Source organism: Bacteroidota bacterium (genome assembly GCA_037133915.1).
In the GTDB taxonomy this organism is placed as follows: domain Bacteria; phylum Bacteroidota; class Bacteroidia; order Bacteroidales; family CAIWKO01; genus JBAXND01.
Window position 1 is genome coordinate 1 of the sequence record JBAXND010000030.1, and the last position, 49,505, is coordinate 49,505.

Below are 49,505 nucleotides of genomic sequence, written 5' to 3' on the forward strand. Positions count from 1 at the left end.
GGGCGTTGGAAGTTTGAGAGCACCTGACTCTAGTACGAGAGGACCGAGTCGGACATGCCTCTAGTGTACCTGTTGTGACGCCAGTTGCACCGCAGGGTAGCTACGCATGGATGAGATAAGCGCTGAAAGCATCTAAGTGCGAAACTCAGCTCAAGATGAGACTTCCTTTAAGGGCCGTTAGAGATTATGACGTTGATAGGCCGTAGGTGTAAAGACAGTAATGTCAAAGCCGAGCGGTACTAATTGCCCGTAAGCTTTCTGTATATTAAGTTTCTTTGCCGTTTGAACTATTGTATTTTCTTTCTTTTATATGTCATTTCTATAAGGTATTTAAGACTTTATGGTGACTTTAGCGGTGGTGTTCACCTCTTCCCTTTCCGAACAGAGTAGTTAAGCCCACCAGCGCAGATGGTACTATGTTAAATCATGGGAGAGTATGTCGTCGCCAAATTTTTCTTCAAGCCCCGCAGTCCGCGGGGCTTTTTTTTTGCCCCTGCGTTTTATTTCCCTGCATTTTCTTCCCTCATCACCCTCCGATTTTAATATCATTGTTACAACATTTCCATTTTTATTACGTTTGTTGTTCGTCATATACGCTTATTTTATATTTTTATAAAAAATTCAGATATGAAACGATTTCTACTTTCCGCTATTGCTTCATTTATTCTTATTGCTCCGGCCGTTAATTCAATCCACGCTCAAAATGCCGATACACTGAAACGTACCGTCGGGTTTTTCTTTTCCCCGGCCGCTACCGGCGTTCATGACCTCCGTGAATATCCTGCCCTGAATGCTAAAATGGATTTCGGTCTCACGGGCGGTTTTCGTACTACCTATAGTATTGGGCACGGTTTTTTTCTTGAAGGTGGTTTTACTCTTTCGAGCTGTGAGTGGAAGTATAAAGAGCCTAATTATTATTGGCTGTATGATTATTATGGCGGTTATACCTACATGGCTCCCCAAAGAGATGTTACCGAAAAATTCATCAGCATCTCTACACCATTTCTTGCCGGGTACCGCACAACAAAAGGAGCCGTCAGGTTCGTTGGTCAGCTTGGATTTTCTTTTAACCTGCAACTACTAAGTATAAAAAAGTATGAAGACGATGGCAACCTTGGATATTACGCCGAAGGCAACCATGTAGACATAGCGTTCAGACCAAATCTGGGGGTAATGGCCCGTGCCGGCATCAGCCTTCCGTTTGCCAAAGGACGCTGCAGCATAGATTTGTTACCTACTGCACGTTATTCAACCATTACCTTTCACAGCGGAAAAATGGATATGCTGCAAACCGTCACCTCCGATTTCAGACCTTGGTCACTAGGCCTTGATGTTGGCTTTTCTCTAAAAATTAATGATAAGAAAAAAGTGACCTATGAACATCAGGATTATGGTCAATCTTATACGTTTGCCCCGGGAGGCGATTCAACTGTAAAAGAGAAACCCAGATCAGATTATTTCCGCAATTTCGTTTATATTGAGATGGCGGGTAATGGCGGCATTTATTCCACCAACTATGAACGCACCGTTTATCATGGCCGGAAAATAGGTTTAAATGCTCGTGCCGGTTTTGGTATTCTGCCCGAGCATTATGCTTTTCCCATAGGCGTTAATTTAACCATTGGCGATACGCCCCGAAAATTTGAAATCGGACTGGGTACTACCTTCGAGAACTTTACACAGAACGGAAAATTCGGAGAGTCGGGCGATTTTAATATGAACGTAGTCCCAAGCATGGGCATCCGTATTGAGTCGCAACACCATTTCTTCTTCAGGGCATCGGTGATGGCTCATTATATTATGACCTCAAGTGAACTCTGGCCCGGGATTGGTTTTGCTTTCGGAGGTGCGTTCTAAGTTTTGCAGATATGAAGTTAACAGAAGATCCTTCAGAGATTTTTTCCCGAATAAGGGAATTAATGAAAAAATATGCTCCTCCTTTTAACATAAGGATGAATACCAGCCGGAGTTTTGACCTCTGGATTGAAAAAGAGATTGAAGTTGCAGGAAAAATAAGACCCGAATTTTATTTTGGCGGTGTGGTTATACATGCAGGACACGTTGGCTTTTACCTGATGTCTATTTATATTGAACCGGCCGAAAAAGAAAAAATACCACAGGAACTTCTTAAAATGCTGTCGGGCAAATCATGTTTCAGGATTAAAAAACTGGATACGCATTTAGAAGTTCAGATAGAAACAGCGCTCAGTGCTGCTTATAATTTTTACAAAAGAAATAACTGGTGCTGATGCCCGGACAATATAGTTCCATAATTGAGTCGCCTGTAGGCAGGCTTCAGGTAATCGCAGATAAAGAAAATATTCTGGAGGTTAGATTCGAAGAGTCTATTCTTACCGAAATCATCCACTGATTGCATTTTAGAATGATTCGCTCCTTTAATCCAATTGTAAATAAAAATTCCCGAGTGCTTATTCTCGGAACTATGCCGGGCAAGGAATCGCTGCGTGCCGGAGAATATTATGCCCATCCACGAAATGCATTCTGGCAAATCATGTTTGACCTGGCTGGTGAAAATTTTTCGGACAGCTATGTTAGCAGGAAAAGATTGTTGTTGAATAATAATATTGCGTTGTGGGATGTGCTGGAATCGTGCGAACGTGCCAGCAGCCTCGATAGCGACATCCGTGATGAAGTACCGAATGATATCAGTTCATTGCTTAATAAACATCCTCTTATCCGGACAATCTTCTTTAACGGACAGCATGCTTCAAAACTCTTTAAGAAATATAATCCGGAAATTGTCCTTGCACAATACACCCTGCCATCTACAAGCCCTGCTCATGCAGTGCCTCTTTCGCGCAAAGCAGAACAGTGGAGGATTATTTCTGGAGTTTGAAGTGCCTGAAGTTGAAATTTTCAAATCCCCAACCCCCATTATCCTACAACCAGGAGCAGAATAGATAAAATATCAATAATGATCAGCGTGAGCGATATCTCTTTAAACTTTCCGCATACTACTTTCAAAATGGTCCAGCTCAGGAATCCCCAGATAATGCCCTGTGTGATGGAATAACTCAAAGGAATCAATATCATTGCCAGAAAACACGGGATGGCATCGTCGTATTTTTTCCAGTTGATGTTCAGCACAGGCTTCATCATAAAAACGCCGACAAGCACAAGTACCGGCGCCGTAGCAATCGACGGAATCATTGACAGCAGCGGTGAAAAGAACATAAATGGAATGAACAGCAGTCCGGCTACGACCGCCGTAAGCCCGGTACGACCTCCTGCCAGCACACCTGAAGCCGACTCAATATAAGCAGTTCCGGATGTTGTGCCCAGTATTCCGGATAAGCCCGTTGCAACCGAATCAACAACCAGGGATTGTTTGATGTTGCGGGGTTCACCGTTTTTGTCAACAATCTCGGCCGCTTCGGCAACACCCACGAAAGTCGAAAGGCTGTCGAACATATCGGTAAACAATACCGCGAAAATGACAGGCCAGACGGCAAGTTTTAAAGAATTTACAAAGTCAAGTTTGAATAACAGACTGAAATCGGGTGCAGCGAAAAATCCTTTCCATGTAACAAGTGTTGCAATGCCATGATTGGCGGCTGATACATTGCCCCAGAGCCGCCCTATGGGAATGCTTAATACGGTCGTAATAATGATTCCGAGTATGAGTGCGCCCTTCACTTTTTTTACCGAAAGAATGGCTGTTATAATAAGACCGGCAAGAAATGTGATGATACCTGCATTCATGCTGCTGATTCCAATAATCGGAGGCTTATTGATAATAAAGCCCGCGTTTGTAAATCCTATAAATGCAATGAAAATCCCGATACCACATGCTACGGCATAACGCAGCTGTTTTGGGATGGCTTTTACAATGAGTGTCCGGATGTTGAATATAGAAAGTATGAAGAACAACACGCCCGCCCAAAAAAGTGCACCCAGCGCAACTTCAACCTTTACACCCATTCCCAGTACCACAGCATACGTAAAGAAGGCATTCAGACCCATGCCGGGAGCTACCAATATTGGGTTGTTTGCATAAAGTCCCATCATGATTGTGCAGAACGCGCTTAATATAACGGTTGCCGTAAGCACTGCAGGAAAAGGCATTCCCGTGGCACTCACTATTGCCGGATTGACAACAATAATATACATGGCCGCCACAAAGGTGGTAATGCCTGCCAGCAGTTCGGTGCGGATGCTTGTATTGTTTTGTTTGAGTTTAAAGAATTGTGCGATTCCCATTACTTTCATGATTTAATATGTGTAAAGCTATTTTGTAAACCTTCAATGCGAATAATTTTATGAAACAAACTGCGTTTCTCTATTAATTGGTTCATGATAAGAGGCAGGACAAAAATATTAATATTATCAAAAAGACGTTTTTTTTTGTAGTTTTATACTGAAATAATTGCTGCATAATGAAGATATTGAAGGACAGCCTGCTATTATTATTACTGATTTCGGCTATAGTGCTGTATTCTTGTAAGAAGAAAGCAAACGAACTGGTGGTGCGCGGTAAAATTTTTGATCCGAACACGAATGCATATGTTGAAGGGGCAAAAGTAAAATTGCTGGCAAGCAAGGTCGAATCGGGTATTTATAATTCAAACTATACTGAAGTGTCGTCCGTGCTGACGGATTCCGATGGCAATTTTTCTTTTGATTTTACGGAGGCGAAAGTTGCCGGATATCGTATTACTGTGACTAAAGACAGATATTTTGGATATAGTGAGGACATTAATTCAGATCAGATAGTTTCAGGGACAGCTTTTTCTCCAACGTATTCTATTTATCCGGAGGGTTATGTGAAGCTTGAAATCGAGAATTTTGTTTCATATGACAGCCTCGATAATGTCACATATTCATTTACAAGCGGATATACCGAATGTGACGGATGCTGCGACAATACGCTGTTTCATGGTGCAGGTGCTGCCTTTCACGATACCCTGATTTGTTTGACACGGGGCAATCAGAATGTAAGTGTTGCGTGGAATGTTACCAAACATAATATTACGACACTTCACAGCGACACATTTTACTGCAATGCCTTTGATACTGTTTACTACAAAATAAATTATTAGAACCGCCCCCGATTTTGTGAATGTGTAAAATGTCCTACCTTTGCTTACCGCTATAAGGAAAGAAGAAATCTGGAAATGAATATACCGGAAATAAAAACAGTCACTGTAATTGGTGCAGGGAATGTGGCAACGCACCTTGCAAAGGCTTTGCTGGGCTCCGGAAAAGTAATCAACTGCGTTTACAGCCGTACTCAGGATTCTGCGGTGTATCTTGCTTCACGGGTATCTGCGAAAGCAATTACACAATTATCTCAATTGCCTGCAGATTCCGACCTGTATATCATTGCTCTGCCTGATGCTGTTGTTCCGTCAGTAATCAGCAGTATTCACCTTGACGGAAATCTGATTGTTCACACTTCAGGAACATTGGCAGCTGATATTCTGGCGAATGTTTCCGAAAATTACGGTGTCTTTTATCCGTTTCAAACCTTTTCAATCGGTCGTGCGCTTGATTTCAGACATGTGCCGGTTTGCATTGAGTCACCGAAGAAAGAAAATGAAGTCCGCTTAACCGAACTCGCACAAGAGATTACTTCTTCGGTCAGCCTTGTTACTTCTGAGAAGCGTGCGTTATTGCATGTTGCGGGCGTATTCGCGTGTAATTTTACCAATCTGAATTATGTGATTGCCGAAGAAATACTTCGTGAAAATAACATTTCGTTCGACCTCATCAAACCACTTATTCGCGAAACAGCATCAAAGGTAATGGGGATAAGCCCACTGAAAGTTCAGACAGGACCGGCAGTGCGTGAAGACAGAGCCATCATGGATAAGCATGTTGAATTGCTTGCTTCAAAACCTGAATATGCATCACTGTATAACACACTCAGCAAATTGATTATTAAAAAAAAGAATGATAATGGGCAATTATAAAGAGCGTTTAAAAAATATAACCACATTTATACTCGATTACGATGGTGTGCTGAGTGATGGGAATATACTGGTGCTTGAATCGGGCGAACAGGTTCGTACAGGATGGGTGAAAGACGGATATGCACTGCACCACGCCCTGAAAAGAGGCTACCGGGTTGCCATTATTTCCGGCGGAACATCGCCTGCCATTGCAAAAAGATGCCAATCGATTGGGATTACCGATATTTTTACCGGAGTGACAAATAAAATTCTGGTGTTTGATGAATACCTGAAACGTGAGAAAATCACTGCGGATGAAGTGTTGTATATTGGCGATGATATCCCTGATTATAAAGTAATGCAGCAGGTGGGCGTGGCGGTTTGTCCGGCTGATGCCGCTGAGGAAATAAAAAGTATTGCAACCTATATTTCCGCATTTGGCGGCGGTTTTGGTTGTGTCCGCGATGTTGTGGAGCAAGTACTCAAAGTGCGCAACGACTGGATGACCGATGATGCTTTTGACTGGTAGAGAACAATAATAATTAATAATGCTGATTCATACCATCCTTGTTACTTCATAGACTTTATGACTTTAAACTTCCGATTTATTGTACTAACTACTAACGACTAAATACTAAATACTAATTGAATTCATATCTTAAAATAGTCCGTCCGCTGAACCTGCTCATTATTGCAGTAAGTATGTTTATGGTTCGGCATTATTTAATCGCGCCCTTCCTGAAAGCGGCACACAGCCCTTTGCAAATGGGTAATATCGCTTTTATACTGCTTGTAATTTCAATCGTATTATTGGCTGCGGGAGGTTATATTATAAATGATTATTACGATGCGGAAATTGACAAAATAAACCGACCCGATGATGTGATTGTTGGGCGCAGTATTCCGATGCGTACTGCCTCTAATATGCATCTTGCACTGAGTGCCGTGGCTGTGCTTATAGGCTTTTATTGCGGATGGAGCGTTGGCTCTTTCAAACTTGGCTTTGTTCAGTTTATTATTGCAATGGTTCTTTATTATTACGCATTAAAATACAAGCGAATGCTGATAACCGGTAATCTGGTTGTTGCTCTGATTACGTCTTCCGCAATTGTGTTAGTTTGGCTGTTCGAGTTTTTTGCTATCAAGAATAATGGAATTGTGTTTGGAAACATGATAGGGAATTTTGGAAATATCAACATCTTTGTTTTTGGGATGACGCTTTTTGCTTTTCTTATATGTTTTATCAGAGAAGTGGTAAAAGATATGGAAGATATTGCGGGTGATGAGGCATGTGGATGCCACAGCATTCCTGTTGTGTACGGAATCTCTAAGTCGAAAAAAATACTAGTGGTGATGGTTGGGGTGCTGATGTTGTTTACTGTATTTGTGCAGGTCCTTTTATTTCGCTGGCACTATAATATTGCTTCATCTTATTTTTTTCTGATACACGCGCTGAATATTTACCTCCTTCTTAAACTGCGAAATGCACAATCTCAAACCGATTTCCACTTTATGAGTACGGTAATGAAGATTATTATGTTGGCCGGCTTACTCTCGATGCAAATGCTTTATATAAACTTTTAACCGCGCATGCTACAGGAAAAACTCAGAGATTATCGTATTATTCTTGCATCACAATCGCCCCGAAGGCAAATGCTGCTCGCCGGTCTTGATTTAAAATTTGAAATTATTCCCCGTGAAGTTGAAGAGGTATTTCCGGCCGAATTAAAGCGCGAAGAAATTGTGCTTCATTTGTGCCGGCTCAAAGCCGATGCTTTTCACGAATCGGAAATGGATGATAAAACGCTTATTCTAACGGCTGATACCATTGTGTGGCTCAATGATCATGTGCTGGGCAAGCCGTCGTCGCGCGAAGACGCCATTGATATGCTAAAGCAGATATCGGGCAACAAGCACATTGTATATACCGGTGTTTGTATTAAAACAAAGCACAAAAGTGCCGTGTTTTTTGCACAGTCGGAGGTTACATTCCGTGAGTTGAATGAAAAAGAAATTACATGGTATGTCGATAATTATTCGCCCATGGATAAGGCTGGCGCGTATGGCATTCAGGAATGGATTGGTTACGTCGGCATTCAGCGCATTGAGGGCAGTTATTACAACGTTATGGGTCTGCCTACACAAAAATTATACGTGGAGTTGACGAAGTTTCTGGAGGAAAAATAGTCCAAATCACTTTATCAGCGTAATATTCCCCTTTTTGATGAACTTCTCTTTGTTGTGGCAGGTGGCGTCGAGGTAATAAACAAAAACGCCCGGATCGCAGGCAATGCCTTTGTAAGTACCGTCCCAGCCGACATCCTGTTTTGTGGTCTCAAAAACTTTTTCGCCCCAGCGGTCGTAAATGGTGAAGAACATTGATTTCAGCATACGTGAGCGCACATAAACCCGGTCATTCTGGTTATCGCCGTTTGGCGTGAAAGCATTGGGAACGTAGATATACGGCTCTTCGCACATTACGTCAAGCACAATAATCCGCAGTGTGTCGAGGTACACGCAGCCGTTTCCGTCGGCAATTTCTAAATAATAAGTTGTAGTGGTTACCGGGCTTGCCACAGGGTTGGGCGACGACGGATTGTCAAGACTTGCTCCGGGAGTCCAGGTGTAGTGAGTTCCGGCAATATCGGTAGCATGCAGGCCGGTACTTTCACCTTCGTAAATAGTATCTTGGTCAGAATAAACCGAAACGTTTGTGAATACGGAATTGATATTGATGATTGCGGTATCATGTGCAACGCACATTCTGGAATCATTCACCGTTACGATGTAAGTACCCGCACAAAGGTTATTCGCAGGATTCGAGATTTGCCCGTTGCTCCAGGCGTAGGTGTAGGGCGATGTTCCACCGCTCATGTTCACGGTGATACTTCCATTACACACTTCGCTGCATGGAATATCCTGAGGAATTAATATTCCGGTAAGTATTGGCGGGTCTATGAGTGTAACTGAAACTACCGAAATACAATTATTGTAATCGGTAATGGTTACAGTATACGTACCGCCGGCGACATTAAAAATTGTGTCGGTGAGTTGCCCGGTGTTCCAATGATAGGTGTAGGGACCGGTACCCGAACTGACTACCACCGATGCAATACCGTTGCTGTCGCCATGGCACAGCGGATCCTGTGTAAAACCACTTCCGGCAACCACCTGAAAACCTACAGTGACGCTGTCAATAGCAGTACACCATGCATTGCTTACCTGAATATAAAATGTTGTGGGTGTGGTAATATTTACCATAGCCGTGCTGTCACCCGGACCGGAATTCAGCCAATCGGAAAATTGTGGATTTGACGACCAGTGGAAGGTTGATGCGCCATCACCGGAATTGGCAATGAGCAGCATCGGACCGTCGCAGGTGGTGGTGTCGTTGCCCGCATAAGCATCAAGATCAAAGACTGTGAGCCGCTGCTTAAGTGTATCAGTACAAATACCATTAGATAAAAGAAGTGTGTAAACGGTCGTTTGAACGGGATAGGCAAAAGGATTGGAAACATTCGCATCACTAAGGTTTCCGGATGGAATCCATGTGTAGGTTACAGTAGGGTCGGGTATGGGTAACAGTCCGATCTGAATGTAATCGCCCTTGCAAATATTTATTGTTGGCAGCGTATCGCTTGAGTTGGAAATCACTACAACCTGTTTTGTGATGGTGTCGGAGAAGTTGCAGGTGCCGGTATCGGAAACGGCCAGCGTGACAAGATATACACCCGCGCCCGGATACAGATGATTGGGCTCAAATTGTGTTGAAGTGGTACCGTCGCCAAAATCCCACCAACACGTATATCCCGCGCCTCCCGAGTGCGATGTATTGTCGAAAGCCACGGATGACGGCAGGCACACAACAGGTGGTATATTAAAATTTGCGACAATGACCGGCAGCATGAAATCAAATTTTATTACACCGTTGTTGCAGTTGAAGCTGTTATTGGTATTGCTTACAGCACCGGGTGTTGTGGGAAAGTCATCAATACCGCCGCATCCGGCACATACACTCTGATATATTTTCCCGTTACGGTCAAAACGGCTGGTGCCGCCATCCACATGCTCATGACTGGTACCGCCGAAAAATGAAGCGTAAGTGAGTGCGGAGGCATCATCGTTGATTACCATAAAATAGTAATCATTGTTGTCTGTAGTTGACTGAAAAGCGTTCCATGTTACCGGAAGCCCTGAAGTGCCGCCAAATCCGTTAATGGAGCCACCCCATCCCGAAAGGTATATTTTATCGCAGAGGTCAACCAGGAATGCTGTGGGTGAAATGTCGGGTCCGCCGTTTCCCGTTCCAAATGCAGTTGACCACACAAGAGTGTCTAATGTGGGATTTATTTTGCTGATGAACTGTCCGCCGTTCGGAACAAAATAAGCTGCATTAAAAATCATTGTATTGCCTGTAGCTGCCGTCTGACCTAGCACATATACATTGTCTTCCTTATCGGTTTCAACAAAATAGGTCTGGTCATAAGCATTAGAGCCGTAATACGTTCCTTGCATAAGCAGATTGCCGTTCTTGCTGATGTGTACGATATAGCCGTCGCATATACCTCCAATAAAGCCTGTATCAAGGACTCCCGGCGTTGTGGGGAAATCCGCAGAAGTGGTTCCTCCTGCAACATAAATATCCTGATTCCTATCGACAACAATGCTGTAAGCCGCGTCATTTCCCGTGCCACCCAAGTACGAGCACCAGATAAGGTTCGAAAGCGTGTTATCCATTTTTATAATACAACCATCCTGCATACCGCCGCCGAATGTCGGTTGAAATACTGTTGCCGCCGTTGGTAAATTGGGTGAGTTGCTCGTGCTGACCACGTAAATATTGTTGTTGTCGTCAATCATAATTTCACCTCGCACATCATCAGCGTAATTGTGTTTAAGTGGCGCTTGTGTGTTGAGTCCGTCGTTGCCGCTTCCGCCAAAATAGGTCGATGCCATCAGGGTAGTGCCGTCGTTGCTGAGTTTTGAAATAACAATATCCGAGCCGGTGTAATGCAATACATAGGTGAGCGTGTAAGCCTGCCCACCGTTAAATGATGTGTCGAAAGCGTTTGATGTCACCGGATAATCGGGCGAGGACGTTGTCCCTAAAATAAATAGGTCGTCGTTACCGTCAACAATCAGGCTTGCGGGAACGTCGGCACCGTTGCCGCCAATATACGTTGAGAAAATCATGAAATGACCCGTAGTATCGTATTTTGAGATGACTATATCACATGAGCCACCGGCATAGGTCGTTTGAAATGCGCCCGTTGTAACGGGATATCCAACTGCAAAAATATTGCCGCCGGCATACAGAAAGCCGTCGCTGTCGTAGGTAGCGGTATATCCCCAGTTATCGGCCGTAGAGCCCGAATAAGAAGAAAATATTAATATCGGGTCAATTACCAGAGGCAGCGATTTGTCATATCCTTCAGGTAAGGCAAAACTTAGACGGTTTTTATTCAGATTGAACTTACAATTTATTTGAACTTCCTTACCGTCGATTAACTGATATGCGTAAGGTTTAAGCTCAATAATTTTATTTACGGAAGTTCGGATAACGAGATTGCCGTCGGTTATTGCAAGTCCGTCAGTGCCGTCGTATTCAAGCTGAATGTTATTCACAGATGCGCCCGGGCTGACGTGGAATTCATATTTCAGAAATGAACTTTTTTCGCCCACTTCCATATCAATGCCATTAAAAAGATTGTAATAGGTTACATCCTCGAATTTGGGAACCCGAGATGCCCATTGATTTTTATTGTTTCCAATAAAATAGTTATTGTAATCAGGGAAGTTGTGTTGCCCTACAACTCTGACATTCGGATTGCTTTTTACAAATTTTACCTTGTATGCGTGAGCATTAATTGTCGTTGTCGGAATGGGAATATTGCTTTTTTCGTCGGGGCTTAGGTATTTGTAATGCGTAATTTTTTTAATGGCGTCTACATCTTCGAGCACAAACGTCATGCAGCTTTTTTCAAGAAAGAGCGCGCCTTTATCAATGTCAGTACGGAATAATATATTTTCTGACCACTGTCCTTTGTTGAGCACAAAGCATGGATTACCTGAATGCACGGTGTCGCGCCCCGAAGCAATACAATTCAGGCTTATTATCATTGTAAAAAACACAAAAACAATGATTCGGACTTGCTGTAAAATGACTGATCGTGTAAATGTTTGCTGATTGGAAAGCATGAACTTTTTTCTTATTTACAAAGATAAGGATTCTAAGAGGCAGTTCAAAATTTCTTTGCCTCCAGCTCCTTTATGGCGTCTTTGGCTATCCAAATTGCAGTTTTGTTGCCTGTGTCAATAAGTTGATGGCTTATTTCAATTGCCTTTGCACAAAGGGCAGAATTTCGTTTTCCTATTTGACGAAGCGCCCAGTTCACGGCTTTTTTCACCATTTTGCGATCATCGCCTGATTGTTCAATAATGCAGTCGAAAAACGGAGTATAATATTTATCCGGACGGTTTTTACTGCCGGAAGCCAGACTCGCCATCAATGCAAAGCCTGCTCTTTTAACAAATTCTTCGTCGCGCCGGCTCAACTCAATGGCTTTTTCTGCCGCGAATGGTAAATAGCGGAACAAATTCATACAGCACTGGTCGCAAAGGTCCCAGCTATTAAAATCGGCCACCCATTTTTCAACCTGAACATCCGTTACAAGCATGGGGTCATCAATCATACCGGCAAGAACACGGGCTTCATGAAAACCGCTTGCCCACAATTCAAGCGCTAGAGCATGTTTCTTTTTATATTCTTTTGCTATAACCCGAAGCAAGGGTATTTTTACTCCGAATGCGCTTTGAACGTTGATACCGTAATGTGCCATACCAAGGCGGTTTTCTACACTGCCATGGTCTTTTAAGTACTTTATTATGTTTTCAATGTCACTCATGATAATATATTGGTTACCTGAAGGATTAAATGCTTTCAGATTTATTATTTTTTATTGAACATCATCAAACCATCTTGTGTTGCCGCCCAATGCCGGTTGCTGTGGTCTGTTATAACTTTATTCACGAAAAAGCTTGGGTTGCATGAATTCATGGGTGTAAATGATTTCCATGAAGTGCCGTCAAAAAGCACCAGTCCGTTGTTTGTTGCTATCCACAGCAAACCGTCGTTATCCACATGAATTTTATAATCGCAGTATTTGGGAATGCCTGAATTGTCAGGGGTGTAGATAGTCCAGACATCACCCTGCACACTGATAAGTCCGCCCCAGTAGTCAACCCAGAGAATTCCGGTGCGTTCATCGGTAAAAACATGATTTACCTGATTATTCGGAAGTCTGGAATTGGAGGTATTATAAACTTTCCAGTTTTTTCCGTCATAAGAAGCAAAACCGCAGGAACTGGCTATCCACTTGGTCCCGGAAGCATCAACCGCCACCCAATAAACTACATCGTCGGTAATCCCGATTTGTTTTTTATTAAACACAGTCCAGTCGGTTCCATTGAATGAAACAAGACCTTTGTCGGTTGAAAACCAGATGATTTCTTTTCCTCCGGCAGCAGGCTTTTCAATAGCAATACTTGTTATGTGAGGGTCGGGCAGTGGCGCGTTTGTCAGATTATAATTGAGCCAGTTGTGCCCATCGTAGAAATAAATTCCCGAATAGCGGGTTCCAAGCCACATATTGTTTTCCGAATCAAATGCAATGGCGGTTATAAATTTGTCATACATTCCGGAATTTGTAGAATCGTAACTTGTGAATTTCTGTCCGTCGAAGCTCACGAGCTTCCCTCCGTAAAAGCAGTCGCCTGTAGCAAACCACAATTTGTTTGTTGCATCAACGGCAATGGTTTTTATTAGATTATCTGGAATATCGGTTGATGCAGAGTCATAAACTGTGCATCCTATTTGCTGCGCCTGCACCATCCCCCAAAATGCGATAAATATCCCGCAGAGTATGCTTTTCCGTAATATCATGTTTTTTTAGGTTTGTATTTTGAAAGCTGCAGTATTTTCTTTGAATCAGGTTCAAGAAGCATGTTTTTTATGCTGACATCGCGGTTCTCGTTCATGTACGCACGAACAATCTGCCAGCCAATCCACATTCCGGGCCGTGGTGCCGATTCTTTACCAAAGCCACTCGTAAAAGGCCCGTCCATCATCAGTTTCATGTTTTCCTGTCCGTCTTGCGAATACAGCATCTTTTTATCAATAAAAAATGCCCAGATTCTGGATTCGTTGTCGGTACACCATTTAAGCTGATGTGTTAAGTATTTTATTTTTACAGAATCGGCGAGTTGAGGAAGGGTGGCATCAATGAAATATAAAATCTTACCGGCTTTTACCATATGGTCCAGCAGCGTGGCATCATGCGGATTTGTATAAACATAATAGGATGCAATCTGCTCCATACAATCGCGGGCGATGTATGATTTTTCCATATAAACCCTTTTGAATAAGGGCAATCCGCACGATTGGTAAAATCCATAATCTTTGCCGAGGTACATATCCAGTGCAATGATGAGTGCGGAATCGGCATATTTTACGGGTAGTTCAAAATCCATCCCCGATACGTATGTGTATACTTTGGGTACTTTTTTCCCCGGGAAATAAAATTTGAAATACTTCAATGCTTGTGTTAACTGCGCTTCCAGATCCTTTAAATCAGGAAATTTTTTAACGACTTCTTCATAGTTATTTCTGATGTACCTGTCGTTTATATATGCCCGCAGCTGCTTGATGTTACTGCTGTCGTTGAGGTCTCCGTCGAGAAAAATTCGGTATTCGGGCTGCAGCGCCTTCAATTGTGCGGCAAGCTGGCCGTTCGGAATGTTGAAAAGCGCTTTTTCATACCGCTTAATTTTTACGGTCATGGTGTCTTTAGCGACCGCTTTATCGGGCACATTCAGATCACGCTCATGGTTGCAGGTGCACGATGCGAGTAATATACTGCAGGTCACCGTAAATAGTAAAATGATTCTCTTTGACTTCATATCTCCTTTTCTGTAGTTTACAAATTTAAGGATTAACTCAAAAATAATCCATTTAATAATCTTAATTTTATACCCTGACTAATTTCAAGAATTGTTCGTACTAAATATTTTATTTATGAAAAGGATATTCTGTGTGGTTGTATGTTCGCTCATGGCGTTTTCTGCAACAATTACATTTGCGCAAACTGCTCGTAAATTTCATTTCGGACTTCATGCTTCACCTAACCTTAGCTGGCTAAAGCCTGATGTTCAGCAACCCAAATACAGCTCCGACGGGACTATTATAGGTATGAGCTATGGCGCTGCATTTGAAAATTTCTTTTCTCCAAATCTCGGAATCGGTACCGGAGTGAATGTAATGTCAACCGGCGGGAAGCTTTCTTTTACGGATGCAATCAACATTAACGTCAACAATGTGATTACCTCGGATACCGGCATTATGACACGCAAATACAAACTTCAGTATGTAGAAGTGCCGCTGTTCCTGATAGGCAGTACGGGCGAAGTACTTGGCAATTTTTCTTTTTACGGAAAATTCGGACTGAGCTCTGCTTTCAGAATCAAAGCAAAAGCCGACGATGAATATACACCCTCTACCGGAAGCGTAATCACAGCCAAATCGGTGAATATTGATAAAGAGGTGAGCTTTTTCCGCGAAGCTATGATTATTGGACTTGGCTGCGCGTATAAATTCGGACAGGTTGCTGCGCTCTATGCAGGTGTTACATACAACAACGGGTTTACAGATGTGCTTAAAGGCGCAAATAACGCTTATCCCACTGTGAAAGAAAAAGCGAGGTCTAACTTTGTTGAGCTGAACATTGGCGTGATGTTTTAATATTATAGATAATGAAGATCGCGCTTGTACAGCTTAATTATCACATCGGCAATTTTGAACAGAATACTGCCCGCATCATTGAGCATATCCGTGAAGCAAAAAAGTCAGGCGCTGAACTTGCCGTGTTTGCCGAACTCTGTATTACCGGGTATCCGCCCCGCGATTTTCTGGAATTTGATGATTTTATTGAGCGATGTAATATTTCTGTAAAAGAAATCGCTCATGAATGCGTTGGAATTGCCGCTGTTGTCGGCTCTCCATCAGTTAATACAGCTCTCAAGGGGAAGCATCTTTTTAATTCAGCCTTCTTTCTGAACGATGGAAAAATTCAGGCGATTAGCCACAAAGCCTTGCTTCCTAATTATGATGTGTTCGACGAATACCGCTACTTTGAACCCGGAACACTGTTCGATGTAGTAGAATTCAATGGCAAAAAAATTGCACTTACCATCTGCGAAGACCTCTGGAATGTGGGCGATGACCTGCTTTACGTGATGAATCCCATGGATGAGCTTGCCAAGCATCAGCCCGATTTAATTATTAATATCGCCGCCTCACCCTTTCATTATAGTCAGGCAGAAATGCGAAAACAAGTGCTGTCTGCAAATGCAATCAAATATAAAATGCCCGTCGTTTATGTAAATCATGCCGGAGGGCATACGGAACTGCTGTTCGACGGTGGCTCTATGGTGCTGAACAGCCGTGGGCTAGTTGTAAATGAACTTAATTATTTCCGCGAAGATTTTATTGTTATTGATATTGAGGATGCTGAAAGTAAAGTCGGGACGGCAGTTTCAACGGAGCCGGTTCATCCCGATGTGAAAACACAGCGCATTCATGATGCACTTGTAATGGGCATCCGTAATTATTTTGAAAAACTCGGATTCTCAAAAGCGATTCTCGGCCTGTCAGGTGGTATCGATTCTGCAGTAACGCTGGTACTTGCTGCTGAAGCGTTGGGTGCCTCAAATGTCCACGCCGTGCTGCTTCCATCGCAATATTCATCAGAACATTCTATTGATGATGCCAGGCAACTGGCTGTCAATATTGGGTGTCCGTATGATATCATTCCTATTGAAGAAGGCTATAAAAGTTTTGAGCAGTTGCTTAAACCCTATTTTGAAGGCTTGCCTTTCGGACTGGCCGAAGAAAATTTACAGGCACGAATACGCGCGGTTTTGCTGATGGCGATGTCAAATAAATTCGGATATATTTTGCTCAATACATCCAATAAAAGTGAAGCTGCCGTTGGATATGGCACTCTTTACGGTGATATGTGCGGCGGCATTTCTGTGCTGGGTGATGTTTATAAAACTGAAGTATACGACCTCGCGCATTACATCAACAGATTGAGTGAAGTTATTCCTGTAAACAGTATTGTCAAACCTCCATCGGCTGAGCTGCGTCCCGGACAGAAAGACAGCGATTCGTTGCCCGAATATCCCATACTTGACACCATTCTGTTTCAGTATATCGAGCAGCGCAAAGGCCCGTCAGAACTTGTGAATATGGGATTTGACGAGGCAACAGTAAAACGCGTTCTGCGACTCGTCAATACCAATGAATATAAGCGTTATCAAACGCCTCCTATATTGCGTGTATCGCCCAAGGCTTTTGGCACAGGAAGGCGCATGCCCATCGTCGGGAAATATTTATCGTAAGTCTTTTAGGGATCCCGGAGTTCGTGGATGTTGCATTTCACAATCATTTTATCTATTTTTGTTTTGACTTATAACTCTGATGATGCGAAGAATCACAGCTCTGCTTGCACTGTTTACAGCCTGTCTATTGATTTCCACTTCTCTGAAATCACAAACTTTTTACGGGGGCGGTGGCACCATTCCTGATAATAATTCGAATATTGATTTCACCATTAATGTGAGCGGACTGGTACCTACCCATATCGATACCGCCACGTTTGGACTTGAGTCGGTGTGTGTGAACATTCTGCACACCTGGGATTCAGATTTGGAGCTTACACTTATTGCTCCCGATGGAACTTCTATTATGTTATTCTCATCTGTGGGCGGTGATGGAGATAACTTCTCAAATACCTGCCTGAATGGAAATGCTACTACTCCCATAACGGATGGCGCAGCACCTTTTTCCGGTACTTACCGGCCTATTGGTGCTCTTGGAAATGTAAATAATCAGCAGATTGGGAATGGTAACTGGGTACTGCGTTTGCGCGATTTGGCAAGTGGCGATCAGGGAACTCTTCTGGGATGGAGCCTGACCTTCGGGAATAACCCTTCGCCTATGTTTAAATTTGTTTCTTCGAACCTTCCAATCGTTGTGATAAACACATTTGGTGCGGATATTCCTGATGCGCCAAAAATCACTGCTAAAATGGGAATTATCTACAACGGTCCGGGTGTGCGGAATTATATGACAGATGCCTTCAACAATTATAATGGATGGGTGGGCATTGAATTGCGCGGCTCCAGCTCGCAATGGTTCCCCAAAAAACCTTATGGCTTCGAAACCCGTGATTCACTTGGTACTGCATTGGATGTTCCCATTCTTGGGATGCCTGCCGAAAACGACTGGTGCCTCATTGCCAATTATAGCGACAAAACATTGATGCGTAACCTGATGACCTATAATCTTACTTCAAAGCTTAACCAGTATTCTGTGAGGAATCAAAGTTGCGAAGTGGTGCTCAATGGCGAATACAAAGGCGTTTATTTACTTACCGAAAAAATTAAACGTGATAAACATCGGGTTGATATTTCTAAACTTCAACCTGCGGATACTACCGGCGATCAGCTAACAGGCGGCTATATCATCAAGATTGATAAACAAACAGGCTCAGGCGGCGATGGCTGGGTTTCTCCATTCCCGCCTGCTCAGAATCCTAATGGACAAACTATATATTTTCAGTACAGTTATCCCGATGCTGCTGAAATTTTACCTGAACAGAAGTTGTATATCCGGCAATTTATGGACACAGTAGAAACTGTCCTCGATTCGTCTATTTACAATAATCCAGCGCTTGGTTATGCGCGTTATATCAATGTGCATTCTTTCATAGACTATTTAATAGTGAATGAGATCAGTAAAAATGTAGATGGCTACAGATTGAGCACATTCATGTATAAAGACCGCAACAGTAAAGACGGACGGCTTACCATTGGTCCGGTGTGGGATTATGATCTTACCTGGTGGAATGCCGATTATTGCGGTGGAAATGATTATACCGGATGGGCCTACAAATTCAGTGATATCTGTAGTTATGATACCTGGCAGGTGCCGTTTTGGTGGAACCGGCTTATGCAGGATACCGTTTTTCAAAATAAACTTAGATGCCGTTGGAATACCCTTCGTATGGGCGTTTTGAGTACTCCCAATGTGCTCCATTATATTGATTCAACGGCATCATACCTGAATGAAGGACAACAGCGCAACTTCTACCAATGGCCCATCATCGGGCAGTATGTCTGGCCCAATCCAAGCCCTATCGCGACATCGTACACCGAAGAAGTGCAGCACTTAAAAGATTGGGTGATGAACCGTTTTTCATGGCTAGACGACAGCATCCCGGGGCATTGTGTTGAACCTGCCGACTCATCTCAAAATGATGTTTCAGGAATTAATTTTGCAAATGACGAATCGAACGGATTTAGTGTATATCCCAATCCGGGCACAGGAGTATTCTACTTTTTATTGCCCGATTTGAATAATGAACAGGCCGTACTCAGCATTTGCGATATGAATGGAAAAATTGTGCTGCTGCAGAATATTACATCCGGTTATGCGGGTGATACACGCATGCTTCCAATTAATTTTTCGCCCGGAATGTATCTGGTGCGTTTGATAACTTCAGAAGCACTGCATCAGCAAAGGCTTGTCATCACTCAATAATCGCGCTACTCTATCACGAGTTTATTACACGCAGTTTTGTTTGCCGACTCTGCAACAATAAAATAAATGCCTGCTGAATGCCTGCTAAGGTCAATGGTGGCTTTAGCTGGCGCGTTTGCATACACCTCGTCTGAAACAAGCATTCCGTAGCAATTATAGATGCGCACGTTCACACGTTCACCTTCCATTCCGTTAAATGCTATTTGGGCTATTCCTTTGGTGGGATTCGGAAAAACGCCTATTGACGGCACTTCCGCGAGAATATCAGGTGCAATGCCGGTTACAATGCTGTTGGGCGTAAACCGAAATGTCTGTCCGGGATCGGGAGCAGGTCTGTCGGGTGGATTGCCGAAGTTGAGTGTGGCTGTTGCGGAGTAGTTCACATTTTCAAAAATAACGTTATCCCAGGTTGACATCGAACTTTTGCGTGCAACAAGCAACTGACCGGGCTCATGACCCGGGCCTTTCAAACCGCAGGCTGATGTTTTATAATACGATGCTGCCGCAGAAGGCGTCCATGTTCCATACACAAAGTCAATGACGTTGGACGATTCATGCAATTTAATCTGGAAATTGATATTATCATACTGCTGTGCCGGATTCGTAGTTTTATCGCGCAGGTTTTTGAATTGAATAGTACAGATGCGGTTCGGTGCCGTTCCTGATGTGTAAACTCTATATTCGGGAGTTCCGGTGCCTGCTTCAAGGTCATGGTTGAATGCTGAAATGATATTGATATCTGCCGTGTCGTTGCTGTTAAAAATGCCACCGGTTGCATTGAGGGCATCATCAAAATAGAGTGCCGGAGTAGAGGGAGGCGCCGTTCCCAACCTGATAAATCCATTCGTGTTTAACACGAATTTGCTGTATATGCTGCAATCATATCCAAAGTTAAATCCAATATCTATAGCCGCCGAACTGGCATCATCAAAATCCGCAGTTGTGATTACATTACCATTACTTCCCAAATCAATATATGAGTCAGAAAAGTTCTGAGCATCGATAGCATCATAATCAAATTTCCCGTGCGTTACTGTAGTTACGATTGTGTCGTTCCATCGGTCACAATCCAGCGCCAGTGAAGTAAATGCTTTTAAGGTATGTGTTCCGAAAGTGCTGAAATCTGCAGTTTGCGCAAATGTATAAACGTAACTCCCGCCAACATTTATTACCGTAGGAATGGACTCAGTAACGACCGCATTGTTATCAATCTGATACGAAATACCTGTCCCCGGTGCAAGCGGAAGATTGCTCGTGTTTTTTATGGTTACCCTTACCTGCTGGTTTGCTGTAAGGTTGCAGCCCGATACGGGCGTGGGGATTGCCTCGGTACTTAAATTGCTGGCGCACACAGCGCCGCCGTTCAGGTTGAAAGATATGGTTCCGCCGGCAGTGCTTATTGCTGAAATGTCAAGTCCTCCGGGCGACCCGTCAGATAAAAAGGACGATGGGTCGGTGTTGTTATTGATTTTTTTACGGTTCACATTAGCACTCATATAGGCATTATCTGGCTGCCCGGTCAAAATAATATCACCTCCGGGGCGGTAAACATACACTTCGTCGAGTGTTGCACCGCCATCGTATCCTGCGTTTCCGTAACCGTCAAAATTTGAGTTGATACGGTAAACGACAATGCCGCTGCCCGGAAGTGAACTTTCAAAAACACCGCTTTTTTTACGGTATTCCACCACAAAATATTCGGTGGTTGAGTTGGGCGAATTGATACGGTAACAATTGCCTGTGGGTGTTGTCAAGGGATTCAGCGTATACGTTCCGGCAGCGCTGATTACGGGGATACTGCTTATCCATCCGCCGTAGCGAAATTTCATATACGCACCCATGTGCTGTGGCGGTTCCTGATTGCTTTGCATCAAATCCCAGATGCCTACAGGCATAAGGCCATCTTGGTTGTAATGGTAGAGATCGGGTGCGCCCAGTGTATGAAACATTTCATGGCAAAGTACGCCGTTGCCACTCACCAGCAGATGATTCTGTACCTGCAGATTGTAATCATACACCCGCTTTCCATTGATATAAATATTCTGGGAGTAAAGTGTCCAGCGGTGCGGCCATAGCAATGTGCTCCATGCCGTAGTGTTTCCATCAACAATAAAACAAATATTATCAATGTAGCCATCGTTGTTGTAATCAAGATTGAGCCCTGCAGGGATTTGGCCGCTGACAGCATTGATGGCGTTTATCAGAAGCTCATGTTCTGTCAGACCTTGATCGGTGTAACCACCCGGATTCGTGATTGCATCATACGGCTCGTAGTGTGATCTTGGATAAGTATCCTGATATGAAATGACGGTACTCCCCGAAGGATGGGGATAGAATTTTGTATTTATATGAAGCGCTCCGTACGATGCTTCTTCAAAATAATTTTTCATCGAATTAGAACCCGCCGGACCAACAAAGAAATTATAATAAGTCATCGTATCATCAGTAAATTCAGGCTCTCCGCTGAAACGGATATAAATAACAAGGTTGTTTATGGTGCCGCTTGACTTAGAATTGCTGCCATTTTTCAGGTCTGCGGGAGGTTTTGGGGTCGCCGCCAAACGGGCATTCCGCAATTGCAGCATCTGAGAAGCCGAAATATTGATTCCGGGCGTTAAACCGAAAAGTGCAGGATTAGTATGCCCTGCAATCAAATCACTTGCCTGCAATTGACCGTCGACAAGCTTTGCATAACACCAATAACCTGTTTTATGATTTTGGATAATAGTATAATTCTCCGCATCATGAATCCAGTTATAATATTCGTCGCCTGTTGCAAAACATTGCAGTGACGTGCCATCGGGCTGTTTCACCGTTACGGGATGATTGGATATCCAGGCTGCCTGCACACTAGCAGAGAATAATAGTGCGATTAAAAAAAGTGCGGCTTTCGTATTCATGGTTAGGATTTTGCTCAAATTTAAGAAGAAATGCGGAAATCAGGACAGACAATTATGAACTAAGAGTTAAGAACTGAGAACTAAAAATTGTTGAATTTTCGAATTATTCCTGGTATTTCACGCAAAGGCGCAGAGACGCAGAGAAACTCATGTCCGTTTTTTGCACTTTTTTGGACATGATTTTCTGACAAAGAGTTATGAACTTAAATAGTTGGCCGGTCAAATTTTCAAATTGACTGATTGCCGAATTACCTGATTCTCTAATTGACTAATTGTCAAATTGTTTATTTTTCCAGCAGCATCACCGAATGATTGGCATTGCGGTAGTGGTTGTATATGAGAATGCGTTTGGGTTTGAAGGGGCTGACACTTCCTTTAAGGACGTAGGATGGAACTGAACCTTCACGGATGATATTTGCGCCCAGCCATACGGCGAAGGCTGATGCGGTATGGTATTCACCGCAAAGGTGTTTGAAAAAACCTGTTACGGTATCTTTGAAAAGCCCGTCAGATAGGGTTTGGTAAACAGCATCATCATTCACATCGCCGTTATTGCCCAAAAGTATGAGGTCAACATCCGAAATGTTCAAGCCGCACCGGTTTAAATAGGTGGTAATATGTTTTGTAATTACTGCCGCATCTTTCGGTTTATAGAACATATACGGCTCATACAGGCCGGGATAACCGTTCGACGAGGGTTCATGGCCGAGTGTAATAAAAACGGCGCCTTCGCCGGGCAGGGTACCTGCCGTCTGGCTGTTCAGCATGGCTGCGGAATCAATACGTTCTTTCTTCCAGAGATTATTCAGCGAGGTAATGGCATAATGCTGTTCAGTAATCTCATCAATGCCACCAATTAAAATGTTGCCGGCTTCCTGTTCTTCAATCAGGTACATACCGTCGAGCAAGGCGCTTTCAAATGAAAAACCGCGGTGTACATACGTTGAATTGTATGCTGTGCATTTCAGCGTGATGGCAATCTGTGCACTAATGGTATTGTATGTTGACTGAATAAAATTCGTGGGGTTAAGCAGTGTTTCGTTATTGTCGAGCATAGTGGTGAGGAACTTTTCAGTATCCTCGGTACATCCCATGCCGGTGCCGGTAATAATGGCGTCGGGGTTCTGTACGCCCGCTTCCCGTGAGCTTATAATAGCTGCCGTGATGCCCGAACGGATAATGCGGCTGAGTCTGCGGATGGCTATCGGGTTAATATATTCTTTATAAGCCGGCTCCACACACTTCATCAGTGGTCCCGGGTATATTTTCATTTCAGCAGGGAGACGCCCGTTGCTGAATGTTTCCTGCGGTGAGATACAACCGATGCCTTTAATGTATGCTTTCATGCAGGGTGCTTTGTGAAGATAAGTGATGTATTGTTGCCGCCGAATCCGAATGAATTTGACAAAACATGTTTTATGTTGAGATTGCTGATTAGTTCAGCCACCGGGCTAAAGCCGAGTTCTTCTATTTGGGTAACGAAATTCAGGTTAGGCCATGCCTTACCGTGTTGCAATGCGATGATGCTGATGATAGCTTCAATAGCTCCTGCCGCGCTGGTAGTGTGCCCTGTATAAGGCTTGGTGGAGCTGAAGGGCGGAATGGCTGCACCGAAAATATGCTGGAGCGCTTTTCCTTCCGATACATCGTTATTATCCGTTCCGGTGCCATGGGCGTTTACATAACCGATTTCTTTTGCATCAATACCCGCGCAGCGGATTGCTTTATCCATGGCCAAAGCTGCGCCTTTACCGTCGGGTGATGAAGCCGTTTGGTGGAATGCTTCGCATGAATTTCCGTAGCCGGTTAGTTCGCATAAAATGGTGCGTCCGCTTTTTAGTGCAGATTCCTCCGATTCAAGCACCAGATAAGCCGCTCCTTCGCCCAAATTGATACCGGCACGTGCCGCATCAAATGGTTTGCAGGGTTCTGCATCCAGTATTTTGAGGGAATTAAAACCGTTGAGATGGAATTTGGTCAGGCATTCCGAACCACCTGCAATTACGCGGTCGAGCTGACCGTGTTTTATCAGGCGAGCTGCCAGTAAAATTGAATTTGCCGATGATGAACAAGCCGTACTGGCTGTAGTTATAAAATCATGAATCCCGGTAAGGTCGGCAAGTTGTTCGCAATGGTCGCCGCAATCGTGTGTGTCGATATAACAGTTCCCTTTTTTCTCTTTAAGATACTCGTAATAGTGAATTTCACTTTTATCCATACCACCCACGGTCGTTGCCGAAATGAGTCCTGTGCGGCTTTCACTGATATCTGTAATGCCTGCTGCTGATAATGCTTGTTTTGCGGCAGCAACAGCGAGTAAGGTGGTGCGGGTAAACCCCATGGATGTGCTCAGACCTGCCATGAGTGCAAGTTCATCGTTTGTAAACGGAACTTCTCCGGCGGGCAGGTTATTATGAACCGTTTGTAGAAGTTTAATAGGGTGTATTCCGGAAGTGCCTTTACATAAGGCATCGAAGGTTTCTGTGATGCCTGAACCAATGGCTGAAATGATTCCTGCACCTGTAACAAAAACCCGTTTATTCATCAGCCCTGTTTCTTTTGGTGTTCGGTAATATATTCAGCCAGAGTGCGGATAGATGCGAATATTTTCTTTCCTTCTTTAGGATCTTCGATTTTAATGCCGTAGTTTTTCTCAAGCAAAACGATAATCTCCAGTGCATCGATAGAATCTAAACCAAGACCATCGCCGAAAAGTGCCGCATCAGCGTCAATATCTTCGGGTTTAAGATCTTCAAGGTTGAGTTGTTGAATAATTTCGATTCTTAGCTTATTGATTAATTCTTCCATTTTTCAATTATTCTCCGTTATTGTGGATATTTAAAATATTCTTTTGATCAAACGCCGTTTTACCTTCTTTTTCTACCAGCATCAGCGTTGTTTGATATTCCTGTTTTTCATTGATATCTGCCCATCCGGCTATGCATGCCTTTACTTTTCCGTTGGTGAACAATCCGTTCACATATTCAACTAATTGGGCGGTATCAAACTTTTCCTGCACCAACAGGCAATTTTCGCCGAAAATTTTATTCTTGATACAAATTTCACCAATGGCGATATTGGGCAGGGTATAAACAAAAATGGCCGGACTCGGGAAATAATTTGAGCGCTCATCAATGCTGCCCTGAAATTCAATATCGGTAGTGATAGTAGATGATGCGTTCGCAATTACTACCCCTATATCTTCTTTCGAAAACCTGGTTAAGAACGTTGTATCTTTTAATAAAACCTCTGCCGCAACAAATGCTAATTTACTAAGGCTGTCCATTTTATAGAACTTCGGGTAACTTATACCACATTCTTTATAGGCAGCTTTAATAAAGTCTGCAAAATTAATAAAAATATCCTGTTGAAATACAATATTATTATCAACAACAAGTTGTTGGTTGCGAATGGAGCTGTATTTTGAGATGTATAACTTCATTAAGTTGCTTATTCTGTTTTACATAGAACAAGTGCTGCATTGCACCCGCCAAAGCCCGAAGCCGTCTTCAATACTTTATTTACAGTCCTGTTTTTCAGGCCTTTAATAACATTGATGGCGTCCGGAACGCCTAATTCGCTAAAACCCAGTGTGCTAAATAATATATTGGCACGCATTGAATGTACGCTCAGCGCCGTTTCAATAACACCGGCGGCACCCAAGGTGTGACCAAAATAGCCTTTGTAGCTGTTAACAGGCACATTTTCAATACCTGCAAGCGTAAAGGCTTTTGCTTCCATTTCATCATTGTAGGGCGTTGCTGTACCGTGTGCCGAAATGTAATCAAGATTCTCAGCAGTGGTATTGGTCGCCGTCATAGCCTTCTGAACAGCAATATACAGACCTTCACCTGTTCGCGACGGACCTGAAATATGATTTGAATCATTACTGCTGGCGCCGCCGCAGGCACAAATTTTCTGTGTGTCCTGAACGTGGCCGGCATCGGAGGTAAGCAGGAGTGTTCCGGCACCTTCGCCAAGATTTAATCCATCGCGCCCGATATCAAAGGGTTTGCACGGACCAAAACTTAGGGATTTAAAGGATTGAAATCCGGAAACAACAAATTCAGAAACAATATCAGCACCTGCCACCACGGCGTTATCATACTTACCCGATGAAATAAGGTCAACCGCTGTGATTACAGCTAATACGCCTGATATACAAGCATTTGATATTAAATATGGCTTATTGGGGTTTTGAAAGAAGCGGCTTACTTCGGCGGCAGCTTTCCACAAGTGGATGCGTTCAGGTTCAAATTCACCTTGATGGCGTTTTTCATGAAGGTCAATATTGCCTTTCGTCGAAGAAATAATAAATATGGTTTTCGGAGATGCAAGGTCAATACTGCATTTTTCTGATGCCTGACTGATAGATGTTATCAGGAGTTTTTCGAAGCGGGTGAATTTTTGTTCGCCAATAATTGCCTGACTTGTTTGATTGAGGCGTTCGGTATCTGCCACCGAAAGAAATAAAGGGTCGGGGTGCAGCAATGGGTTGGTGTTGAGTTTTACCCCGGTGACGTTATCCTTAATATTGCGGATATTTTCAGCAGAAGTAAACCCGAGAGAGGTGATGATATTGTCCGAAGCTACGTAAACAGGCGCCATTCAGTTTATTTGTAAATGTTGCTATATCTCCCACTTTTTCTTCCAGTCTGCATAAAAGGGTGGCAAAGTTAATACAAGTTCTCCATTTTTATCAATAAAAACCTGTATAGTTTGAGCGGTGGCAACAATTTCGCCTGTAGCCTCTTTAAACAGCGTATAATCGAAAATAACTTTTGCTGCTTCCGTGTTTACATAGCGTGCTTCAACAATAACATTGTCGCCGTATTGCAATATTTTTTTATAATTGATATCCACTTTTACCAAAGGCGTAGCAAGCCCTGCATCATACACATCGAGGTAGCCTATTCCGTATTTTTCGCCGAATGCTTCTCTGCCGTCTTCAAGATATTTTAAATAGTGACCATGCCATACAATTTTTAATGAGTCAACTTCATTAAAGCGCACTTTAATACTAATTCTTTCTGATAATTCCATTGTTTCTTTTGTGTGTTTTTTCTTATAAGCGGCAAAGTTATGCAATAATAAATGGGGCGATGGAATTTCTATTGTGATACTTTTTTGAGCTTATAAAAAATGGCATGTTCTTTATCTGAAATGTCGAGCAGAATATCTGCCATTTCGTTGAAGGAGTTATGGAAGTTCTCCCGGGTTTTGATATACTGTGCAGCAATATGGCTGAACTCGCGCCATCTGTTACCAACCTGACCCATTTCAACTGCAACATCATTAATCCAGTCTTGTTTAAGAATCGCTGCCGATTCTTTAAGAAATGCACCGTAAATATATCGGTATCCGGAGCCGCCCGTACCGGCTATTTCAAGCATTTGAATTTGCTGAAGCAAATATTGTCTCGACGTTTTTTCTCCCAGTTTTTCGGGCCATTTACGAAAGCTGTCTGAAAAATACCGTATTCCTTTTGTTCCTATCAGCCAGAAATAATAGCCAATCATTTCCCTGACCGAAATTTTTATACCGTTTACTATAGGCTGGTGCAGGTCGATGTTTTCGGGGACTTTGGTTATCCAATACATTTTACCGTGAGGTGTAAAAGCGCCGGGAGCATAACGCACGCGCTTCATTTCTTCGTAAGGAACTTTCTGTATCCCGTCAAAAATACTGTCGCTTACCAGATAGTCTCCATTTTCTTTACCTACCACCGACATCGTATGGATATTATAATGCAGGCGGCCTTCGGGTGGAAAATAATTCAGATGGTAAACGCCTACCTGAAGATTGGCAGGGATTCCTTTGTCAAGAACCCGGTCTAATTCATCCATCGCCTTAGCGGGATTGCTGTAAGTTTTTAACTCAAATTCAATATCCAGCTGTTTGCAAACGCGTGAAAATATTTTGCCGGGTAAGCGCCTGAAAGCTGAGATTGGAACATGATTAATTTTCACAAAAGGCAGGTAAACAAAAGAGATTCCTGAACCGATTCCGAAAATCATGGGCTCTGATAACTGGATTCCATTGTAGCGCAAAACATTGAGTATGGAACCTGTTTCGCAATGCGAATGAACTTCGTGCTGATAACCGTCGAGGAGCATACGTAGGTCTTTCTTTTTATTATTTGATACTTAAAAGTTCATCAATACTGATTCCAAAAGCGGCGGCATATTTTTCGAGTACTGCCGTATTGAGATTCTTAAAAACCTTTGGTTTCATATGTCTTTTTACTTTCCATTTCGCGATGTCGGCATAGCCTGATAATATCGTCAGGTCCATTACGGTTCGTTCCATGAAATAAAGCAGCGGACTGGCTTCACCGTTCAATACTTTTCGTTTTGCAATCTGGACGCGGTCATAAATATTTTCCCAATGCTCTTTTAAGGGAATCAATCGTTCCATATGATTGGCGGTCATAACCGTACTGAAATCGCCGCTTTCATCCAGATTATAATATAATAATGCCCAATCATAGGAGCCTTCAGGATATTCCGGGGTGATTTTTAGTCCCGGGTATTTTTCGTCTTCCATAAAATAGTTTTATCAGAACGCATATACTCGTGGTAAACAATTGTAATAAAGGTTCTTCCCCTTTATCAGAAACAAATTATTTTATTGCTTTAAACCGTTGATAAATTAGTGCAACAGAAAATGAGCCTGCCCCGAACAGGAATAGTCTGAACGTGTCTTTGAGAACTGCTGATAAGCCTGCGTCACGTAAAAAGATGGCGTAATAGGCCTTTAGCGCCCAGTTTAAGGGTGAAAATCCGCTGATGTCTATCATCGCCTGAGGCATCATATAAATGGGCATCCACAAACCGCCAATAGCAGACATAATAATTACAATGCCGGTTCCAAAAGCTGCAGCTTGCTGATAAGTAGTTGAAAGTGTTCCTATCATCACACCGAATCCCACGGCTGCAAATGCAGAAACCATGATGGTCGTTATAAGTGCCATCGGATGCGAACCCAGTTGTAATGCCGGAAGATTAACATATTGAATAAGGTATACACCAATTGAAAAGAGAATCAGTACCTGAATGATGCACACCAGAAAATAAACAATGAGTTTACCCAGAAAGGAAACCACGAGCGTATTCGGCATCGTTTTAAGACGCAGGTAAGCGCCTTCACCTTTTTCCTGAATAATACTTCCTGACAGCGGTAACACAATAAAAAACATACAGAAAAGTGTCCATGCCGGCACATTATGCTGCGTGGTATTGGGCAAAATTTCAGCTTCGCGAGTTGATGCAAATTCTTTTTTAAAGCTTATCATATCAGGGTAATCAATAGAAAGCGATTTTCCATCAGGCATCATTTTCGAAAGAAATTCAGAATAGGTTTGATATACCATGCGCGATTCGGTCATGTAGGCGCTTTGCCCAACAGCACCGGCAACAATAGCTTTTACCGCCATTTTGGCCGCAGGGTCAAATAATAACAGCATTTGAACCGAGTCGTAATGCTTATCAAAATTTGTGTCTTTTATCATTCCCAGATCAACGAATGATTTTTTTACTACGGCTCGTGCATTGCTGCGAAGCGTGTCGGTGGAACCTTTCGGGATGATGACCGCAGCGGCAAAGTCGCCTTTGGCAACCAGGTCCCGGGCTTTTTCAGCGGTGATTTTCTGCCCGTTCATTTCTTTAACGACCGTAAACGCGTTGGTATTATTAAGGGTTCGGTCAATAGAGATACCCAGACTGTCGTGGTCGTTATCAACATACAGCAGCGAAATTTGTTTGTCGGTGAGGATGTTGATGGCGCTGTCTTCTATCATGGTAATGATAAAAACCAACAGCACGGGCATCACGAAAAGGGTTATCATTCCCGATCGGTCGCGTACTAAAAGCCTTATTTCTTTTCTTATAGATGCTAATAGTTTGAACATGGTATGTGTATTAACCGTCCCTGAGGGCTCTTCCGGTAAGTTTAATAAAATAGTCTTCGAGTGTAGCGCAGCCGGGCGTTTTGTCGATAAGCTGTCGCGGAATGCCCGTTGATATTATTTTTCCATTATCAATAATGCCCACTCGTGAACACAGATTTTCGGCTTCCTCCATGTAATGTGAGGTGTAAATGATAGTCATGCCGTGGCGATTCAAATCGAGCAGGTGATCCATAATTACACTGCGCGACTGCACGTCAACGCCGGCAGTAGGCTCATCAAGGAATAGTATTTTAGGATTGTGTAAAATGCCCGCGATGAGGTTAATCCTGCGTTTCATACCTCCCGAATAGGTAGCAAGCCGCTTTCCAGCGCTATCGGTCAGCCCGTGCCGTTCAAGGCCATCATCAATGCGTTTTTTAAGAGCCGTGCCGCGCAATCCATACATGTTTCCGATAAAGCGCAGGTTTTCGCGAGCAGTAAGATTGGGATACAATGCAATGTCTTGCGGCACTACACCGATTACTTTTTTTATTTCTTCTTTTTCTGTTTTGATACTGTGATGATCAATGTAGATATCACCGCTGGTAGGAGGGAACAGTCCGCATAAAATAGAGATGGTGGTTGTTTTTCCCGCGCCATTAGGGCCGAGCAAACCAAAAATCTCACCGCCGTTTATTGTGAGGGTAATGCCGTTGACTGCCGGTTCTTTGTTCCCTTTATAGGTTTTAGAAAGGTTAACAATTTCAATTAATGGCTCCTGAGTTCTCATTACAGAGATATTTTTTTAAGCTTTTTATAAACGGAAGCTTCACGGTCGGCGATGTCAAGGAGCATATCCGCAAGGAGATTAAACGTCTTCGGGGCATCGGTGTGATGTTTAATAAAATGTGCCCCGGTGTGCGAAAATTCGCGCCAGCGTGATGCTACTTCTCCCATTTCTACCGATACGGGCAACAACCAGTCCTGCTGCAATACTTCAGACGATTCGCGCAGGAACGCTCCGAATATATAGCGATAACCGGCACCGCCGGTACCAATTTCTTCCAGCATTTGAATTAGCTGTACCAGGTATTGAGTGGCTCTCTTTTCACCGACTTTATCGGGCCATGTACGCAGTCTGCGTGCCAGAAACCGAATGCCGAATACGCCAATCATCCAGAAATACTGCCCGGTCATTTCAAAAAGCGATTTTTTTATACCGGTTACAATGGGTTTTCTGAAATCGATGGTGCCCTGAGGCGCTTTGGTGATGTAGTACATTTTACCTTCAGGTGCAAAAGGTCCTTTTGCGTAACGCACACGCATCAGATCTTCGTAAGTAATTGTTACGATCTGCTCCATCATCGGATCGCTTATAAAATACGTGTCGTCTTCTTTTCCGATAACCGACATGTTGTGCATGTTGTAATGCATGCGGAATTCGGGAGGAAAGAACGGAAGATGATACACACCTACCTGTAACCCGACGGGAAGACCTTGTTCAAGTATTCTGTCGAGTTCACTCATAGCTTTTTTGGGGTCTTTGAATGTCTTTTTCTCGTATTCAACCCCCAGATTTTTACATGCTCTTGAAAATACCAGACCGGGAAGTGTCCGGAAAGTCGTTACCGGAATGTGATTCATTTTGAGCATCGGTAAATGCGCAAAGTACAGTCCGGCGCCAATTCCATACGTCATGGGTTCCGACATGTCAATTCCAAAATAGCGGAGCATATTTTTTGTCGCACCGGTTTCACAATGCGATGCCTGGCTGTGTACAAAATCAAGTTTCATCTGTTCTGATTTCTTTAGTAAAATTACAAATTGACAAGCTGGTCCATGGTGCACTCAAAAGCTTCAGCATATTTAGCTTTAACTTCCGGACTTAGTTTGTTCCATACTTTAGGTTTCAGGTGTCTTCTTATTCTGAATTTGGAAAAACCAACAAATTTGGAAAGCAGGCTGACGTCCATCATGCAGCGCTCCATATGAAATACAAGGGGTGTCACCTTCCCTGTGAGGTAATCCTGACGGGCAATTTCCATTTTTTCAAAAACGGTGTCCCAGGAACCCTGATTGGTAACTTCCTTATGACCCCAGTTGTTGCGCATTTCGCTGTAGTAATTTCCATTTTCGTCCAGCTCATAATGCAGAATCCGAAAATTATAATCAACTTTTCCTGATTCTTCTTTGAGCCCGGGATATTTTGGTTTTTCCATAACGACATGTTTTTTAAGGAATGCAAATATAAATAATATTGCGATGAAATTTTAGTCCTGAAAACTGATTTACTTCATGCTATATTCCGAGAGTATATAAATAGGCAGATGTTCCTGAATCGCTGCTATTGTGAGGGCTGCAGATATATTTTCATCTCGCATTCCGCTACCAGCTTTTCATTGGAATGGATGCGGCTGCTGATCATCGTAATCTCAAAAACTTCATGCTCAATTTTTACGTCGGTTACCAATTCATCACCTACCGCCGGAAGTGAGTAAACCTTCAGATTTTTAACTGCGCCGATAAATCCCAGCGGAATGGGCTTTCCGCTGTTGCTATAAACGTAACCAACGCCTGCTGCTGCCGACTGTGCAATATTTTCAATGAGTCCGGGTTCGCGTAAGAATCCGTCTTCAACAAAAATGTTTGATGTCTTGACGGTCAGTCCGGTCATGGTTTTTCCATCCGCTGCCGAAAAGAATTTATCAATCATGACGATAGGAGGCCTTTGCGGAATAAGGTTCAGTATCTGTTCGTCGCGAGCTATCATATCACTTTTTTTTTAAGTTTATAAAGTTCCTAAAATTTATAAAGTTTGTAAAGTTCATAAAGTCATTCAACTTTCGACTTTTTACTTACGACTCTCGACTTATCCGCCAAATTCGGACAGGCGGCTCTCGACTCTATTTCAGCATATATTCCCACAGCGGACCTTTTTTATTCCGCAGGTTTCGCATTCTGCTTACAATGGAACTTATATCTTCATCGGGAAACGCCCATCTTTTTCCAGTTTTTTCTGCTCTTTCCTTAAGTGTTGATTGTGTTATTTTATCGGAGATATAATATTTAGGTTCGATGAGTTCATCGTCGGCACTGATCTTTCCTTCGGCCAGTGCATAATTATATAATTTTGTTCCTGGATAAATGCGCATACCTACGTACGGAAAGAATACCGAATGTTCAATTCTCATGCTGTTTCTGAAGGTGTCATCAATGGTGGCATCTGTTTCTCCGTAGCCACCGAGAATCAGGAAATGCGCGTAAAAAATATCTTCTTTGAAACAGAGCTCTGATTGTGTGATAATATCTTCTACGGTGAAGTGTTTTCCGTATTTGACAAGTGTTTCGTCGCAGATTGATTCTGTTCCGAACTCAATATGCATGAGTCCCGAGCGTTTAAGTAATTTGAGCAAATCGGAGGTGAGTCCTTTTGGATAAAAATAAGCGCCCCAGTTCAATTTTATATCGTTGCTGATAATCTTTTCGGCGAGATCTGCATTGTAATCGTTGTCAATATTAAAAACGGAATCAGTAAAGAAAACGTAGTTTATACCTTTACGGGAATTGAGATCTTTAAGCGTATGTATTATGGTGTCGGTGTCGAGTTTGCGCACCTGCCGGCCTTCAATTACCGGGTAGGTGCAATAAATGCAATTGAACGGACAACCGCGTTTGGTCTGGATGTTAAGCATACCGCTTTTTTTCCAGTAGTAATCAACCAGTGCATCGTCGAAATGCAGATCCATACCGCTGAAGCAGTTCTTGCGGGGATTCATATGTACAGCCCCATCTTTTCTGAAGATGAGACCGGGAATATCATTCACAACTTTGTTGTTGTTAAGCCCGTCAATAAGGAGATACAGACTTTCTTCGCCTTCGCCCGAAATTCCGTAATCGGGATTGAGCCGGTCAAATAATTTTTCAGGAAAAATCGAAAATCCGGCGCCGCCAATCACAACTTTTGTGCCCCTGCTTTTATCGGTCTTTTCTATAATTGTTTTATAGCTGCTGATAAAATTTACCGGGTCATATGAATTTACGCCATCGATATTACGCAGTGAAACGGCTATGTAATCGGGTTTGAACTCCTGCTGAAAATTAATATATGCTTCAATATCGGCAAGGTTAAAGTCGAACATTTTTACTTCGAGGTCAGGAAGTTTTTGTTCGAGATATGTTTTAAGATATGCCAATGCAAGCGGATACACAGGATAGGGAATCGTGAGTTTATTTGCAGAAACAAAAAGCAGTCGTTTTATCATTGTGTATGTCTCCAGAAATCATAAAAGTTGAACCACTGATTGGGATAACGCTTAACAATGCGCTCCAGCTCGGCGGCATATTCAGTTACTACCTTTTTCAGGCTGTTATCGCGCTCTTTAAGCTGATTGAAGTTTTCAATCCAGCGTGGCGGCGTGGCGTAAAAATGGTAATGTGTTTTGCTTTCTTTCATCGCGAAAGCGTATGTAACGGGCACCTTGTATTTGCCGGCCATATAGAACGGACCTACGGGGAATAATGCTTCCTTCCCCAGAAATGAGCATGAAATTACTTTATTTCCTTCAAAGAAGCGGTCGCCATTCATAGCAATAATCTCTTTATTTTCAAGTGCTTCTTTTATTTTTTCAAGGTGTGAGATGCCATCTTTTATTACGATGATATTTACATTTTTGTTCACCAGAACGCCGCTCATATATTGTTTGATTTTTTCATGTTCGGCGTCGAACATCAGAACATTGATTCGCGTATTGAGGCGTTCGAGAAGCTGTCCGGCGATTTCCCAATTTCCAACGTGTGCATTTACGAGTATTCCGCCCGTTTTGTCTTCAACCATTTTGCGTAAATGGTGCTCGCCGTCGAAGTCATACGTGTACTTTTTTACAAATCCGGAAAGCACGGCAATGCGGTCTACCAGCACTTTGCCAAAAGCAACATAATTGGAATATACGTTGAAATATGCCTTGATTTTTCCGCGTTTGAGTCCGGTGCGGTAATAATTATAGGATGCCTTATGGGCTTCACCCGACGAAAAAAGAAAGTAAACGGCAACAATTTTCAGAAAAAAGTACGAGAACGAAAGTCCAAAAGTGCGGATAAAAAATACGAAAATCCGGTATCCGGTAATTCCGCCGCGGGTTTGTCCTTTCCATTGATTCATCAGTTTCCTCCCGAGCTGTAATTATTTCTGGGACTACTCTGTTTTAACGCGTTCAATTACGTAATCGTAGAAATCCTGTAATGTCTTCACGTTAATCATTTCTTCACCTTTAACTTTAAAGCCGAAGTTCTTTTCAATAATGACGATAATATCAACAAAATCAAGGCTGTCAATGCCTAAATCGTTTTTCAGTAAAGCTTCGGGAACCAGTTGTTCTTCCTGCAATTCGAATTCTTCAATCAGAAATTCATTAATCTTTTTGAGTACATCTTCTTTAGTCATGGGCACGCGTATTTTTTTTTAATAATGGAGTTTATTTTACTTTTCGGATAAGAAGGGAAGAATTCGTTCCGCCGAATCCAAAAGAATTAGACAAAAATACATCAAATTCTTTCTCAACCGTCTTAGGGTTAATATTTAGTTTTGCTGAAAACTCATCAGGTGTTTCAAAATTGAGATTTGGAGCAATGAAATTATTTTTCATCATCAGCAAAGAGTACACGATTTCACTTGCCCCCGCCATCCAGCACTCGTGGCCGGTCATGGATTTGGTAGAGCTCACATAGGGTTTGTTCTCACCGAAAATATTATCAATTGCCACCGCTTCGCTCATGTCGCCATGCGGTGTTGAGGTGGCATGTGCATTAATATAATCTACTTCCGAAGGGTCTATACCTGCATCTTTGAATGCGCTTTTCATGGCGCGTGTAAGACCGTCGACCGCCGATTGTGAGATGTGCTCGCCGTTGGACGAAAATCCGTAACCGATAATCTCACCTAAAATCGGAGCACCGCGTTTTATGGCCGATTCGTAACTTTCGAGAATAACTGTTGCTGCGCCACCACTAGGCACCAAGCCGTCACGGCTCTTGTCAAATGGACGCGATGCTCTGTGGGGGTCGGATTCAAGCATTGAGAATGCGCTGAGTGCATCAAAACTGCCCATGGAATACTCATTCACTTCCTGGGCGCCGCCGCACACAACCATATCCTGAAGACCGGTTTTAATCATCAGATAACCCATACCCAGTGCATGTGAACCACTTGCACAGGCAGCGCTCACGGTGAAGTTGATGCCGCGAAGTTTGAAGATTACCGAAAGATTCATCGTTACGGTAGAGTTCATCGACTGAAAAATATAGCCCGAACCCAACAGCATGGTGTCTTTTTTCTCGCGCACAATGTCTGTCGACTTTATAACGGCCAGCGCAGAACTGTCGTTGCCAAAAATAACGCCTGCTTCATGCGTATCAAAATACGACTGGTCCAGACCTGCCTCTTTCATCGCTTCAAGCGTACTCAGAAAGGCATATTCACCCTGTTCCGCAAGACCTACGCGCATGCGGCGGTCGAGCATCCCTTTCAGGTTGGGCGCTTCAAGCACACCTGTAAGTGAAGAGCGAAAGCCCATCTCTTTACGTTTCTGATCAACGCCAATGCCCGATTTCCCTAAGTAAAGCGATTCTTTTACTTCTTCAAGATTTTTTCCAATGCACGAATATATGCCCGTGCCTGTTATCACAACCCTGTTCATACCAAACAATTAATAATTAATAATGAACAATGAATAATATTTTAACTTTCAAATTCAACTCACAACTCACGACTTACGACTCACGACTTACGACTTACGTGTGAAGTCCACCATTCACCGAAATCACTTCACCTGTAACATACGATGCCTGCGGCGATGCCAGAAAACCAACAACGGCTGCCACTTCTTCGGGTTTGCCAAACCGTGCTACCGGTATCATTGCTTTAACCTGATTCTCGTCAAAATCTTTGGTCATATCCGTGCGGATAAATCCCGGAGCTACGGCATTTACAGTAACATTCTTTTTGCCTACTTCCTGAGCAAGTGCTTTGGTAGCGCCTATCACGGCTGCTTTTGCTGCCGAATAATTTACCTGGCCCGGAAGCCCTTTTATTCCCGAAAGGGAAACTACATTTACAATGCGCCCGTATTTGTTCACCAGCATATCTTTAAGCAAACGACGGGTAATGTAGAAGAAGCCGTTCAGGTTGGTGTTCATTACATCAAACCATTCTTCATTCTTCATCCACATCATCAGTGCATCGCGGCGTATTCCTGCGTTGTTCACCAGCACTTCAATATACGCATCGGGATGGGCTGTGTACCATGCCTCAATCGCCTGTTCAAATTCATCCTGTACGGCAACATTAAAGGGCATCAATTCGCCCGTGCAGCCTGCATTTTGCAATTGTGTGAGGGTATCTTCAGCTTCTGCTTTATTGGACACATAATTTACAAGTACGTGATATCCCATGCTGCCCAGCTGAAGGCAAATTGCTTTGCCTATACCTCTTGAACCACCTGTTACCAGTGCGTATTTCATCGGTTAAATATTTTTAGGTGCTTTAATTGTTCCGTCATCCTGAATGCTTATTTGCTTCTCGTTGTGCCAACATAACGGATCCGATGCAAAGCAATCGCCTGTGAGGTGATATGCCATGCCGCGACAGCCGTAACATTCCATATTCATGTTGCAGGATTTGCAACTGCCGTGAATGTGCTCGTCAATCTGGCGCAGTGATTTTAAAATGGGTGATTGTCTGATGATGTCGCCTAATTTATCGTGCCTGATATTTCCCAGTTTGATATTGACGCCCACACAGGGATACACATAGCCGTTGGACGCAATTACAACGTTATACAGATGCCTTTTACAGCTCAGACCGGCAATGGGAGGATGGGGATTCCAGGTATAACCGTATTTTTCTTCATCAATTTTAAGCAGACGTTCGAACAGTGCCTGAAGGTCTTCTATCTTCACATTCAGGTCGTGCCCTTTGGCTCTTCCCTGAAAGGTAATCATTTCAAAGTAGGGGATGATGTTGCGGTCGCGGGCCCATTGCCACATTTCCGGTATCTCATCATAATTCTGTTTGCAGATAATGGATTCCACACCCAGCAGGTTTTTTTCTGCAAAACCGGATTCCTGAAGTATTTCGAGCGCTTTTTTGATGTAATCTCCGGCGCCCTTCATGCCTGCCAGAAAATCCTGAACATCAGGTTTAAGGCTGTTGAGTTTAACCACGAGCTGAACGTTCATCGAGAGCAGTTCGTCGGCCAGTTCGCGTGTCATTACGGTACCGTTGGTGAAAATATCCTGCTCCATGCCCAGTGAATGGATGTAGCGCACAATTTCCATGATATCTTTATGCAGAAATGGTTCGCCGCCTCCAATGATGCTGACGTTCTTTGCACCGCATTGTTTTCCTTGTAAAACTACGTCTTTCAGCTCTGCTGTAGTAAGTTCGTTACTCAGTTTTTTGCCGGAATCGTTATAACAATAGATACACCTGTAGTTGCAAATATGACTTGTTTCCAGATCAAGTGTCAGTATTTTGTTGTTTATCCTTGCGTCGTCTATCTGGTTCTGAGTAAAGTTGAGGCCATAAACGGCTTCAGGGTTGCGTAGTGTTTTCAACGTGTTATAGTTTAAATTTATTCAATATAGAGTAGATAATTAGTATTAAATCAGGCATTTATAAAAACATCGACTTGCCGATTTGTGATAACGTGCAAAAATAATCAATTTCCGAAACTTTTCCGCGTTTTTGCGAATCAATAAAATTGATTTATAACAAATGGAATGATGGAGCAGTTGATAATAAGCATATTAATATAATTACTGAGTCGGGTTATATGTAACTTACATGGAAAAATGATGAACGAATTGCTTGATATGCGAAGTCTTAATATAATTAAAGCGGAAAAGGTAAGTCCGGGGTATGAAATATTTCTGAATTGTTCTTTCTGAGAAAAACCGGTTAAAAGATTATTCGGTACTGCGGAATTATCATTCTGCCAAGTTGGTAGGTGAAATAAGTTTCGCCGGTTTTATGATTGAATGTTTGGGTATAGACATTTTTCTGATTAAAAATATTCGTTATTTCCAGTGACCATTCGACGGTGATTCTTTTGCCGTTCATTTTGTAAATGAGTTTCAGATCCGTGCGATTGTAATACGGGAATTGTTTTGAATAAGCCAGTTCGTCAATATAAACAGGCTTTTTAGCGGCCATTGACTCATCGGTATTTATCGGTGAATAGCGTTGCCCCCCACTGAGCGTAGTTTTTAAATTGACAGTAAATGATTTTTTGCGTTTTTCTTCTTTCTTTTTTCTGAATTTGAGATTGAATTCTTTACCTGCCAGCATATTGACAATGTAATTGCTGTTAAAGGCAGTATTGCGTTCCACGTTATCGCTTCCGCGGTATTTTGATTCGAACAGGCTGACCGTTCCCAGATAATAGAATCCGCGGCTCATGAATCGCTCCAGAGTCAGCTCTGCGCCATAGTTACGACCGCTTCCCGAATTGATTAAAGTGTCGGGCGAAAACACTTCAAAATTTGCACCCTGATTGAGCAGCGAATAACTGTCGTGCTGCATTTTATTTACAGGCACATTGTAGATATACTGATAATAAAGTTCCGTTTTCAGACGCGTATTTTCGGTAATGCTCCAGTCATATGAAAATGCAAAATGATGACTGCGGATAAAATCAAGATTGGTATTCGTGCGATGATACGAACCGTCGATAAGTTCAACCTGATTGTAAAAAACCGTTGGTGTTGCCAGCTGGCTGTGCATTCCGTAACCTATTCCAAAAGATTGTGTGGGCATGAAATTCCATTTCAATGAAATGCGCGGTTCTGCCGACCATGACTGCGTATTGGTGAGGTATTGCCCGTGAATTCCCGTATTCAGAACAATATTTTCCCGTAATCTAAACTGCCATTCCACATAAGGTTGAAGCAGGTATTGAAATCCCGAGAAATCATTTTTCTGCGTAAAGCGGTTGACGTTTTTTTTATAAATACTGTCGTTCAGATTGAGTGAAATATCTGAAAATTCAAATCCTGTTCGAAGGTTATGCCTTGCACTGAATTTCTTATTAATGAAGAAGGAAGCACTCAGCCGGCATTCAATGAGGTTGCTGCGCTGGTAAGGCGTGATGGCAATGAGTCCGGGTGTTACGGAATCTTTTAAGGTGCGAAAACCATGGTAAGTAGCGGCAATGATTGTTTTAGTATACGTGCTCGAGTTTATGATGTAAGTATGTGAAAGTCCCGTTACTGCCTGATTTGAGAAGTTAGTGAGGTCCCAGCCTTCTGATCCGTAGAAGTCTATTTTTTCTTTAGTAGTGTCTTTTTTACTGTCGAGGAAGGAAATCTCGCTTAGTCCTCCAAATCCAAACAGCGTAAAGCTTCCGATTTTTGTACGCGGGATATTTATTTTGAAAAGCACATCCTGGTATTTGGGAATGCCCTGTCCGGTTCCCAGCTGAATGCCCATTTTACTGAAAACATCGAGGGTTGAATAGCGGTAATTTAAAATGTAGGACGCAGCTGTTTTTTTATTCAGCGGACCTTCGGCACTCAGCTCAATACCGTTAAATGCAACCTGTCCCATAAATTCATGGTGTTCATCATTGCCGTTTATCATCTTTAAATCGAATACACCGGAAATTGCATTACCGTATTCAGCCGGGAAAGCAGCCGTGATGAAATCAGAATTGGATAGCAGATTATTTCGCAGAATACTGATGGGACCACCGGTTGTACCGAATCCCGCAAAGTGGTTTGGATTTGGAATGTCAACGCCATCAACGCGCCACAGCAGCCCCGACGGCGTATTGCCGCGTATTACAATGTCGTTGCGGCTGTCGTTATTTCCTGTCACGCCCGCAAAATTTGAAGCCATACGTGCTACATCGCTGCGCGCTCCTGCGTATTTGTCACTTTCTTCAATGGTGAATGTACGTGCGCTTACGGCGGCCATTCGATTTATAGATGATGATTTGTCGCTTTCCGCAGATATCACCACTTCCTTACCTGCATAAATACGCTCCTCCATCCCAATATTCAGGATGAGTTCATGGGCGGCATTCAGCTCTAGATTATTCAGTAAAATGTCGTTATAGCCAATGTAGCTTATTTTAATTCCGGCTCTTCCGATGGGTACCTTTTCAAGTCTGAAACGACCGTTGCTGTCGGCAACCGCACCACGCAAAGGATTGCTGTTAATCAGCACTACTGCGGCTCCCGGTAATGGCATCTGAGAGTTTTTATCCACTATTGTACCTCGGATGGTCTGTGTATAATTCTGCGCGAACAGAAACTGTGCGATGAGAATATAGAATATAAAAAGTGCAGCTCTTTTCATTTCTATGCAAAGGTAGGAAAATTAAAGGCAGGCATTTGAAACGTGATAAATCTCTGGTCGTGCAATCAATTTATCAGCTTCATCTAATAAATTATTTCATAGAAAATGGCGGCATCATTTAATGATCTTCTGGATAATTATTTTATTTATCCGTATTGTGAAAATGCCCGAAGTGAGTGCCGAAATATCAAGGTCGGTATAATGTGCCTGTTGATAATTTTTGGAAATGAGCAGGTGTCCTGTTGCATCAAACACTTCGATGGTGCTGATACCATCGTCAAAATGAATAGAAATTATTTCTTTAGCAGGATTCGGATATACACTGAAATTGCGGTTGCTGTATTCTTCAGTTACTCCCGAACAAATATCAAAATTAATATCAATGCCTGCACTTCCGGTACACTGATTATTGTTGGTCACAGTAACTGTGTATGTCCGAATACCAGTCCCAAAGCCATTGGTGTCGGCGGTTATAAATTCCAGATTGCTTCCGGTTGACCAGTTGTATTGTGAATAATCGGCACCGGCATCCAGAAGAATGGATGAGCCGGAACAAACCATGGTATCGTTGCCAATGAAGGGCACAGGGCGCGGATTTATAGTAAGGGAAATCGTATCACTGAATGAGCTTCCGCAGGCATTTATTGCATTTATATAATAGTGGCCGTTTTGTGCAGGCAGTGCATTCGTAATAGTATACACGCTGTCGGTTGCCGCAGATTGAAATACATTATTGAAGTACCAACCCAGATTCATAGGAGTAAAACTATTGATGTGTGCTCTCAGAAATGCATTGCTGCCTTCGCAGATGGCAGTGTCAGGTGTAAGCATCATTGCTGTGGGAGCTGTGTTTACGCTTACATTTATCAATGACGTAGAATCTGAACCAAGGCTATTGGTAACTATGCAGCGATATGTACCTGCATTTAACGGACCGGTATTTGGGATGCTTAGAGTGCTGTCGCTGAATGTTCCTATTGATGTGCCGTTTCTCTTCCATGTGAATGAAAGAGGGGCGGTGCCGCTTGCATGAACTTTTAATTTCAGCATACTGCCTGCACAAACAGCGGTATCATTTGTGTGTCCTGTAACATTTGGCGCAACAGGTGCTGCAACCGTTGCCACCTGTATATTATCAAACTTCACAAAATAGACATTCGAATTATTATAGCCGCAGCTGGGTTCAATGTAGAACAGCACATTCGACTTATTCGTTACATTGGAAAGAAAGTATTTTACCTCTACTCTTGCCCAGGTAAGGGCAACATTAAATCTAAATCCGTAACCGTTTGCACCAAAATTCACCATGCTTTCCACACCATTTATTTTAACACTGCTTACATCATTGTGGTAGGCACTTCCTCCCTGATCCCATAGGTAGAATCGAATCTGATCATTGGGCTGTGCTGCAAAATAGGAGTTGCAAAAATCGAATGACAGAACAACGGTGTCTCTTCCTGTGCAATTGACCTGCGGCAGCCGTAAAAAATTACCCCAGTAACTGTTCCATGAACTTGAATAACCTGCATATCCGCCCGGATTTCCTCCGCTTGCAACATAACTGATAGCGGTGTTTGAACTGGGGGCGAACCAGGCAGTGGTAGGCGCGGAACTGCCGTGAGTGAGCACATCAGAATTGAAAGGCTGCGGACCAAGGAGGATTGTCTGAGCATTTATTTCAAAATTGAAGCATAGAAATACGGAGACGAATATCAGAAAGCAGGTTCTCATGAGAATGATTTTTTGCAAAGTTAGGACTATTTTGGGCGGCTGCAAAAAAAAGAGGCAACCGAAAAGGCTGCCTCTTTTATAGGAACTGTTGAAATTTATTTTACAACGGTGCGGATAATGTTTCCGTTAATCTTGACAGCATAAATGCCATGTGCAAGTGTTGTAACGTCTAATTCAACTTTCTGGAGTTTGTCATAATTCGTTTGAAGCAGCAGTTTTCCTGTTACATCATAAACTTCAATCCGATTGATGCCGTCGGTATAAAGAACGGTCATTTCTTCAGAGATTGGGTTCGGATAGATAATCACATTCGGTGTTACCGGTTTGATATCGGCAACAGCAGCGGTTTGAACATTTGCTGTTCCGCGAACTTCGGTAATAACAGCCTGACCGTTGATGTATGCGCTGATAGTACCAAGGTCGGCCGATGTGATTACGTTATTTGATGATGTGAACTGAACAATAAACGGTGCAGTGCTGAATTTAGAACCGGCTGCATTCATACTGTAGGAAGTGAACATCAGCCTGTCGTTATTCAGATTATTGAATACCGGGCTCATCTCATTGTTTGCATTGCGAATGGTGTTGAATGTGAGTACAGACTGGTTATAGTCCATATCAAAGTCAACAGCGGTAACATTATCAGCAGATTCAACCGTTACGGGAATGTACATGCTGTTGCCATCAGTTGTTGCTGCACTCAGATCAATAACAAGTTTGTCTTTTTCTGATTTCAGCACAACAGGAGTGGTATTACCGTTCCAGTTTGCGTCAACGTCACCGAGAAGTATGGCGTGGTAAAGTACAGAGTCAACCATACTGCAGTAACCGTTGTTGATAACAGGCGCAGGCATACAGGTCGGAGTTGCCGGAACTCTGTATCTTGAATATCCGTGTCCGTCGTTCATCGGGTAGGAGCTGCTGATAACATAAGCCGGGCTGGTTGTTACTGTATGATTATCTACAAATAACCAGTCTTTTGAAGGCTTAATCGGATTCGGATAGTTCCATGCCTGTGGGAATTCACAAATACTGAGAACAGTTCTGTTCTGCATCAGTGTGATGTCACCGGCTGAAACAACGCCGTCCATGTTCACATCCATGGCAATAATCTGGTAAGCATTCGGTGTCCATGTGTTGTTCATCGTGGTCACCATGCTTGTGAAGTAGCAGTCATTGCCATTGATAACATTCATAACACTCGGGCAGCTGTTGTTCGGGATGTCCCTTGAAAGCTGAACCGATGTGCCGTTGACGATGTTGTAAAGGAAGTTGCCGTTCACGTCAGGAACATTTACATTGGCATGCTGCATTGCACAGCTTCCGTTTGTTCCGCTGATGTTGGTCACAAGATAGTTGGTCGGGTGAGCTACATCATAACGCAATGGTTTGCTGTCAATGTTATGCAGAATAATTCTGCCTTCCAGTGTATTATCACTTGTCACATTGAATGAGCCGTCATCAACGCATTTCCATGCTGTTGAAGTAACATAGCTTTCAAGTGTAGTATCAACTGAGAAGTTCGCTGTTGTTCCTGCAGGATAATTTCCTGAAAGAACAAACCCTATGCATGCAACTTCGCCTGTTCCCTGGAATTGTGCACCATACTGTGCCTGACTTGTGTAATAAATGCTTACACAAACTGTTCCCGGAATAGTTGAAGCGTTGATGTAATAGTTGGCGTACTGTGAGCCGTTCAGAACAACAGGACCTAAAGTTACCTGACCGGTCGGTGTCATCAATTGAGGATCGTAAGTCATGCAATAGTCCATACCAATGGTTCCGGGTGTCGGCGGGTTCACTGCAATCAAAGGCACGCAGATAGTCGGCAGGTTCGGATCATCACAACTTGCAGTCATATCACCAACTTCATAAGGACATGTAACAACGATTGCTGTTGCAGTTACGGTACATCCGTTGGCATCGGTTACAACTACAGAATAAGTTCCTCCCGGTACACCGGTCAGATCCTGAGTGGTAGCGCCGTTTGACCAGTGATAAGTATAAGGAGCTGTTCCGCCACCTACCGTGAGGTCAACATTGGTTCCAACAACTGCGGTCATTGCTGTAAGAGCAGCTGGCTGAGTTATAGCAATGGTGGCTGTTTTTGCACAACCGTTTGCATCTTTAACCGAGATTGTATAAGAACCCGGAGCAAGACTGAAGGTATTTGCAGAACCCCATGCGCCGCTGTTCAAACGGAACTGGTAAGGAGCTGTTCCGCCGGTAGCTGTAGCAGTTACTGTTGCCATGCCGCCGTTGCAGGCGATAGGTGTTGTAATGCCAAGCGCAAGATTCACAGCTGCAGGTTGTGTAATAGTAATCGTTACGGATGTCGGGCAGCTGCAGGTCAGACATTTCGCACTGGTGCAGGTTCTTGCCCAAAGGGTATAGGTTCCTGCCGGCAGTGAGAATATGTTTGAAGTAACCCATGTAGTTCCGTTCTGGCTGTATTGGAAATTACCCATACCACCGGTTGCGGTAACTTTTACACTTGCATAACCACCGTAGCATGATATCGGGGTGACAATAGCTGCGGTGACGTTAAGCGCCTGTGACTGGGTTACGGTAATCTGACCACTGTTCACACAGTTGTTGGCATCCTTAACATAAATTGTATATGTGCCGGCTGTCAGGCTGAATGTGTTGTTCGTAGTCCATGTTGTTCCATTAAGGCTGAATTTGTAAGGTGCTAAACCACCTGTAGCTGTAGCTGTCACAATACCTGAACCGCCACCGCAAAGTATCGGAGTGGTTACCGCAAGGCTGAGGCTGATCGGAGCAGGCTGTGTAATGGTTATCGTGGAATTCTTGGTGCATCCGCCTGCATCCTTAACATAGATTGTATATGTTCCGGCTGTAAGTGAGAATGTGTTTGCTGAACTCCAGTTTGTACCATTGGTGCTGTATTGGTATGGTGCTGTTCCACCGCTGACACTTGCAGTTAAAGTAGCGCTTCCGCCGTTGCAGGTAATTGCAGTGGTTACCGAAAGTGAAAGTCCGATTACAGCAGGCTGTGATATTGTAATGTATGATGACTGCATACAACCATTAGCATCTTTAACCTTAATATTATAGGTACCGGCAGCAAGGCTGAAAGTATTGTTGGTACTCCAGTTTGTTCCGTTCATACTGTATTGGTAAGGAGCTGTTCCGCCGGTTGCAGTTGCTGTAACTGCAGCGTTTCCGCCATTACATGCAATCGGTGTTGTGATGGCTGTTGTAAGACTGATGGCTGCAGGCTGTGTAATGGTTATAGTTTCGGATGTCGGGCAGGTGCAGGTCTGGCATTTATAACTTGTGCAATGTCTTGCCCAAAGTGTATAAGTGCCTGCCGGTAATGTGAACACGTTGTTTGTTGTCCATGTTGTACCGTTTGAGCTGTACTGATAATTACCCATGCCACCTGTTGCTGTAACTGTAACTGTGGCTGTACCGCCATTACAGGCAATAGGATTAGTTACTGCTATAGAAATATGCAGTGCCTGTGACTCATCTATGATAATCTGCGAGCTGGTTGTGCAGCTGCCTGATTTAGCATAAATAGTGTAAGTACCTGCCGGGAGGCTGAAAATATTGTTGATGCCCCATGAGGTGCCGTTCAGGCTGTACTGGTATGAGCCATTCCCACCGGTAGCTACTGCTTTAACAGTTGCTGTTCCTCCACTGCAAAGTATCGGTTGGGTGATGGTCAGAGCAAGATTAACTGAAGCTGCAGGAGCTACAGTAACGGTTGCGGTCTTTGTGCAACCTGCTGCATCTTTAACATAGATAGTATAAGTTCCGGCAGCAAGGCTGAAGGTATTCGCCGAAGCCCAGCTTGTTCCATTGGTGCTGTACTGGTAAGGTGCAGTTCCGCCGGTTACTGTGGCAGTTACCGTTGCGTTGGTGCCATTGCAGTTTGTCGGAGTGGTAACTGCTGCCGTGAGGTTCAATGCAGCAGGCTGAGTAACCTGAATACAGCTTGACTTGGTGCAGCCGTTAGCATCCTTTACATAAACTGTATAGTTTCCTGTGCCAACAATAAATGTATTGCTGGAAGTCCAGGTTGTTCCGTTGATGCTGAACTGATAAGGAGCTGTTCCACCGGTTGCGGTAGCTGTAATAGTTGCAGATCCACCATTACATGCAATCGGAGTGATTGCTGCTGTGAGGTTAAGAGCCGCAGGCTGTGCGATTATAATAGTAGAGGAGGTCGGGCAGCTGCATGTCTGGCACTTATAGCTTGTGCAATGCTTTGCCCAGAACGTATAAGTTCCGGCAGGAACAGTGAATACGTTGTTTGACGTCCATGTTGTTCCGTTAGAACTGTACTGGTAATTACCCATTCCGCCGGTAGCAGTTACTTTAACAGTTGCTGTACCACCATTACATGCAATCGGTGTAATGACTGCTATAGTAATGTGGAGCGCCTGTGATTCATCTATGGTTATCTGCGAGCTGGTTGTACAGCTGCCTGATTTTGCATAGATAGTGTAAGTGCCTGCAGGGAGGTTAAAGATATTGTTGATTCCCCATGTGGTGCCATTCAGACTGTACATATATGAGCCATTGCCACCCGTTGCTACTGCTTTGATAGTACCTGTACCACCACTGCAAAGTATAGGCTGTGTAATTGTGAGAGCAAGACTGATAGATGCCGCAGGAACGACTGTAATGGTCGCTGTTTTTGTACAACCCTGAGCATCTTTCACATATATTGTATATGTTCCGGCTGCGAGACTGAATGTGCTTGATGTACTCCAGTTTGTTCCGTTTGTACTGTATTGATAAGGTGCACTACCGCCGGTTGCTGTGGCTGTAACAGTTGCATTGCTTCCATTACAGTTTACCGGTGTTGTAACAGCCAGTGTAAGGCTGACAGGATGCAGCTGACAATAATCAGGACAGTTCAAGTATCCATTATTAACAATACCGTTATCAAAGTTCTCATTAAAGGCAGTCAGAGCAGCATTATACTGTGATGCAGAATAAGCTGAGCCGCAGCCACCAATGAAATGGTTTGCACTGTCAATAAGCTGTGCTGCTGTCCATCCTGTAAATGTACCTGTTGAGATGGTTAGGCTGCCAAGATTTTGTGATGACGGTGAGAAGTTAGGATCATACATATCAAATCCAACTGAAAGCATGGCAGCTACAAGCTGTCCGGCAAGTACGTTGTTGTATGTGCCACCAGGATTGATTAAGGTTCCGGCCGGTAAGGTTGCAGGTGTTGAACCTGAAGGCAGGAAGTCTGTGACAGCCTGTGCAGTTGTGAGCTTGAGTTTGCTGTTGCAGCCAATTGCTAAACCACTCGGGAAAGCACCGCTGAAATTGCTGTGTACATATACTCCGGGGTTGTTTCCATGAGGAGTTGCACCATATCCACCCTGAGTGAATGTTGTAAACTGACAATTGTTAACACAGGTGAAGGCAACGGTACCAGTTCCTGTACAACCATTAGCATCAGTTGCAATAATTGTATAAGAACCCGACTGCAGATTAAATGTATTTGAATTGTAAGCTATTCCATTAACTGTGTAGGAATATGGCGGAATTCCACCACTAACAGTTGCTGTAATAGTTGCAGTTCCGTTATTACACACTGGAACCTGAGGCGTAATAGCCACAACAAGCTGTGCTGCCTGGTTGATGGTGATTGTAGCAGTTGCCGAGCAACCGTTTCCGTCAGTTACAACTACAGTATGTATACCTGCTGTTACTGTGAATACGTTTGATGTGGCAGCTATGCCGTCAATAGTATATGTGAATACACCGTTTCCACCGGTAGCAGTTGCTGTCACGGTAGCTGTTCCGCCGAAGCATGCGATAGCATGTGTTTCAGCTAAGGTCAGACCAACAGCGTTGTTCTGGTTGATGGTGATTGTGGCAGTTGCCGAGCAACCGTTTCCGTCAGTTACAACTACAGTATGTAAACCAGCTGTTACTGTGAATACGTTTGATGTGGCAGCTATGCCGTCAATAGTATATGTGAATACACCGTTTCCACCGGTAGCAGTTGCTGTCACGGTAGCTGTTCCGCCGAAGCATGCGATAGCATGTGTTTCAGCTAAGGTCAGAC

40 protein-coding genes and 2 rRNA genes are annotated in these 49,505 nt (G+C 43.3%); 14 read left to right on the forward strand and 28 right to left on the reverse strand.

All coding sequences use genetic code 11. From position 1 onward, the window contains the following. The 6 genes from WCM76_10770 to WCM76_10795 form a co-directional block, all read left to right on the forward strand. A 23S ribosomal RNA gene (locus WCM76_10770) occupies positions 1–264 on the forward strand; the annotation flags it as partial. A 75-nt stretch (positions 265–339) separates the two neighbouring features. Further along, positions 340–451: ribosomal RNA gene (gene rrf / locus WCM76_10775) — 5S ribosomal RNA — on the forward strand. Positions 452–627: 176 nt separating this feature from the next. Next, positions 628–1,857, forward strand: coding sequence for a hypothetical protein (locus tag WCM76_10780; protein ID MEI6766117.1), 1,230 nt, complete (start codon positions 628–630; stop codon positions 1,855–1,857). Between the two features lie 62 nt (positions 1,858–1,919). Continuing rightward, positions 1,920–2,249: a hypothetical protein gene (locus WCM76_10785; GenBank protein ID MEI6766118.1), complete on the forward strand. Its 330-nt coding sequence runs from the start codon at positions 1,920–1,922 to the stop codon at positions 2,247–2,249. Next, positions 2,249–2,371, forward strand: a complete 123-nt coding sequence (locus WCM76_10790) for a hypothetical protein (GenBank protein MEI6766119.1) — start codon at positions 2,249–2,251, stop codon at positions 2,369–2,371. The genes WCM76_10785 and WCM76_10790 overlap by 1 nt, the downstream gene beginning before the upstream one ends. A gap of 12 nt (positions 2,372–2,383) precedes the next feature. Continuing rightward, complete coding sequence (locus WCM76_10795; protein ID MEI6766120.1) at positions 2,384–2,857, forward strand: DNA-deoxyinosine glycosylase; 474 nt, start codon at positions 2,384–2,386, stop codon at positions 2,855–2,857. A gap of 38 nt (positions 2,858–2,895) precedes the next feature. Here WCM76_10795 and WCM76_10800 read toward each other — a convergent pair whose 3' ends face one another. Next, the gene (locus tag WCM76_10800) at positions 2,896–4,221 is read right to left on the reverse strand and encodes an NCS2 family permease (GenBank protein ID MEI6766121.1); all 1,326 of its coding nucleotides are present in this window, start codon (positions 4,219–4,221) and stop codon (positions 2,896–2,898) included. Positions 4,222–4,397: 176 nt separating this feature from the next. Between WCM76_10800 and WCM76_10805 the strand changes: the two genes are divergently transcribed. From WCM76_10805 to WCM76_10825, 5 genes are all read left to right on the forward strand, one after another. Next, positions 4,398–5,060, forward strand: a complete 663-nt coding sequence (locus WCM76_10805; protein ID MEI6766122.1) for a carboxypeptidase-like regulatory domain-containing protein — start codon at positions 4,398–4,400, stop codon at positions 5,058–5,060. A gap of 75 nt (positions 5,061–5,135) precedes the next feature. Then, positions 5,136–5,933 carry a Rossmann-like and DUF2520 domain-containing protein gene (locus WCM76_10810; GenBank protein ID MEI6766123.1) on the forward strand — a complete coding sequence of 266 codons (798 nt, stop codon included), beginning with the start codon at positions 5,136–5,138 and terminating at the stop codon, positions 5,931–5,933. Then, positions 5,920–6,441 carry an HAD hydrolase family protein gene (locus tag WCM76_10815; protein MEI6766124.1) on the forward strand — a complete coding sequence of 174 codons (522 nt, stop codon included), beginning with the start codon at positions 5,920–5,922 and terminating at the stop codon, positions 6,439–6,441. The genes WCM76_10810 and WCM76_10815 overlap by 14 nt, the downstream gene beginning before the upstream one ends. A gap of 116 nt (positions 6,442–6,557) precedes the next feature. After that, entirely contained in the window at positions 6,558–7,496 is a 939-nt protein-coding gene (locus WCM76_10820; protein MEI6766125.1) for a geranylgeranylglycerol-phosphate geranylgeranyltransferase, read from the forward strand. Positions 7,497–7,502: 6 nt separating this feature from the next. Continuing rightward, the gene (locus WCM76_10825) at positions 7,503–8,099 is read left to right on the forward strand and encodes a Maf family nucleotide pyrophosphatase (protein MEI6766126.1); all 597 of its coding nucleotides are present in this window, start codon (positions 7,503–7,505) and stop codon (positions 8,097–8,099) included. A 6-nt stretch (positions 8,100–8,105) separates the two neighbouring features. Here WCM76_10825 and WCM76_10830 read toward each other — a convergent pair whose 3' ends face one another. The 4 genes from WCM76_10830 to WCM76_10845 all read right to left on the reverse strand — a co-directional run bounded on the left by WCM76_10830 (position 8,106) and on the right by WCM76_10845 (position 14,870). After that, entirely contained in the window at positions 8,106–12,044 is a 3,939-nt protein-coding gene (locus WCM76_10830; GenBank protein MEI6766127.1) for a gliding motility-associated C-terminal domain-containing protein, read from the reverse strand. Between the two features lie 110 nt (positions 12,045–12,154). Beyond that, positions 12,155–12,817: a DNA alkylation repair protein gene (locus tag WCM76_10835; protein MEI6766128.1), complete on the reverse strand. Its 663-nt coding sequence runs from the start codon at positions 12,815–12,817 to the stop codon at positions 12,155–12,157. Between the two features lie 44 nt (positions 12,818–12,861). Beyond that, on the reverse strand, positions 12,862–13,854 hold the full coding sequence (locus WCM76_10840; GenBank protein ID MEI6766129.1) for a two-component regulator propeller domain-containing protein: 993 nt from the start codon (positions 13,852–13,854) through the stop codon (positions 12,862–12,864). Continuing rightward, complete coding sequence (locus WCM76_10845; protein ID MEI6766130.1) at positions 13,851–14,870, reverse strand: hypothetical protein; 1,020 nt, start codon at positions 14,868–14,870, stop codon at positions 13,851–13,853. The genes WCM76_10840 and WCM76_10845 overlap by 4 nt, the downstream gene beginning before the upstream one ends. Positions 14,871–14,985: 115 nt before the next feature. Here WCM76_10845 and WCM76_10850 point away from each other — a divergent pair, with 115 nt between their 5' ends. From WCM76_10850 to WCM76_10860, 3 genes are all read left to right on the forward strand, one after another. Further along, entirely contained in the window at positions 14,986–15,708 is a 723-nt protein-coding gene (locus WCM76_10850; protein ID MEI6766131.1) for a porin family protein, read from the forward strand. 11 nt (positions 15,709–15,719) lie between these two features. Beyond that, positions 15,720–17,369, forward strand: coding sequence for an NAD+ synthase (locus WCM76_10855; protein ID MEI6766132.1), 1,650 nt, complete (start codon positions 15,720–15,722; stop codon positions 17,367–17,369). Between the two features lie 79 nt (positions 17,370–17,448). Then, entirely contained in the window at positions 17,449–19,572 is a 2,124-nt protein-coding gene (locus WCM76_10860) for a CotH kinase family protein (protein ID MEI6766133.1), read from the forward strand. Positions 19,573–19,577: 5 nt separating this feature from the next. Here the strand turns inward: WCM76_10860 and WCM76_10865 are convergent, their stop codons facing one another. The 23 genes from WCM76_10865 to WCM76_10975 form a co-directional block, all read right to left on the reverse strand. Then, positions 19,578–22,472 (reverse strand): M6 family metalloprotease domain-containing protein, encoded by a 2,895-nt coding sequence (locus WCM76_10865; protein ID MEI6766134.1) that lies wholly within the window; start codon positions 22,470–22,472, stop codon positions 19,578–19,580. A 284-nt stretch (positions 22,473–22,756) separates the two neighbouring features. Further along, entirely contained in the window at positions 22,757–23,818 is a 1,062-nt protein-coding gene (locus WCM76_10870) for a beta-ketoacyl synthase chain length factor (GenBank protein MEI6766135.1), read from the reverse strand. After that, positions 23,815–25,017: a beta-ketoacyl-[acyl-carrier-protein] synthase family protein gene (locus WCM76_10875; protein ID MEI6766136.1), complete on the reverse strand. Its 1,203-nt coding sequence runs from the start codon at positions 25,015–25,017 to the stop codon at positions 23,815–23,817. The genes WCM76_10870 and WCM76_10875 overlap by 4 nt, the downstream gene beginning before the upstream one ends. After that, positions 25,017–25,280 carry a phosphopantetheine-binding protein gene (locus WCM76_10880; protein ID MEI6766137.1) on the reverse strand — a complete coding sequence of 88 codons (264 nt, stop codon included), beginning with the start codon at positions 25,278–25,280 and terminating at the stop codon, positions 25,017–25,019. The genes WCM76_10875 and WCM76_10880 overlap by 1 nt, the downstream gene beginning before the upstream one ends. A 7-nt stretch (positions 25,281–25,287) precedes the next feature. Next, positions 25,288–25,914 carry a 3-oxoacyl-ACP synthase gene (locus tag WCM76_10885; GenBank protein MEI6766138.1) on the reverse strand — a complete coding sequence of 209 codons (627 nt, stop codon included), beginning with the start codon at positions 25,912–25,914 and terminating at the stop codon, positions 25,288–25,290. Positions 25,915–25,922: 8 nt separating this feature from the next. Beyond that, positions 25,923–27,080: a beta-ketoacyl synthase N-terminal-like domain-containing protein gene (locus WCM76_10890; GenBank protein ID MEI6766139.1), complete on the reverse strand. Its 1,158-nt coding sequence runs from the start codon at positions 27,078–27,080 to the stop codon at positions 25,923–25,925. Between the two features lie 21 nt (positions 27,081–27,101). Continuing rightward, a complete protein-coding gene (locus WCM76_10895; GenBank protein MEI6766140.1) occupies positions 27,102–27,515 on the reverse strand; it encodes an acyl-CoA thioesterase in 414 nt (137 codons plus the stop codon). Positions 27,516–27,583: 68 nt separating this feature from the next. Then, the gene (locus WCM76_10900; GenBank protein MEI6766141.1) at positions 27,584–28,588 is read right to left on the reverse strand and encodes a BtrH N-terminal domain-containing protein; all 1,005 of its coding nucleotides are present in this window, start codon (positions 28,586–28,588) and stop codon (positions 27,584–27,586) included. Positions 28,589–28,607: 19 nt separating this feature from the next. Continuing rightward, positions 28,608–29,018 (reverse strand): helix-turn-helix domain-containing protein, encoded by a 411-nt coding sequence (locus WCM76_10905; protein MEI6766142.1) that lies wholly within the window; start codon positions 29,016–29,018, stop codon positions 28,608–28,610. 76 nt (positions 29,019–29,094) lie between these two features. Continuing rightward, a complete protein-coding gene (locus WCM76_10910; GenBank protein MEI6766143.1) occupies positions 29,095–30,381 on the reverse strand; it encodes an ABC transporter permease in 1,287 nt (428 codons plus the stop codon). 10 nt (positions 30,382–30,391) lie between these two features. After that, positions 30,392–31,150: an ABC transporter ATP-binding protein gene (locus WCM76_10915; GenBank protein MEI6766144.1), complete on the reverse strand. Its 759-nt coding sequence runs from the start codon at positions 31,148–31,150 to the stop codon at positions 30,392–30,394. After that, positions 31,150–32,154, reverse strand: a complete 1,005-nt coding sequence (locus WCM76_10920; protein MEI6766145.1) for a BtrH N-terminal domain-containing protein — start codon at positions 32,152–32,154, stop codon at positions 31,150–31,152. Before WCM76_10920 ends, WCM76_10915 begins: the two co-directional genes overlap by 1 nt. Positions 32,155–32,177: 23 nt before the next feature. After that, the gene (locus WCM76_10925) at positions 32,178–32,579 is read right to left on the reverse strand and encodes a hypothetical protein (protein MEI6766146.1); all 402 of its coding nucleotides are present in this window, start codon (positions 32,577–32,579) and stop codon (positions 32,178–32,180) included. Positions 32,580–32,704: 125 nt separating this feature from the next. Further along, positions 32,705–33,130 (reverse strand): hydroxymyristoyl-ACP dehydratase, encoded by a 426-nt coding sequence (locus WCM76_10930; protein ID MEI6766147.1) that lies wholly within the window; start codon positions 33,128–33,130, stop codon positions 32,705–32,707. Between the two features lie 133 nt (positions 33,131–33,263). Further along, positions 33,264–34,622, reverse strand: a complete 1,359-nt coding sequence (locus WCM76_10935) for a lipid biosynthesis B12-binding/radical SAM protein (GenBank protein ID MEI6766148.1) — start codon at positions 34,620–34,622, stop codon at positions 33,264–33,266. Further along, positions 34,619–35,518, reverse strand: coding sequence for a lipid A biosynthesis acyltransferase (locus WCM76_10940; GenBank protein ID MEI6766149.1), 900 nt, complete (start codon positions 35,516–35,518; stop codon positions 34,619–34,621). The genes WCM76_10935 and WCM76_10940 overlap by 4 nt, the downstream gene beginning before the upstream one ends. 33 nt (positions 35,519–35,551) lie before the next feature. Further along, the gene (locus tag WCM76_10945) at positions 35,552–35,800 is read right to left on the reverse strand and encodes a phosphopantetheine-binding protein (GenBank protein MEI6766150.1); all 249 of its coding nucleotides are present in this window, start codon (positions 35,798–35,800) and stop codon (positions 35,552–35,554) included. 31 nt (positions 35,801–35,831) lie between these two features. Continuing rightward, positions 35,832–37,052: a beta-ketoacyl-[acyl-carrier-protein] synthase family protein gene (locus tag WCM76_10950; protein MEI6766151.1), complete on the reverse strand. Its 1,221-nt coding sequence runs from the start codon at positions 37,050–37,052 to the stop codon at positions 35,832–35,834. A gap of 94 nt (positions 37,053–37,146) precedes the next feature. Then, entirely contained in the window at positions 37,147–37,875 is a 729-nt protein-coding gene (gene fabG, locus WCM76_10955) for a 3-oxoacyl-ACP reductase FabG (protein ID MEI6766152.1), read from the reverse strand. Between the two features lie 3 nt (positions 37,876–37,878). Then, the gene (locus tag WCM76_10960) at positions 37,879–38,970 is read right to left on the reverse strand and encodes a radical SAM protein (GenBank protein ID MEI6766153.1); all 1,092 of its coding nucleotides are present in this window, start codon (positions 38,968–38,970) and stop codon (positions 37,879–37,881) included. Between the two features lie 343 nt (positions 38,971–39,313). Next, a complete protein-coding gene (locus WCM76_10965) occupies positions 39,314–41,713 on the reverse strand; it encodes a TonB-dependent receptor (protein MEI6766154.1) in 2,400 nt (799 codons plus the stop codon). Between the two features lie 114 nt (positions 41,714–41,827). Beyond that, on the reverse strand, positions 41,828–43,444 hold the full coding sequence (locus WCM76_10970) for an immunoglobulin domain-containing protein (protein MEI6766155.1): 1,617 nt from the start codon (positions 43,442–43,444) through the stop codon (positions 41,828–41,830). Between the two features lie 95 nt (positions 43,445–43,539). Then, positions 43,540–49,452: a T9SS type A sorting domain-containing protein gene (locus WCM76_10975; protein MEI6766156.1), complete on the reverse strand. Its 5,913-nt coding sequence runs from the start codon at positions 49,450–49,452 to the stop codon at positions 43,540–43,542. Between the last annotated feature and the right edge of the window lie 53 nt (positions 49,453–49,505).

Bases quoted from the DNA above. Each gene is read 5' to 3' on its own strand.
- WCM76_10780 (MEI6766117.1), top strand. From the start codon at position 628: ATGAAACGATTTCTACTTTCCGCTATTGCTTCATTTATTCTTATTGCT.
- WCM76_10785 (MEI6766118.1), top strand. From the start codon at position 1,920: ATGAAAAAATATGCTCCTCCTTTTAACATAAGGATGAATACCAGCCGG.
- WCM76_10790 (MEI6766119.1), top strand. From the start codon at position 2,249: ATGCCCGGACAATATAGTTCCATAATTGAGTCGCCTGTAGGCAGGCTT.
- WCM76_10795 (MEI6766120.1), top strand. From the start codon at position 2,384: ATGATTCGCTCCTTTAATCCAATTGTAAATAAAAATTCCCGAGTGCTT.
- WCM76_10800 (MEI6766121.1), bottom strand. From the start codon at position 4,221: ATGGGAATCGCACAATTCTTTAAACTCAAACAAAACAATACAAGCATC.
- WCM76_10805 (MEI6766122.1), top strand. From the start codon at position 4,398: ATGAAGATATTGAAGGACAGCCTGCTATTATTATTACTGATTTCGGCT.
- WCM76_10810 (MEI6766123.1), top strand. From the start codon at position 5,136: ATGAATATACCGGAAATAAAAACAGTCACTGTAATTGGTGCAGGGAAT.
- WCM76_10815 (MEI6766124.1), top strand. From the start codon at position 5,920: ATGGGCAATTATAAAGAGCGTTTAAAAAATATAACCACATTTATACTC.
- WCM76_10825 (MEI6766126.1), top strand. From the start codon at position 7,503: ATGCTACAGGAAAAACTCAGAGATTATCGTATTATTCTTGCATCACAA.
- WCM76_10835 (MEI6766128.1), bottom strand. From the start codon at position 12,817: ATGAGTGACATTGAAAACATAATAAAGTACTTAAAAGACCATGGCAGT.
- WCM76_10840 (MEI6766129.1), bottom strand. From the start codon at position 13,854: ATGATATTACGGAAAAGCATACTCTGCGGGATATTTATCGCATTTTGG.
- WCM76_10845 (MEI6766130.1), bottom strand. From the start codon at position 14,870: ATGAAGTCAAAGAGAATCATTTTACTATTTACGGTGACCTGCAGTATA.
- WCM76_10850 (MEI6766131.1), top strand. From the start codon at position 14,986: ATGAAAAGGATATTCTGTGTGGTTGTATGTTCGCTCATGGCGTTTTCT.
- WCM76_10855 (MEI6766132.1), top strand. From the start codon at position 15,720: ATGAAGATCGCGCTTGTACAGCTTAATTATCACATCGGCAATTTTGAA.
- WCM76_10860 (MEI6766133.1), top strand. From the start codon at position 17,449: ATGATGCGAAGAATCACAGCTCTGCTTGCACTGTTTACAGCCTGTCTA.
- WCM76_10865 (MEI6766134.1), bottom strand. From the start codon at position 22,472: ATGAATACGAAAGCCGCACTTTTTTTAATCGCACTATTATTCTCTGCT.
- WCM76_10870 (MEI6766135.1), bottom strand. From the start codon at position 23,818: ATGAAAGCATACATTAAAGGCATCGGTTGTATCTCACCGCAGGAAACA.
- WCM76_10875 (MEI6766136.1), bottom strand. From the start codon at position 25,017: ATGAATAAACGGGTTTTTGTTACAGGTGCAGGAATCATTTCAGCCATT.
- WCM76_10880 (MEI6766137.1), bottom strand. From the start codon at position 25,280: ATGGAAGAATTAATCAATAAGCTAAGAATCGAAATTATTCAACAACTC.
- WCM76_10885 (MEI6766138.1), bottom strand. From the start codon at position 25,914: ATGAAGTTATACATCTCAAAATACAGCTCCATTCGCAACCAACAACTT.
- WCM76_10890 (MEI6766139.1), bottom strand. From the start codon at position 27,080: ATGGCGCCTGTTTACGTAGCTTCGGACAATATCATCACCTCTCTCGGG.
- WCM76_10895 (MEI6766140.1), bottom strand. From the start codon at position 27,515: ATGGAATTATCAGAAAGAATTAGTATTAAAGTGCGCTTTAATGAAGTT.
- WCM76_10900 (MEI6766141.1), bottom strand. From the start codon at position 28,588: ATGCTCCTCGACGGTTATCAGCACGAAGTTCATTCGCATTGCGAAACA.
- WCM76_10905 (MEI6766142.1), bottom strand. From the start codon at position 29,018: ATGGAAGACGAAAAATACCCGGGACTAAAAATCACCCCGGAATATCCT.
- WCM76_10910 (MEI6766143.1), bottom strand. From the start codon at position 30,381: ATGTTCAAACTATTAGCATCTATAAGAAAAGAAATAAGGCTTTTAGTA.
- WCM76_10915 (MEI6766144.1), bottom strand. From the start codon at position 31,150: ATGAGAACTCAGGAGCCATTAATTGAAATTGTTAACCTTTCTAAAACC.
- WCM76_10920 (MEI6766145.1), bottom strand. From the start codon at position 32,154: ATGAAACTTGATTTTGTACACAGCCAGGCATCGCATTGTGAAACCGGT.
- WCM76_10925 (MEI6766146.1), bottom strand. From the start codon at position 32,579: ATGGAAAAACCAAAATATCCCGGGCTCAAAGAAGAATCAGGAAAAGTT.
- WCM76_10930 (MEI6766147.1), bottom strand. From the start codon at position 33,130: ATGATAGCTCGCGACGAACAGATACTGAACCTTATTCCGCAAAGGCCT.
- WCM76_10935 (MEI6766148.1), bottom strand. From the start codon at position 34,622: ATGATAAAACGACTGCTTTTTGTTTCTGCAAATAAACTCACGATTCCC.
- WCM76_10940 (MEI6766149.1), bottom strand. From the start codon at position 35,518: ATGAATCAATGGAAAGGACAAACCCGCGGCGGAATTACCGGATACCGG.
- WCM76_10945 (MEI6766150.1), bottom strand. From the start codon at position 35,800: ATGACTAAAGAAGATGTACTCAAAAAGATTAATGAATTTCTGATTGAA.
- WCM76_10950 (MEI6766151.1), bottom strand. From the start codon at position 37,052: ATGAACAGGGTTGTGATAACAGGCACGGGCATATATTCGTGCATTGGA.
- fabG (MEI6766152.1), bottom strand. From the start codon at position 37,875: ATGAAATACGCACTGGTAACAGGTGGTTCAAGAGGTATAGGCAAAGCA.
- WCM76_10965 (MEI6766154.1), bottom strand. From the start codon at position 41,713: ATGAAAAGAGCTGCACTTTTTATATTCTATATTCTCATCGCACAGTTT.
- WCM76_10970 (MEI6766155.1), bottom strand. From the start codon at position 43,444: ATGAGAACCTGCTTTCTGATATTCGTCTCCGTATTTCTATGCTTCAAT.